This window comes from Mycobacterium sp. ABE4_509 (genome assembly GCF_056160785.1).
Genome location: NZ_JBSWXU010000015.1, coordinates 1 through 57671 on the forward strand (window position 1 = coordinate 1; position 57671 = coordinate 57671).

Sequence of the window (57671 nt, forward strand, 5' to 3'; positions counted from 1 at the left end):
GCCGCCGGCCAGCGGGTCCGGCGGCGGCGAACCGCCCGACGACGGCGACAACGACCATCCCGACCTGACCCCTGCGGAGCGGGTCGAAGCGCGGGGGGCCGCCGAAGCCTTCGCGGCCGCGGCCGCCAACGCTGAGCCGGCGATCTCCAGCGCAGTGCAGGAACTCGTCAGCCAGGGTGGCGGCGAGCTACGCCGCTTCGATAGCCGCCTCAAGGGCGTCGAGTCGCTGTACCGCAAGATCCAGGACGAGATGTACCAGTTCGGTGAGGACGCCGACGACGCTGCCCGCCGCATCCGCGACCGGGTCCGCTACACCGCGGTCCTGCCCGACGAGGGCTACTGGGCGAACGGGACAGCGATCGGAGACGCTCTGGCCGCGGCCGGATACGCCCAGGTCAAGCGGACCGAAGGGTGGAAACGACGCGGATACCGTGGCCGCAACGACACCTTCCGCACCCCCGACGGTGTGGAGTTCGAGGTGCAGTTCCACACCGAAGCGTCCCTAGCGGCCGCGGAGCGCAACCACGTCTTGTATGAAGAGATCCGGTTGCCGACCACCTCTGACCAGCGCAAAGCCGAACTGCAGGACGAGCAGGACGCGGTGTTTTCGGCGGTCCCTGTGCCTGATGACGTTCCTTGGTTAGACTGAGGATGCAGGAAGGAGGCGGAGATGCGGTATTTCACCGATCGCGCAGGTCACGTTGCCCGTGTCCTCACTGATGCCCCCTTCGGGCCGGAGTTTTCTCGAGCCGAAGGTCAAACCTTCAACGCCAAGCGTGACACCTGGATCGACGTGCCCGATCTCAGCAGCCGAGTCCGATTCAGCGGCGACTGGGACGAGTGCAGCGAAGCCGAAGCTGAGGCCCTGATGGCCAAGGCCCGCGCTGCCCGCCGCGTCGCGGTCTAGCACCCAAGTAACACCCCGAACAACCCCGTGAGCTGAGCTCCGGGGTTGTTTTGCATGCCCAGAACTTCCGCCACTACGGCGGTCGGCCCGTCATGGGTTCCCATCCCGACAGGGGAGTATGAGTGTTCGATCTCGAATTGCCATTCCATCCGACCATCCCCGATCTGCAAGCGCTCGGCTACACCAAGCGCGGTCGCGTCATCTGGCCCGTCATGGGCGGCAACGGTGAGGGCGGCAGCGGCGACGGGGATGCCGGCGGTGACGGTTCCGGTGACGGGGCCGGCGCCGGTGGTGACGGTGACGGTGGTGCGGGCTCCGGCCCGAAACCCAACGCAGTCGACCAGTTCGGTAAGGACCTGGGCTACCCGGCTGACACCAGTCCGCGGGACATGTCCGTCGAGCAGCAGGCCAACTTCTACAAGCATCAGCAGCGTCGCAAGGACGACAAGCTGAAGGAATACAACGGGATAACTCCCGAGGAAGCCATCCGCTTGAAGAACGAGGCGGAGGAGCGGCGCCGTAACGGGCTGCAGCCTGATGAGCGGGCCATCGAAGATGCCCGGACCGAAGCCGCGGCCGCCGGAAAGCAGGAAGCCGCCGCAGAGTGGGCCGGGCAACTCACCGATGCCATCGTCGGCCAGTTCGTCACCGACGAGGCGCAGCGCGCGGCTGTCGTCGCCGGGATCAACCCGATGACGTTCGTCAAGGACGGCAAGTTCGACAAGGACGCCCTCGTCGGTCATCTCACCGGACTCGCAGCCGCTTTCGGCGGCCAAAGCCCGGCAGCATCAACACCTCCCAGTCAGTGGGGCCAATCAGGATCGCTACCCCCGGCGCAGTCGGGACGCGAACAAGGACTGGCCGAGGCGAAGCGCCGCGGCTACACCACATAGGAGGAACCAGTGACCAACATCGCCGTTCACTCCAGCTCTTACCAGGTCGAAGACCGGGCGTGGCTCGTCGGTACTCACGGCACGGACATGACTCCTGGTATCACGCTGGACATCTCGAAGTTCACCGTCGTCAACGGCTACATCAAGTCGGGGCAGCACCTCGGCAAGATCACCGCCACCGGCCTTTACGGGCCCTACGACAACGCCTTGTCCAACGGGCAGGAGGTGTGCGCGGGGCTGCTCTACAGCTCGGTGCGCGCGGTCAACGACAACGGTGTCGCGCTGACCACGGTCGGCGGCGCCCGATTCATTCACGGCCTGGTCAACACGGCCAAGCTGCCGGCGGCGGTCGACGCCAACGGCAAGGCCGACCTGCCGCTCATCGTGTGGCTCTGAGAGAGGACTGAACCATGGCAATCGTTTACGACGGTCCCATCTCCCCGGACGCGCTCACCACGTTCATCCGAACGGTTCCGGTGGAGTCGCAGTTGGCGCTGGTCAACATGTTCCCGACCCGCTACTTCCAGACCAACCGGATCGACTGGGCCGAGTTCGTCAAGACCAACCGCACCGCGGCCTACCGGTCGTTCGACGGCACCATCCACGTGTCGTCCCGCGACGCCGGATCGGGGAAGTACGTCGAGCTGCTGCCGTTCTCCGACTCGCTCAGCATGGGTGAGTACGAGACCATCGCGGTCGAGATCGCGCGGCTCGGCGGCACCAACAAGGCCGCCCAGGTGGACGCCGCCTACAACGACGCGGAGCGTCTCGTCGGCACGATGAACAACCGCCGCGAGCTCGCCTGGGGCGACGTCCTCACCGACGGCAAGCTGACCATCAACGAGGGCGGATTCAGCGGCGAGGCGGACTACGGTGTGCCGGCCAACCAGGTCACCGCCCCCGCCGGTGCACTGTGGACCAACCACACCACGTCGGTCCCGCTGACCGACATGGACGCGTGGCAGGAGATCCGCATCGCCAACGGCTACAGCCGTGCCGCCAAGATGCTCCTGGGGCGCGCCCGCCTGGGCGACCTGCGCCGCAACAAGCAGGTCATCGACGCCGTCTACGGGGCCACCGCAGGCAAGACCAGCGTGTCCCTGGCGGAGCTCAACACGCTGCTTGACTCCGAGCAGCTGCCGATGGTGCTGCCGACCTACGACACCTCGCTCAACGTCGAAGGGTCGAACACCCGGGTCATCGCCGCGGACAAGGTGATGCTCCTGCCGGAGGACATCAGTCAGCTCGGGTTCTTCGCCTACGGCCTGTCGGCCACCGCGCTGGAGCTGGCCAAGTCCAACAAGGCCGAGATGACCTTCGGCGAGGCTCCTGGCATCGTCGGTGTCGTCGAGAAGGTCGGCCCGCCCTACCGGGAGTTCACGTTCGTCGACGCGGTCGGCATGCCGATCCTGACGAACGCTGGTGAACTCACCATCGCGGACGTGGCCTGATGGGCACGCTCATCGGCCACGTCTCCGTGCGTGACGCCAACGGCCAGACCCACTCGTTCGGGCCCGGTGACCAGCTGCCCGACTGGGCCGCACGGCAGGTCACCAACCCGCGACTGTGGGAGGACGGCGACGTGCCGTTCCCGGGTGAGCCGGGGGTGCCTGTGCCTGCGGCACCTGCGGCCCCTGCGGCTGGCGCGGCTCCGGTCGCGGGCGGCCAGGACGCGGAGGACCGCATCGTCGGCCGTGTCCTCGCCGGTGTCGCCGAACTGCTCAACGGGCTCGTGGTCGGCGAAGTCGACGAGGCCGAAACCGCCGATGCGGTCGTCGAGCCGCCGCCGCGGGCTGGCAAGGGCTCCGGTGAAAGCGACTGGCGCGCCTACGCCGCAGCGGTGGGTGTGGACGTCACCGACATCGAGAAGCGCGACGACATCATCGCGTTCCTCGACGAGCAGGGCATCCCGGTCGGATGACTCAGCCGGCCCAGGGCAAGTTCGCATCCCGAGGGGATGTGACGAGCCGGTTCGAGGGGACGATCCCCGAGGCCCGGCTGCCCTGGGTCGACGTCCGCATCCTCGACGCGGAAAGCGAACTGATGGGGAAGATCCCGTCGCTTCGCAAGCCGATCGCTGACATCGTCGCGGAGTCCGCCGCGGCCGGCGATGCCGACCGGCCCAACCGTGTCAAAGTGCTGGTCTGCGAGAAGGTCCTCGACCTGTACCGCAACCCGGAGCGGGCCAGTCAGCGCAGCACCACCACCCCGGACATCACCACCAGCCGGGCCTGGTACTCGACTGATCAGACGCGGGGCCGGGTCCAGTTCACCGCCGAGGAGCTCGATTCGGTGCGTCTGCGGACACGCAAGCGGAACCGGTTCGGAACCATCGGTGTCGCCCCGTGGCAGCCGACCCGCCCGGCGGGCCCGGTCCTGTGACTGCGCCCGTCGACGGGATGACGGCGGACGCCCGCGCCGCAATCGCTGAGCTGCTCGAGCTGCGCGGCCAACCCATCGCACTGATCCCCGGCGTGGGCACCGTGGTGGAGAAGCCCGGCGGGGGGAAGGATTACGGGCCCGGAACACCGCGCGAACCGCAGGTGTTCGCGAAGTTCAACAAGCAGAAGCTCGACGGCGTGGAGAAAGCCCAAACCGATCGGGGCACCACCCGCACCTTCCAGTTCGAGATGGTCGGCGCGCACGACGCTGTCGTGCTGGTCGGGGATCACTGGGAGGACTACGCGGCCACGTACACGGTGGAAAGCGTCGACAACACCCAGCCCTACCAGATCAAAGCGGTCGTGGTGGCGTTCCTGAAATCGGAGGGGCACGGCTTTGGCTAAACGCTACGGCCGGCTCTCGGAACTGAACTCGGGCCTGGTCAATCTGCGCGACAACTGCCGTGGCCTCAACGGCGACTACGAGCGGGTCGTCAACTCGCACATGGCGTTGGTCGCGGTTGACGGCGAGGCGCACATGAAAGAGAAGGCGCCGTGGCAGGACAGCGACGGTAACCGCGACGACCGCATTCCCGGCGCCGCGCGGCGCGCACTGAACACCTCGACCGACCTGGCCGGTTCGCACAAGTCGATCCGCTTCGCTCACGGCGTCGATTACGGCATCTGGCTCGAGATCTCCAACCACGGCAAGGACCAGATCATCATGCCGACCGTCGCGATCATGGGCAGGAAACTGATGAAGGGTCTGCGCGGAACGCTGCGGACAGTTCGGAAGCGCTGACGTGGCGCGGGCCGCGGTCCTCGATCTTCTGCGCGGCGACGCCGCATTGGCCACGCTCGGCGGCGAGGGGTTCGTCGTGCAGGCAGGGTTCTCCTACGACCAGCGCCCCAACGACCGCGGCGCCTTCGCCGTCATCATGTGGCGTCACGTCGACTACGACGAGGACATCCAGGCGAACGCCGAGCAGCACTTCGACGTGTACGTGCACATCCCGGTGTCGGTGTCCACCGACTACGTGCGGATCAACCGCATGCTCGACCGCATCGACGAGCTGTTCCGCGCGGTTCGGGACACCGACGATCCTCCCGTCGGCGGCGACGGTCAGCAGCTCGACTACATCGGGTTCGAGGGCCGGTCGATCGACATGACCGACGACAAGTACAAGACGATCTGTCGCTACGCGTCCTATATGGCGTTGAGCTGCAACGTGTCCGAATGATCAGTGACGAGAAAAGGTGAAGGCAATGGCAGCACGTAACACCAACTCCGAGAGCGACATCGCGCCGGCCGCCGACGCGAAGCCGGTCGCATCCGACGGCGAGAAGGAGAAGGAGGCCGCGGCCGCGGCTGCTGTGCAGCAGGCTCACCCGCTCAAGGGGCTGTTCGTCTCCTACACCGGCCCCAAGCGTCTCGCCGCCGCCGCGGAGGACCTGAAGAGACGCGACCCGGTGCTCGGCGAGGGGACGACCGCTGTCATCAACCCGGGGGACTGGCCGCAAGGCATCAAGTGCACTCGGGTCTACGAGTGGAAGCTGTCCAACCAGTGGCGCATCGCGGCCGTCGAGTTCACCGCCGAGCAGCTCGAATACCTGTTCCGGGTGAGCACCCGCTTCGAGCTCGTCAACGAGCAGGGCGAGAAGGTCGACCGGTAGGTGGGCGAACCTGCCCCGCATGAGATCCGCTGCCCGAGCGGGTCTCTGAACTTCAAGGTGATCGACGGGGACAGGCTCGAAATCAAGTGCAGCCATTGGCAATGCACCCAAAACGGGGCAGTTGTCGCCCTGCACAGGTACTCGCTACCGGACTGCGAGTACCTGGAAACGCTGACATTGAGAGACCCAACGAGAGGCCGAGGAGCCCGCAACAAGCGAAAGGACGCTCCGTAAATGGTTGCATCACAGGGAAACCCGGATTCCAAGCCGTTCGGCCTGAACCGTATCTGGATCACCGCCTACATCGACACCGACGGCACCATCCTCGACACCACCAGCTACCGGCTGCCGATCGCGCGGACGATGGCGTTCACCGAGAACGAGGACTCCGAAACCCTCGACGGTGACGACAAGGCCGCCGTCGCGATCCAGGGCAAGGGCGCCACCGTGTCCGGCATGCTGGAGGCCGGCGGCATGGACCTCATGTGCCTGTCGATCATCTCCGGCGCCCAGCTGATCGAGTCCGGCATCGAGCCCAACGTCAAGCGGGTGGTGCGCAAGCGGGGCAGCGACCCGCGGCCCTACTTCCGCGCCGAAGGTCAGGCCATCTCCAACGGCGGCGGCGACAACGTGCTGCGCGTGTTCCGCTGCAAGGCCAACGGCAAGATTTCGTTCGACATGAAGTACGGCACGTTCATGGTGCCGGCCATCGACTTCCTCGGCACCCCGATGCCCGGCGACGACGCCGGCTACGCCTGGGAGCTGGAGTACAACCAGCAGCGCACCATCCTGGGTTCGACCCCGGTGCCCAACCCGCTGCCGGTGCCCTCCAACCTGACCGTCGGTGCGCTGACCGCGGCGACGGCGGCGCTGACGTGGTCGGACCTCGGCACCGCCGACAGCTACAAGGTCCGCAAGTCGGTCAACGCGGGCTCCAGCTACACGGCCGTCACCTCGGGCGAGGGCGGCGAGCCCACCACCCCGTCCACCACGATCACGGGCCTCACCGCGGACACCGCGCACCTGGTGCAGGTGGCGGGTGTGTTCGACGGCGTCACCGGTCCGTGGAGCGCTCCGGCTTCGTTCAGCACGCCGGCCAGCTAGCCCAGTACCGCCGCCGCGGCACAACGAGAGCCCATAGGAGGCCACGAATGACGACACCGATCGAGCAGCAGAACAAGGCGCAGCAGCCCAGCCCCGCCGTGCGGGGCTGGTGCTGCGGCACCCCCGTCACAGCACAACACCTGACGGGTTGCGCGTACGAGCCGCGCCCCGACGACCGGATCGACTACAGCGGCCCGACCGCCGAGTCCTCCGCACCTGAGCCGCCGCCGACACCCACCGAGGTGCCGGCGGCGGCTCAGCCGCGTTCGTACGGGTTCCGCAAATCCGAGGAGTCGGATCTGGAGCTGCCCAGCGGCAGCCTCGTGCGGTACCGCAAGCTGACCAAGAGCCACCTGCTGAAGCTGAACCTGATCGAGGTGATGGACGGGTTCACCCCGGAACTGATCACCGATCTGCGCAGCGGCGACGCCGAAGTGTCGGAGGAGGCCGCGATGAAGGCGCTCACCGACCCGACACGAAACGGCAAGATCTTCGGCCCCGTGGACCGCGTCGTGGTGGCCGCGGTGCTGATCCCGACCGTGGTGCTCAGCGGCGCCACCGGGGACCAAGTGAACGTCGACGACGTCGACCTCGAAGACAAGCTCGCGATCTTCTCAGCTGCCATTGGAGAGCAGCTCGACGCGTTGAAAAGTGTACGCGGAGAAACCAACTCTGGCGTATGAGGTTTTCGAGCGGGCCAAGACGTTCGGGCAGAAGCCCAGCGACACAGCTCTGCTCGACGAGTGCGTAGGTGAGATCGGGCGCTACTACTTCGATCGCGGGATATGGGCGTGGGGCAACTACGTCGACCGCCAGGTGCAGGCCGCCGGGCAGAGCAGCGATCCGTCGATCGCGCGGATGCAACGACAACGGGAATGGGAGAGGCTGATGGGTGCTGACATGAGCACGTCCACCACCGGTTTCGCTGATCCCGGAGGGGCGATGGCGTCGCGCCGCGCAGATGACGAAGACGACATCGACATCGAGCTGACGCTGTGACAGCTCCACTGGCCGAGCGCTTCTGGAAGAAGGTCAACAAGGACGGCCCCATCATGCCGGGTATGTCCACCCCGTGCTGGGTCTGGACCGGCTGCGCACCGGAGGTGAGTGCAGGATTCCGGTACGGCCAGATCAGGGCTGACGGAAAGACGCGCTACGCGCACCGCGTTGGCTATCAGCTCCAGACTGGCGCCGATCCTGCGACGTTGGACGTCGACCACATCTGCCACAACACCCTGTGCGTCCGGGGAAGCCACCTCCGCGTGGCCACACGCTCGCAGAACAATCAGAACCGCCGAGGCGCTCGGCGGGACAGCGCATCCGGTGTGCACGGGGTCTTCTGGCAGCCTCACATCAGAAAGTGGTACGCGCGCGTGGGGCACAACGGAAAAGACCACTATGTGGGCGTATTCAACTCGATTGAGGACGCGGAGGCCGCGGTCGTAGCGAAGCGGTGCGAGCTGTTCTCCCACAACGACTGGGACCGCAAAGCGGCCAGTGTCGACACGCGGAGCGCTCGCTAGCATGCCCGATTACAGCCTGGGGCGCGCTCACGGCCAGATCGAAATCACGTACGACGGGCGCGGCGCGGATAGGGCTGCCCGCGACCTGGACGCGGTCACCGATTCGTCGACCGCGGCGGACAAGTCGCTCGACAAGACGCAGAAGACGCTGCGCGACACCAGCCGGGAGATGGATTCCGCCGGGGACTCCGCGGCCGGCTACCAGGCGCGGCTGCGGGACGTCGAGCGCGAGTCCCGTGCCGTCGAGCAGGCCGAGCGAAGCCACCGCAACGCCCTGCTGGATTCCAAGGCCACCCTCGACGACATCAAGGCCGCCGAAGACGAAGTCACCGAAGCGAAGAAGCGTCACAAGCGGGCGACCGACGCGGTGCGCGACGCTGAGCGCGCCATGTCTGACGGCATGCGGGTCAGCCGCGGCGCCGTCTCCGCGCTAGTCACCCTCATGCCGCGGCTGAGTTCGGTGCTGGGCGTCACCTCCGACAGCATGGGCGGGCTGGCCACTACCACCAGGGGCGCAGCCGGGGCGGCCAGCGGATTGGCAGGCCCGCTCAGCGACGTCACCAAACTGCTGGCGTTGGCCGGGCCGCAGGGCCGCGCCGCCGCAGCCGGTATCGAAACCGCGACGCTGGGTTTGAATCTGCTGGGCAACGCTGTCGACGGCGCTGTTGGCGCGCTGGGAAGCCTCGCCGGATTCGAGGTCCAGTTCGCCAAGATCTCCGGCGCGATCCTCGGATTGACCTCGCTCGGCGGGCTGGCCGGCATCGGCACCGCCTCCGGCGTGCAGGGCATCATCAACCTCGCCGGCGCCGCGCAGCAGCTCTCCGGTGGTCTCGGCCTGCTGCCCGGCGTGGTGTCTGGTGTCGCGTTCTCGATGAAGACTCTCGAGATAGCTTTCCACGGCGTCGGCGATGCGCTGACGTCGATGATGGATGACGACCCGACCGCATTCCTGGAATCCCTGAAGAACATGGGTCCGGTTGCGGCGCAGGCGATGCTGTCGGTGGCGCAGTTCCGAGACCTGTTCAAGGCTGCTGGCGCGTTCGTGCAGGACTCGTTCTTCGCGCAGGTTGCCGACCAGATCGTCCCGCTGATCCAGACGTGGCTGCCCGCCGTCACCGAGGGCATGGGCCAGGTCGCTACGGTCTTCGGGCAGGCGGCCAGAGAGCTTGCTCGTCTGCTGATGCAGCCGCAGGCTATGGCGACATTCCAGCAGTTCATCGCCGATATTTCGGCCGGACTGCAGGCGATGCTGCCAGCGCTCGAACCGCTGCTCTACATCTTCCAGCAGCTCACGGTCGCCGGAACAGGGTTCTTCGCTGAGATCGGCGGGTCGATCACTCAGGCGCTGAACTCACTCGCTGACATCGTGGAAGATGCGGCGTCATCGGGTCGTCTGACGGAGTGGATTCAGACCGGCATCAACGCCTTCGGGCACATGATCAGCATCGTCTACTCGCTGGGTTCGGCGTTCGGCGAGATCATGACGATCGCCGACAAGTTCGGCGGCGGCGGTCTTCTCGGCTGGCTCGATGAGTTGGCGGCGAGCCTCGACGCGTGGACGCAGACCCCTGAGGGGCAGAAGGCCCTCACCGACTTCTTCACGGCGCTGCGTGAGGCGACCGACGCGTTCCTGCCGATGCTGGGCCCGCTGCTCGAAGGGCTCATGTCGATCGGGGTTGCGCTCACCCAGGCGGGTGTCGCGTCGGCGCCGGGCTGGCAGGTGTTCTTCGAGACGTTCGCGCAGACGATGGCGCAGCTGGCCCCGCAGATCGCGGCGACCGCGCCGGCGTTGAACACGTTCCTGGTGGGCCTGGCTGATGCGATGGCGCAGCTGATGGCACAGATCGGGCCGGAGCTGCCGCGCATCTTCCAGATGATGGCCGACGCGTTCGTGGCGTTGCTGCCGCAGATCGGCCCCCTGGTGACGGTGTTCCTGGATCTCACTGAGCGGGTCGGCCCGCAGCTGCCGAAGTTCTTCGGCGCCATCACGGCGCTGATCGAGGCTACGCTGCCGTTCTGGCCGATCCTGATCGACTTCGTGCGCAACTTCGTGTCCGTGCTGACGTGGTTCATCGAGTCCGGCGCAACCGTCATCGGTTGGTTCACGAAATTCCTTGAAGGACTGGGCAGTTTCGTCACGCAGCTCCCTGACGCCTTGGGTGAGATCGGCGGGGCCATCGAACGGTTCTTCGCCGGACTTCCGGACCGGGCGCGCACGGCCGGCCAGAGCCTCATCAGCGGACTCGTCGACGGCATCACCAACGGGCTGGGTTCACTGAGCACCACGGCGAAGACTCTCGTTGAGGCGATAGCCAAGTGGCTGCAGTCGTCACCCGCTGAGGTGGGTCCGTTCTCTGGCGACGGTTACACCTTGGTCCGTGGCCGCAAGATGGTCACCGACATGGCCGCCGGCATGCGCGCAGCGCAGCCCGACATCGCTGCGGCAGCTGCAGCTACCGCCGCCGCGGCCAGCGCCCCACTCTCATCGGGGGCGCCGGCGCCGACTGGGCGGGAAACCTCCGGCGGGGCGCTGCTGCCCGACCACATCGCCGGCGCCGACACCTCCATCCTCACCGAGTACCTGCGCCACCAGTTCTCCGACACCCACGGGTTGAAGGGCCTGGCAGCTGATTTCGGCGACATGCTCGACCTCGTCAAGGGCGGGTTCGACCTGCTGAACACCCACGCTGTTCAGCCGATGCTCGACGCGATGGGCATGATCCCCCGTCGGAGTGAGCAGTCGTGGCGGAAGCGCTCCGCAGAGGAGATCGCCGCCGAGCAGCAGCAGGAGTCAGAGCGCAAGTCGTTGGAAGAACAGCGCAGCCAAGGGCCGACATGGGACGACGTACTGGGCCCCGGCCAGTCGTCGGACACCGGCAACCCGCTTCCGGGCGCGACCGTTCCTCTCGTCCAGAACCCGGACGGCACATGGACGTCCCCGAACGAGGCGTGGGCGCATCTCATCGCCCGCGAATCCGGCGGTATCAACCAGCGTCAGCAGATCATCGACGCCAACTCCGGCGGCAACGAGGCGGAGGGTATCTTCCAGATCACCCCTGCGACGTGGCGGGCGCACGGCGGCGAAGAGTTCGCCCCGAATCCGCTCGTCGCGTCGGTGCAGGAGCAGGCCGCCATCGCGGCACGCATCCTGCAGGCCAACCCCAGCGGTTCAGACTGGGGCGCCGGACTTCCCGGCCGTGAGAACGCGCAGGAGTTGCTGAGCGGCCTCACCAACTCGTCGGACACCAAGCGCACCGTGCTGTGGGGTGAGGTCCTCGGCCAGCCTGAGAGTGCGACCTACGGGTTGCCGGCCGGCACCGACACCGGTGGCTACGGCACCGGGAACGCCGACACCTTCCCGGATTGGGTCATGGCGTTGGCCGACCACTTCGGTGTCCTGCCGAGCACCTATGCCGGACACCAGGAAACCGATCGTCACGAACCCGGCTACGCACCGAACCCGGAGCACGAGAACCGGGGCATCGATTGGTCCGGCCCTGTCGAGTCGATGCAGGCGCTGGCCGACTACCTTGCCACCGTTCCCGGCGCGTTGGAGCAAGTCATCTGGCGTAACCCGGAGACGGGCCAGACGGTCTCGATCGCCGGAGGGCAGCCGGTCTCGGGGTACTACGACGAAGAGACTATGCAGGGGCACGAGAACCACGTGCACACCCGGCAGTCGACACCGATCCCGCTGCCGGGCGGGCCGACCTCGGTCGCTGAACGCCGGGGCGTGGGGGCTGCAGCCGGGGACGACGTGGTGTTGCCGTCCGGGAAGAGGCTCAGCGAGCTGGCCGAAAGCACCGACAAGTCGGCGACCGTGAACGAGCAGCTCTTGCAGGCCTATCTGCAGGGCAACCCGGCACTGGCCCAACAGCTCGAGGCTGCCCGCGCGCCGGGCGTCGACGATGCCACCGTGCTCAACGCGCTCAACAGCGTCTCCACCACGATCAGCGACCTGACAGAGCAAGACCCGCTCGGCAACAAGAACGCCATCGACGCGCTGCGCAGCGAGCAGAACGCGATAGCCAAGCAGCAGGGCTTCACCCAGCAGCAGGCCGTCGACCCGATGCAGATAGCGCAGGGGATTGCGAGCGGCGCGGGTAGCGCCGTCACAGGTGCATTCCAGATCGTGCAGGACGTGCTGGACTCGATGGCAGCCACTCAGGACATCGCCGACCATCTGGTCTACGGGATCCGAAACACCGATGACATCAACAAGATCATCGACAACGTCCAGAAGTACGTCACCCTCGCCGGCGACATCTACAGCCAGGTCGGCAACATCCTCGGGATGGTCGGCGGCATCGTCGGCGCCGCTGCTGGAGCTGATCCATCAGGTGGGGCGTCCGGGGCGGCGGCGGGGCTCTCCGCGGCTGGGTCGATCACCCAACTCATCGGCGGCTGGGTGCATGGCGCCAACGCCATCATCGACTACGGGCAGCAGATCTACGACATCGCCATGACCTACGTCGGCCGGTTCATGACCTCCCTGACCGGGATGGGCGGCGCGGAGATGATGGGCAATGTCGGGTTCCTGCTCAACAAGAACACCGGCCAGTTGCTGTCCTACAGCCAGGACAACCCGCAGCACCAGTCCGCCATGGAAGTGCCCTCCTGGATCAAGGACGCCTACGGGTACGGCCGGGGCAACCCGAATCCGCAGGTCAATCAGCAGCTCCACCTCTATGCGGGACCGGGGCAGTCCATCGGAGATGCGATGAACGATTTCGTGTGGCTGATCAACACCCAAGGCACCTCGGGTGCGTTGGCGCCGGCGGCGTTCTGATGACCGCCGCGTTCGGCTCCGGTGTCGTCGAGGCCAACAACCGCAACCTGCGGCCCTACCAGTGGCAGATCGGCGAACTGATCTTCGGGGAGCACACCAAGTATCCCGTTGTGGGCGTGAGGATTCAGAGCTACAACGTCAACAACCAGGACTATCAGATTCCGTTGGCCAACGAAATTCGGATGGGGCAGGACACCCATCAGGCCGGGCCGATCACGTTCACGATGGGGGTGTTCGACAACGCCCCCACTCAGCGCGCCTACGACAGTCTGCCCGATGACCTCATCCTGAAGTCGTCGAAACTGCTGACCGCGTTGCAGCGGGAATGGAAGGCCGACGAAGTTCGGAAGCGCTGGGGTGCGCTGAAGCCCATCATCTACTGCGACGGGTACGGGTCGGTCCGCCAAATCTACGGTCGACCACGCAAATTCGACTACACACGGAAGCGTCCCGGGAGCCTGTTCCACCGCGTCACCGCCGAGTATGCCCGCATCGACACCCTCACCTACACCGACACCGAATACGCCGTGTCGCTGGTCGAGGGTGCCGCAGCGGCCTACTACACCCGTGAGGGGGGTGACGCGCCAGCCTGGTACCGGGTGCTGTTCGTCGGCCCCCAAACCAACCCGGTGGCACACGTCGGTGACGACGAGATCCAGTTGCAGCTGATCATCCCCGAAGGCGTGACCGTCGAGGTCAACAGCTACCCATGGATGCGCCGAATCGTCGACAGCAACAACGTCAACCGGCGTACCGCGCTGATCGGCAACAGCAAGTACCTCGACCGCATGTCGATCCCGGCCGATACCTCAGTGCCGATGTCCTGGGACGCACTCGGCGCCACCGAAGACAGCGAGTGTCGGGTGCTGTGGCGAGACGCCCACAACACCGTCTGATTCAGGGAGACAAATGCCATTCAGTAACGCGGCGATGACCGTCGGCGCCAACGCGATCAGGGCTGCCCTGGGCGGCATGCAGCTGCACACCGCAGACCCGGGGGAAGGCGGCGCGGCCAACAAGTCCAGCGCGCCGATGAAGGTTCCGGCGTGGACTGTGGTGTCCGGCGACGGGGACTTCGGTCTGGCCGCCGACGTCGTGTTCACCGGATGCACTCCCAACGGGCCGATCACCTACGTGTCCGTGTGGTCGAACACCAGCGGCAGCGGCGTCTGGTACGGCAATTTCGCCCTCTCCGATGACCTCACGGCGGACTCCAGCGGCAACTACATCCTCGACGAGTTCGACGTCGACGGGTTGTCCACCTAGCCGATGGGGGCGTCCAGCGCTGCGTATACCTTTAACGGCGCAGCATCCGGGCGGCGGTCCAGCCGTGGCGTGAGCGGCGGGGCCTTCCAGTGGTCGGCGTCGGCTGCCGGCGCGAACGTGCGCACCGGCAGCGCGCGGGGGAGTTTCGCCTGGCGGGTCCGCCGCGCCGCCGGTGAGAACGGGGAGAGCTGGCCCGACGACGGGTTCCGCGTCATCGTCCAGGAGGTCACGGGACCGATCGTCTGCCGGGACCTCGCGGTCACCAACCTGGTGATGCAGCGGGCGCTCTCCGGGGCGTGCGACGTCCAGTTCGACGTCAACCCGAACGACCCCTCTGTGCAGGGCATCTACTTTAAGCCGTGGCGGCAGTACATCCACGTCGAGAAGACGATGCAGGGCAAACGCAAGATCTGGGCGTCGGCGATCGTGCAGCCCTCCGAGCTCGACGAGAACACCGGTGTCCTGCACCTGAAGGCGAAAGGGTTCGCCGGATACCCGAAAGGTATTCCGTGGCTGCAGGATCTGAACTGGGTCGCCAACGACGCCTACGAGCCGGTGCAGAAAATCTGGAAGCACCTGCAGGAGGACTTCCCGCACGGCGACCTCAACGTGGAGGTGTACCCCAAAACCAGCGGCGTGATCCAGCTGCCGGGCTACTCCTACACAGGTGGGCCGCTGGTCCCGAACTTCTTCGCCACGTTCGTGCGGGCCGCCGACAAACTGGACTGCGGCGACTACATCGACGCGCTGGCCCGGTCCATCCCGTTCGATTACGCCGAACGCAGCCAGTGGAACGCTGACCGCACCGACGTCATCAAGAAGATCGAGCTCGGCTATCCGCGGCTCGGGGTGATTCAGCAGAACCTGGCGTTCGTCCTCAACGAGAACGTGCTGTCGGCCAAGCCGCACATCGAATCTCAGATCGACTGGGTCAGCGACATCGGGGTGACGGGGTTCTTCCCGGGCTTCCAGTACAGCTACACCCTGGCCAACGCCGACCCGAACCGGTTGCGCCGCTACCTCGACGAGACGGACGCCAACCTGGACTCCAATGAGCGGTCCGCGGCGTGGGCCCGCCGGCTGCTGGCGAGGCGTCAAACCCCGGCCTATTGGGAAACCATCACCGTCGACATGAACCACCCGCACGCGCCGTTCGGGACGTTCGACGTGGGCGACACCATCACCGTGTCCGGGGTGATGCCGTGGGTCGGGGAGATCCAGCAGAGCCACAAGATCATCGCGATCTCCGTCGACGACACGAAGAACGTCTGCCAGCTCACGCTGAAGGCGGACGGCATGTTCAACTACGACCCGATCTACTTCCCCGGCGGCACCAGCAACATCGTCACCAACGGCGGGTTTGACTTCAACCTCGACGGGTGGACCGCCAGCGGGGCCGGGTGGAGCCACGACGCCGGCCAGGGGCACACCCGCCTCGGGTCGGTCACCGTCACCGCCGACGGGGCAGATCACGACTTGCTGACACAGCCGTTCGGTGTCAGCGACTTCCAGATCTTCCCGCTGCGGGCGGCGGTGAAGATGACCCAAGAGGCCGTCCCCTACGCCGCCGGAGTGAAGCTGGTCGCCCAGTTCTACGACGACGAACTGGACCCCACTCAGGCCGTGGAGATCGACGTGGCCACCGGCGCGCGCGGCACCGCCTGGCAGGGCCTCGACGGGAACGTACTCACCCCCACCGGATCCACCCGGGTCGCGCTGCGCCTGCACGTCGGTGCGGGTGTCCCGGCGGGGCAGGTGTGGTTCGACGACGCGGAGATGCTTCTATGACCAACGGTTTCGGCGGCCCCGGCTACGTCAGCAGCGAGACGCGGACCCTGTCGAGCATCGAGAAGGGCGCCGGCCCCGATCTCAGTCAGGGTGAAGCGGCCATCATCAAGATGCTGCAGTCTCACGACTACCAGATGAAATTCATTGCCGGGCAGATTAAGCAGCTGCAGGCCGGTGTCAACGAGGCCACCCAGAACCCGATCCAGCAGATCCAGCAGTTCATCGCCGACATCGTCGTCCTGCTCGGCGGCGGGCAGCTCGCCGCCGGCGCCCTGGACTTCGGGGACCTGCAATACATCCTCCCCGCCATGGGGGCGCTGTTCGGGTTCGGCGACGGCCCGTTCCCGCTGAGCCTGTTCGAAGCGGCGATGAAGTTCTTCGTCGGCTACGTGGTCCCGCAGCAGCAGTTCGTCGACGTCATCAACCAGATCATCGAGAACTGGTTGGGACTGCTGGGCATCGACCCCGCATTCATCGCTGACGTCAAGGAACTCGTCGAGGCGATCGGCAACCTGTTCGACGGCATCGGCAACCTGTTCCCGTCACTCAACGAGCTGCTGGGCGCGCTGGGCATCACCACCGCCCAGTTGGGTCCGCTGGGGCAGCTGCTGGCGTCGATCTTGCGCCTGTTCGAGGGTTTCGACCTGAGCTTGTTCGGCAACATCCTCGACTTCGTCACCGACCTGATGCGGCCCTGGATTCAGGCGATCACCGCGGTCATCAACTGGGTGAACGGTCTGCTGGCGGCGATCGGGTTCGGCGGCGGGCATGTGGTGAATTCGCCGCTGCCGGATCTGCTGGAGCCGTTCGAGAATCTGTTCAACGTGTTGGGTGGGGCGATCTTCGGGGCGGGGTTCGACCCGGCCGCGTGGTTCGGCGACATCTTCGGGTTCGTCGAGGACCCCATCTCCGACATGTGGGCGGGCATGCAAAGGCTGTTCGGCATCGGCACCAACGCCCAGAACACTGCGAACAATGTGTGGCGTGAAGTCCTGGACCTGAAAGGCGAATTGGCGTCCACCGGCTCGGGTGCGTGGTTCTCCGACCACATGCCCTACGGCAACGCCGCCTACCTGCCGTCGCCGTACATCGTGCACGAGGACGGCCCCGGCGACGGCACGATGGGGCCGAACGGCAACAGCGAGCTGGCATGGAAGGCCTACGGGGCCAGCACCAAGGTCTGCATCTACGACCGCCCTGACTTCAACCTCACCTCCGGCAGCTACGCCGGAGCGATGGTGGTCACCAGCCGCGGCACCGTTGGGTACGGCGCCGGCGCCGTGCTCGGCCTGGTCAACGCCTTCGGTGAAGGTGTGGCGTTGCAGGTCACATCCAACAACGCGCTGCTGGTGCGCACCGTGGATGCCTACATCCCGGACTCGACCCTCACCGCCGACGACTCCACGGCGTTCACCTTGGCCGCCGGTGACAGGTTCGAGATCTACTACGGAGCAACCATCGGCGGCGTGGCCTACCCCGACGCGATCGTGGCGTTCCGCAACAGTGTCATCGTGTGGCGCAAGAACGTCACCGGAATCACGTTGGGCGCCAGCGTCTACCCGATCATCGGCGGGTTCGCGGTGCCCGGCGCGTTCCTCAGCCAGGCCACCCCACCCAAGATCGGCTCATTCGCCATCTACGACAGCAACCTCACCATCTAGGGAGACCCGTGTCAGAGTCAGTGTTCGAGGAGATCAACGGCTACGGCCACGTGGAGATCGACAGCTACGAAACCATGTGCGCTGTCCAGAAAGAGATCTACGAGGCCAACCCCACGAAGTGGGCTGGCAACGTCCAGTGCGTCCGCACGACCGACAACCCGGGCTACATGCTCGAGATGAACCCCACCGACAAGAGCCACGGCCGGCAGGGGTTCGTCGCGTTCTTCACTGACCACCTGATCAAGATGCAGCCCTACGCGATGGGGGTCATCGTGAAGATGACCGCCGACGAGTACGCCGCATTCCAGGTCCAGGCGGGGGCGTAGCCGTGGCGAACGTGTGGTACATCGGGTCCTCCGACGAGCGCAAGATCACCGCCCAGGAGTGGGCGTTCGCCGGTTTCCCCGGGGCGTCGGACAGCGAGTGGACCATCAAAAACGGGTGGGCCATCTCCGAGGATGTTTTCACCGAAGATCAGCTGGCATTCTTCGACGCGCATCGCGAATTCCTCACCGGGCAAACCGGTCTGCGGGAGAACCCGATTCCAGTGCTGCCCGTGATGCCCGTCGAGATCGTCGGCCCCTTGTCCGGCTACTACATCGAGATCAAGGACCTGCTGCGGCAGCTGCAGCTCGCCCAGTTCATCAACTCCGGTGACGGACCGCCCTCGGCGGGGCCGGCCAACGTGTTCAGCCAGCTGTACCTCAACACCAGCAACGGCAACATCCACCGGTGGAACGTCGCGACCGAGACATGGTCGGACAGCATCGGCAACATCAAGGGCCCGGCCGGAACCACCGGCAACGCGGCACCCGCCAGCCACGGTGACGACCCCGACTTCGACCGGCCGATCACCGACGGCGCCGTGATCTGGGTAGGCAGCGTCGAACCTGTGAATGCGGTCGAAGGTGACGTGTGGTTCGACATCACCGGCGACCCGCCCGATATCACCACCACCACCCTGTCGGCGATGAACGTCGGCGTGCACTTCTCGGCCGACCTGGTGTGCATCGGCACCGTGCCGATCACATTCACGGTGGTATCCGGCGAACTGCCGGACGGTCTGGTGCTGTCATCCGAAGGCCAGCTGTCCGGGGCGCCCACCGCGACAGGAGCGTTCGCTTTCACGGTGCGCGCCACGAACGGATTCGGCACCAACGATCAGCCGTTCTCTGGGACGGTGGGTGCGGCTGTCGCGCCGACGATCACCACGACGTCGCTGCCTGCGATGAACCAGGGCAGCCCGATCGCCCCGATCACACTGCAGGCCAGCGGCTCCGTCCCGATGACGTGGGCGGTGACCACCGGTTCACTGCCGGCCGGGCTGTCGCTCAACGCGTCCACCGGCGTGGTGTCGGGGACACCGTCGGCGGCCAGCGCGTACAGCTTCACCGTGACGGCATCCAACTCGGCCGGGTCTGACCCGCAGCCCTTCTCCGGCACTGTGGGCGCCCCGCTGACACCGGTCATCACTACCACCTCCCTCGGTGAGGTCCTGGTCGGTCAGGCGTTCAACCTCACGCTCGCCGCGACCGGCTCCGTCCCGATCGCCTGGACCGTGTCCGTCGGCACCCTCCCGGCGGGCCTGTCGCTGAACTCGTCGACCGGCGTGCTCTCCGGCACCCCCACCACACCCGGCGCGTACAGCTTCACCGTGCAGGCAGAGAACGCCGCAGGAACCGACACCCAGGCGTTCACCGGCACCGTCGACGCAGCGGCTGTCACGTTCGACAGCACCGCCACCAACTCCGGCACGACCTCGCCGATTGCAGTGGCGACGAACGCATCCGCCGGGTCCACAGGCTTGCTTTTCGTCACTGTCGTCACCAACGGCGGACTGAGCAGTCTGACGGCGAATTACGACGGCGAACCGATGACCCAACACGGGTCGACCATCACCCAGGGCCCGTTCAATGTCGTTTACTACACACATCTGGCGGTGTTCAAGCTGGAGGATCTCGAAGGTGGCTCGAAGGCGATCTCGGTCGCGGCGGCGGCGACCATCGGTGGGTATTTCCACGCGTCGTTCGTTTCGTACGACGGAGTGGAGGCCATCGGTGCCTTGCAGTCGAAAACAGCTGTGGCCGCTGGCATGACGCACGATGTGGCGACCGATGAGGATCACATCGCCGCCCAATGCTTCTTCATGGCCAACGGCACCTCAATGTCGGGATACAACAAGACCCAACGCGGCGCCACGAGTCGCAGTGTCGTCGGCGACGCTGCGGGTGAGGAAGACGGCAGTGTGGCATTCAGCGCGATCGGCGCAGCCTCGGGCGGCAACTACACCTACGCCTCGGCCGCAGTTGACCTGAGCCCGAACTGATGGCCGTCGTCACGCCGCTTCTGCCGCTGCACAATCGGCTTGCAGGGGGTCACAACGCGGTCCTTCAGGTCATCGGTGACTCAACCTCATACGGCAGCTACGACGCTCAATGGTGGGACAAGTTCGGGTGGGTTGGCCGCCTCGGGATCCTGGTCGGCGACGAATACGACTGCAACGTCCAACTGAGCTATTACCTGCGGTGGAATCCGCCGGGCCCAGGCACGTTCGGAAGCAGCGCTTCTGGGCCAGCGGCCTATAGCGAATCTGTACTGATCAGGGAAGCGGCCGATGAGGATGCTCCAACGCTGCTGATCATGCTGGGCTCGATTCCAGGGGCTACGTGGTCGTACTACTCGGTCGGAATGGTTTCCCCCGACTCAGATCTGGTCATCGTGTGGACCGGGTTTAATGAGATCAACGCGACCGCCGCGGCGAACGGGTACGACAGTTTTGTGGCCGCAGTGAAATCCGCCCACCCCGATGTCCCGATCATAGCCACGACGGAAAACGACACCACAAACGCACACCACAACGGCCGCCCATGGATCACCTATACGCAGATCTTCGGTGCGATTGTCAACCGTTTTCTGCCGGGCGACGCCATGCCGCTAGACCCAGTGCTGAAGCATTCGACCAGCATCGACTGCGTCTGGATGCTGGACAGTCGACAATGCGCATTGCAGTCTTCCGGCGACCTATGGGATGGACTCCACCCAGCGGCGGCTGGAAACGACAAGATCGCGGCCTGGCTGTACGAAACCCTCGTCGGCGAAGGTGTCCCCGGAGGCGGTGGCGGCCAGCCCGGCGGTGACTTCCTACCCGACTCTATCTGCGAGCCCAAGATCAAGCTGGCCGGAATGTGGTACCCGACAAGGCCTTACGTGCTGGCCGACGGATCGTTTCAGCCGGCCATGGCCCGGCATTGACCTGTTCGATAGGAGCTTTCTGCTGATGGCACTAACTCGCGCGAATATCGAAGCCACGAAGGCGTACTTTCGTGTCCGCTTCGGTAACCCGTACATCTACGCCGGAGCGTTGTCGCCAACGAACGTCAAGCAGGGAACCGACTGCTCCGAAGCGGCCCAGACCGCGTGCGAGATGGCGCTGGGCCGCTACGTTCCGGGCCGCCAATCCGAGGGCGCAACGACCGAATCGTGGCGTATCTACCCGGACGGGCGGCTGATCCCGGTCGGGGCGAAGGGTCCATTCGGCGCTATCCGCGTCGCGTCACCGCGCGACATTCCCGCCGACGCTGCGGTCAAGATCGCGCTGAGTCACGGTGGCGGCGGCCCGAACAGTCACATGTGGTGCGAGGTCGACGGGATGCGCATCGAGTCCCGTGGGGGCGGTGTCGGTCTGATCACTCAGCCGCGGGCGTTCGCGATCGACGACCCGCGTGCGAACGCGTGGTTCTACCTGCCAGGCCCGATCGTGGAGGACGGTACCCCCGTCGCACCTGAAGTGGTCATCCTGGGCCGGCGGTACGAAAGCTACGGCGAGCGGGTCGGCCAGCTGCAGGCCACCCTCAACGCCGCGGGGGCCGCCCTGGACGTCGACCGCGAGTTCGGCCCCCTCACCGAGGCGGCCGTCATGGCATACCAGCGCGGTAAGGGGTTGGAGGTCGACGGGGTCGCCGGGCCCGCCACACTCGGCGCGCTCGGTTTGACGTTCGGTTCCGCCGCGCCGGATGTGACGCCGTCGTCGACCGTCGCGGTGCTGCGCCGAGCGATGGAACCCACCGAGCAGCCCAACGCCCGCCTGGCTGAGTACCTGCCCCACTTCGCTGAAGCGATGCGCGCCGCCCAGATCACCACGGTGCGCCGCGCTGCGGCGTGGTGCTCGCAGATCGGCCACGAATCAGCCGGCCTGAAGTACATGGCCGAGATCCAGACTAACGGCCCCGGCTGGTCGGAGGACCGCCGCCGCTACCGCGGTCGCGGACCCATCCAGCTGACCTGGTCGGGCAACTACCGCAGTTTCGGGCAGTGGTGCGCCGAGAAGGGCTACGTCACCGACCCGGAGCTGTTCGTCCGCCAGCCCGAGCTGGTCGAGCAGCCGCGCTGGGGATTCCTCGCCGCGTCGTGGTACTGGCTCAACGCCGGTCCTCGACCCGGGCAGATCAACGCCTACGCCGACGCCGGCGACATCCTCGCCGTGTCGCGATGCGTCAACGGCTGGATCGAAGGCAAGGACCCCATCGGTTGGGCCGACCGCCGCACCCGCTACCTGAACTGCATTGCTCTGGGTGACCAGCTGCTCACCCTCTCCGCACCGTCCACCGCCGATCCGATCGAGGAGTTGCTGATGCTCAAGACCAAGTCCCTGTCCATCTACGCCACGCCCGGGGAGGGGCCGATCCCCGTCGTCGACATGATCGCCGCGCTCGACGCCCACGGCCCCCACGAGCCCTACGTCGAGGCCAAGGCGCGCGAGGGTGACCCTGATGCGATCCGGCGGGTCGCTCGCACCGCCGCCGGAATGGGCGAGTACCGGCATGCCGCGGCGATCAAGCAAGCCTCCGCGGTCCTCGCCGAAATCGAGGCCGCCAATCCCGAACTGCTCACGTCCTACCTGAAGGGAATCAGCGCATGACGAAGTACACCCCCGCCACCATTGCGAAGGCCATCGGCGGCGGCGTCGTCGCCGCGATCGGCGCGGCGGCGGCCGCGGCCGGCGGCCCCGACCTATCGGTGCTCAGCGCAGGAGAGTGGGCCATCGCGGCCGGCGCCGGCCTCACTGCGTTCGGCACCGTGTTCGGCACGCCGAACAAGGACACCAACCCGAGGACCCCCGTCGACCAGGTTCTCGACAACCTGCCGGTCGTGTCCGCCGCAGCCGCGTCGGCCGCCGCGGATCTCGAGAAGGTGAAGACTGCCGCCGCGGAGACATTCGGCGGCATGATCGGCGCCGCGATGCCCGGCCCGATCGGTCAAGCAATCCTCGACGCGCTGCGCAAGCAGTGATCCCGCTGCAGAACGTCGACACCGTCTGGGAGTTCCTCGCCGTTGTCGCCAGCCTGATCGGTGCCGTCGCGGTGGCGGCGACTCCGATCGTGTTGGCCCAGCACAAGCACAACCGCGACACCAGCGCGAAACTCGACGCCGTGCAGGGCCAGGTCGTCAACGGGCACGAAGGCAAGCCACCGCTGCGCGCCGACATGGACCGGGCGCTGGTCATGCTCGAAACCTTCGGCGCCCAGCTGGAAGGGTTGGGGGGCCTCGTGCGCAACCAGGGCCGCGACATCAGCGGCATACGCGAGGACGTCGGCCTGATCCGGGGCGATCAACGTGAGGACCGCCGGAACCTCACCGCCTTGGAAACCCGCGTTGCCCAGATGGCGCGGCGCGAGCAGCACGGCGAACCGCCGTGAGATCCGCCGACGCGGCCGGATCAGGTGTTTTGACACCGTCGTGACTACTTCACCATCTACTATTAATTGTTTATAGTAGAACTGTGACTGCAAACAAGATCGACGCGATCCTGAGCGCGGACCCGGCTGATGTGGGACCACGTCTTGTTAAGGCCGCCGAGGATCAGTGGTTTGAGCGGAAGAGCTCCAGGATTGGCGGCCAGGCGCTTGGCCAGGCGATGGTTGCATTCGCGAACGCAGAAGGCGGCACTATCGTCGTCGGAATTCATGATGGCAACGTTGAAGGCATCAACGCGCAAGGCACCAAGCGGATCAACGAGTTGCGCCAAGCCTCCATTGATCACACGTCGCCCCCTGTTCGGTTCAGCTGCAGTGAGCTCGAATGCATCAATTCCAAGGGCATCCCCGACGCCCTGCTCGTCTTTCGGGTCGATCCAGGTGAGCGTGTTCACGAGATGAAGAACGGAGAAACCTATCTCCGGGTCGGGGATGAGTCACGGAAGTTGAGCTACACCCAGCGGCAAGAGTTGGAGTTCGACAAGGGCCAGGCTCAATACGACGGAATGCCGGTCCCCGGTGGCTACACCATCGCCGACCTCAAGCGCTCGTTACTGGAGAACTACCGCGAGCGCACCGGCGCCGATTCTGCAGAGCGGATCTTGGACGCGCGGAGCCTCCTGACACGCGACGGCAAGCTGACCATCGCGGGATTCCTGCTGTTCGGCAAGAACCCGCAACGCGAGTTCCCCCAGGCCTACATCCGGGTACTGCGCTACGTATCCACTGAACGGGGTACTGGCGCCCACCTGAACCTCGACGAGGGGGGAGATGTCAAGATCGAGGGACCGATCCCGACATCCATTCAAAGGGCTGTCGAAGTCATCACCCAACTCGCTCCGCAGCGGCGATCGCTAGATTCGGCCGGCTTCTTCACCGGTAGCGACCTGGTGCCAAGAGATGCCTGGCTGGAGGGTCTAGTGAACGCGGTGATCCACCGTTCTTACAGCCTGGCTGGTGACCACATCCGCGTCGAGATCTTCCCGGATCGGATTGAAATTGAGAGCCCGGGGCGGTTCCCAGGCTTGGCTAACCCGTCAAAGCCTCTGGAAATCAGTCGATTCGCCAGAAACCCACGCATCGCCCGCGTGTGCGCGGATCTGCGGATCGGGCAGGAGATGGGTGAGGGCATCAAACGGATCTTTGACGAGATGCGAAGAGTCGGCCTGACCGACCCTGTCTACCGGCAGAGTCCTGGGAGCGTGCGCCTTCGCCTAGAGGCCGTACCGAGACTTGACCCCGCTGTTGCAAACCGTCTCCCCAAAGGAAGCCAAGCGGTCTTGGACCTGCTGCGATCCTCGGGTGTTCCGATGGGCACCGGCGAAGTTGCGGAAGCTCTCGAACTTAGCCGCCCCGCCGCGATCACACGGCTTCAAGCCTTGCGTAAGGAAGGGCTCATTCAGTGGACCGGCAAGTCGCCGAAGGACCCACGAGCCGCGTGGACTCTATCCACCCTCATGTAGTGCGTATGCGTAGGTGTAGACACCTACATGGTTCAGGCGTCGAGCGGGATGTAGAAGTTTTTAGAGTAGATGAAGCGTGGAAGTAGTTCCGGACTGTTTTCCCAGTTCAGACCACGTTTTTGACCTCAAGGCGCAGTGCAGACTCTTTATAGCGTTTTTATAGTGGGCTAGCCCCCACGTGGGACGGCTTCGACCCGGCTTCCAGAGCCATTTTCACGCTTCTGAACCTGTTGCCCTCGCGCTCGACCCGTACTACCGGATAGCCACACTGGCTCGGCCACTGACGCCCAGCACGGAACGCACCCTGCCCTCGCTGTGAGGGCGGGGCGCTTCTTAGCCGTTGTCTCAGGATACGACGGCGGCACCCAGATCGTGATGACACTAACCAACAGCACTGCAACCGCGACACCTCCACCGCGACACCTCCACCGCGAAGCCGACGCCGTTAGCGCCGAGTCGCTACCTCGGTCAAGAGAGCTCCGAAATGCCCACTCGGTAATTGCCGAGGCCCTGGCATGCCACCAACGCGGAAAGCCGAGACTCGCCGCAAGGTCAAAACCGCGGTGCGTGTGACATGACGCGCAAGAACCTGGGCAGCAACCAACGCGGTGGCACGCCATGCTAGAGCGCCCGCAAAACCGTCTACGACCACATCGACTCGCTCGGCGGCGGCGGCAACCGCACTGCCGAGAACTCCGCGGATCGCCGCGCAGGATTACGGCGTTCTCGATATCGAGGTGCCCGCTCGCACTCAGTCAGTTGATGGGATCGCTGACTGGAGGTCGGGCACCTTGACGTTATCGCCGGGTGTCCCGAAGGGGCTCCGGATCGTATCCGCGTAGACCAGCGGCAGATCATCCGGCACGACTTGAAACGAGCCGTCGGGAGCGTGTCGCGGACCGAAGCGTCAATCTGTCGGGTTGCGTTGAGCGGAATCTGCGCGTGCAGGTTGGCGTAGGCGCCGTTGGCGGCTTGAACGGCAACAACGGCGTACTCATGGAGATCCGCTGCCGACGCAGCTTGATAAGCTTCGTCGAAAGCATAGGAACTCCAGCTTGGATTGTGTTCGCGATCAGCGGCCGGCGTAGCGATACCGTCGCAATTTCTGTGTCCACTCCTCGAACGGTTCGCCAGACGACCCGACCATTTCGCCGGCAGTTAATTTGCGCAACGAGTGTTTAAGGCTCGTTCCGCTTGGTGTTTCCTCGCCCGTGAATCGATACTCGAAGAATTCGCCTTCGGTGCTGAGGAAGATGCAGGCGTTCCCCCAAGACTCGTAGAAGTCGCCTTGGCCTCGCCACGTTGATTCGCGATGGATCGTGTGGTCCAGATTCTCAAACCTCCAACCCTCCTTCTCGAGGCCCGAATCATCCTTCCAAGACTGTGGGGGCAATCCGCTTGCGCGGGTCTGTTCGAGCCTTTCGTCAGCAATCGTCTTGGCGAACTGCTGAAATTCCGCGTACTCGTCCATGGGGTATTCTTGTTGCGTCTATTTGGCTACTTGTTCTTACTGGTTTGCTTATTCTTGATCGCAATGTCAGCAGCGATTGCTTTTTTGCGTTCCTCATCGCGTTTCTTGCGCTGCTTGTCCTGCTCCTTCGCATAGCGAACTTCACTGACCTGCGGGTGCTGCGGCGGCTGGTCGATTGGCATAAAGTACCCCCTCGTTAACATCAGACTTCGACGATAGTAGACGTGATCCAGCGCATCCGTCCTCCTAACGCGCATTGGAATCGCTGTCGCCGTAGCCGACGAGGTGCGCGGTCGGAGAACGCACTTTGAACCGCCAACGACTTTCGCCCCAATTTCGAACAGCCGTCGCTCCGACAAAGGAACTCGCGGTACATGTTGGGGGACTGTGCCCAGGGCCTATCGGTGAACCACTCGATGCCCTTCATGACGCTGTTGTCCGCGATCAGCGTGCTCGGCTAGTGCGACTTCTTCTCTTAGCCCCTGAACTTAGAAAGGCGACGCGAAGTACGACGGCCCGAGGCCACGGATGGTGAGCCTGGCCGTCGCCCACGGCGAACGTCCGGCTCGCACCGCAACGCGAACGCTAGATCGGCGGCCAGATCAAAATTCGTCGGCTGCGCGCCGCCCACCCGGACTGAGGCGCAACCGATTCGCCCATTCTGCCGGGGTCTGGTGAAATTCAACCGCCGCAGCGGCATCGATTCGGCTGTATCTGGTCTGGCGATCAGAGGACTCCTTACTCGCCAGGACGGATCCTGTACTGCATCAGGCGGTCGCATACCTGGGTCGGCAGGCAGCCGTTGTCGGTGAGCAGGTTCTGCACGTGGTCGCTCAGGATGTGTTTTGGTTCCTGGCCGGGCAGCGGCCGCCAGCAGATCTGTCCAGACGGTTGCCACGTCACCGGCAATGTGGCTGACCACCTCGGTGGAGACGAGATAGACATTCGGATTCGCCACAGCGGCCGGATCGGGTGCCACGGTCAGCCGATCCGACACCAGGATAGTCGGGCTACCAGCGGGGGCGTGTTCCATTCCCTGGTCGGCGGCGAGTTGATCGAGCTGGGTGTTGGCCTGCCGCACATCTTTGAGCGGCAGCAGACGATCGGCGCGCTCCTCTGATTTCGCCTCGATCGTCAACCACCTAGCGGTGTCCCATCGCCAGGCCGAATCGCAGCGCCCCTGACCCGGCGGCTTGGCTGCCGACGCCCCCAGGAACGTGCCGAGGGTGGTCAACGCCCGTTCATACGGGCCCGCCTCGTCGTGGCTGAGCGCCGAGCACATCTGCTCCACCGACGTCTTGATGGCGCCTGGTTTGAGTTGCCCTGTCAGCCTCGCGACCAAAGCGTTGATTGCCACCACGTCCGCGCCGGCCAGGGGGATCTTCTCCGCGCCGGGAAGGTCCTTCATCTCGGTGAGCCAGGTGCCGCGGTCTGAGGCATTCGCGGCGTCGCGAAGCAGTTGGCGTGCGTGGGCGCGGTGGGCTTCGCCCTGGGCGCCCAGGTGCATCCAGACCCCAGCAAGGTACAGCAGCAGCCCGCGGTACCCCCGGGTCGCCTCACCGCCGCTGCCGACAACGCGGGCAGCTTCTTCGAGCGTCTGGCTGGCAGCCGGCCAGTCCTCACGGCAGGACAACCGCCAAGCGTCGACTTCTAGCTTTGCCGACTCTCCGAGCGCCAATGCACCCGGAGGGTCGATCTTCGTGGCGTCCTCGCGGAACTCGGCGATCAGCGGCTCACCGCCCTCGCGCCAACCGATGCCGTGTTCGAGGAAGGTGACGACGTTATCGAGGACATCGGCCGCGGTCTGGCCTCGACTGTTCTCCCACCCGAATTCCACCTCGGCCTGCAGTTCGACTTCCAACGCCGTCTTATGGTCGAGCCTGGAGAAATACCTGGTGATATCGGAGCCCAACACCACCACAATCGCGTAATCGTTCGGGCCGCGCGTGCACCGGCCAGCTCCCTGAACGATGCGAGTGCGCAAGCGCTCGGCCAGGGCTGCGGTCGCCGCGGCCCGTTCGCTGAGGAACTTCTCCTGCAGGCTCACCGCGTCCGGGTTGCCGTCGAGAACGACGATCCGGCAATCGTCACCGGGTAGGTCCAGCCCGTCATATCGGTTGGCCAGGCCAAGTACCCCCGTTGGCGCCTGAGCGAACGCCGCAAGTCCGTGTTCGACGTCGTCCTTGCCGTACACCGCCACCTCGGCACCGGCCAGCGCGCGTGCGGCCTCCTCGGTCTTCTCCGAGGAGCTCTGGCTGAGGACCAGCGCCTTGTTGGTGGTGGCGACCACGTCTTTGACCAGACCGACGGGGTCCTCGCCCTTGACAAGGTCGGGGAACACGAACAGGCGCCGGCCCGAGCGCGGCGGCGTCTTGGTCGGCAGCGGCATTCGCACGATGTCGGCGCGGCCGAACGCTCGTTCCAGGTCGCCGCCGGCGCCCAGTGTCGCCGACAGGTAGACGCGCTGACCGGCGTTGGAGAACACACGGTTCTGGAAGGTCGGCGGGATCATCGGGCGAATCTGGATGCCGCCGTAGGACACGTAAACGCAGCACGCTGTCAACCCGGAGCGGATCATCGCGAACCCGAACTTGTAGTCATCCCCAAGGCTGGCCAACGTCGTGTCCAGTGTCGCTACGGCGGCGGGATCCGCCGCCGGCAGGACCAGTCGCACCTGGTGGTGGGAACCGGGGTCGGGAGGACCCTGCAGCCGCTGAATCTGCAGCCCTGGCAGGAACGGGCGCAGTGCATCCAGGACCGACAAATAGGTCGACGAATCCTCGTGGCGGCGAATGGTGACGCTGTAGTGCTCACCGACGAACTGCTCGCCGGCGTGGGCGTCGTCGAACACCACCAGGCGCGGCACTGGTAGCTTCGGGCTGCTGTTGAAGATTGAACTGTAGGTCGTGATGGCGATTGCTCCGCCGCCATCGACATCGCTTTGGTCGGTGACCCTCCAGCGGTGGTGACTGCCGACCAGAAGACGGGCCGAGATGCCTTCATCATTGGCGGTCGCCAGGACCTGGCGGGCGAGTTGCTTAGTTGGGGTGGCATAGAGCACCGGGCCTGCCCTCTTCCGCCGGACCCACTCGGCGATCAGCAGGCCTGGCAGCGTCTTGCCGGTACCGGTCGGCAATTCCAACGCGATATCTGCAGTGTCCTGGTGCTTTTCGGCGTACGCCCGCAGCACGTCACCCTGGTGGATCCACAGCGAGCTCACGGCATTGCCGGTGCGGGGCAGGCCCCCCCGCAGGTACATCTCCTCCGGCGTCTCGAACTGCGGTGCAACCCGCTTGGATTTGCCCACGAATGCCATCGGTCAGGCCACCTCTTCCGTTCTCGTGGGGCACGCGCCACATAATGGCGTGAACTGTCACCAACTTGCATGATGTCAAGGTCAGGTCTACCTAATCCACCCGGACCCGCCACCAATCCCGACACAGCCATGCCGGGCCTGCGATGGCGTCCACGGGCTTCGGGTGGGGCGACCAAGATCCCCGGTAGCGGCGGCTACGGAAACCCCACGTGATTCAGCGGTGCAGGCGTGAGTCGATGGCATGGACCGCCTCGACAGCGGCGCGGCCAAGGTCTGGGTCGTGGACGTAGTGGTGGCGCAGCAGATCCGCAGTGGTGGCCGTACCGACCAGGCCGAGCACCCGCACCGCGTAGGTGCTGGTGTCGCCCATGGGATCCCACTCCTGGCGCGCTCCCGGTAGTTCGTCGCGGTGGGTCAGGGCCCACTCCAGCAGTACTCGAACCTGATCGGGATAGGCGGCGAGCAGGGCACGGTGTGGATGGATCGCGGAGGTCTGGTCGCTGCCGAGAAGTTCGCTGTTCACGCGATATAGTTCGCACAGGACGCTGACCGCCGCGCCCGGCGTTTCGTGTAAGAGGCGTTCCCAGAGTGCTTGCTTCTGTAGGGCTTTCGTGTTGCCACGAAACAGCTGCAGCAACAGTTCATCGACCAGTCGCCACGCGATGGCGGCCTCGTCGGCCGGCTCGTCGGACGGTGGCAACGTAGGCGAGACCCTGGCCCAGCCGGACAAGCCGTTGAGGTGGGCAGCCACGGCCTCCGACGGAATAAATGTGTTGCGCGGTGGTGGTCCGGCGTAGCGTGCCAGAGCACGCACAACCAGATCATCGCCGCTGGTGGCGCCCTCGGCGAGTTGTTTGACCGACCAAGGCGTTCCGAAGCTGTAGTCGCCGGGCATGACCGACATCGCGTAGAGGGTCAGCCGCTGATCGGCCGGCAGCGAGTCGACCGCCTCGCTGTAAGGGCCGATCACGCGTTCGTCTTCGAACATGCTGGCCACGATGCCCTGCGCCCGTGCCTGGTGATCGGGGTCGTCGACGTTGCTCAAGACGGTGGCGATCTCGCGTTGGATGGCCTCCAGTGAGGTTACGGGGGTGATCTGGCCGTAGGCGGCGAGTGCGTCGATCAGCGTCGAGCTGGTACCCAGGTCGCCGGGGTCGTTGTCGTAGCTGCACAGCACGTCGATCATGCGTTCGCGGGTCTGCGCGGTCAGGACACTGCTGCCGTATAGAGCGGCCTCCAGTACCTTCAGGCGAAGATGGTAGCCGCCTACAGTGAGGCCGTTCTTGACGAGATCAGGCAGATTCTGCGCGTCGAGGTCGTGACGCACCGGGTGGCTGAGCAGGGCGGCCAGGTACAGCCTGCCGAAGCAACGCGGATTGGGCCGCCACATCGGCGTCGCGGTCGCCACGTCCATCGCCGAGCGGTTGCCGAAGATCCTGGCGCTCTCGGCGCCGTGAGCCACCACGCCGGCCGCTGGCGTACACCGTCGACCGTGCGGGCCGAATGTGCAGGCGACCACGGTGCTAGTCGCCACGCGGCTGCCCGCACTCTGGAGGTCGCGCATCGCGGCCCGCATCACGGTATCGGTGGCGTCCATCAACGCGCCGATCTCCGGCAGGAACATGCCGTGGTAGGCGGACCGTCCCGCGGCGAGCAGCAAGGCCTCCTCGATCAGTGTCCATTCGCGACGGTGATGCCAGGTGCCTTCCAGCGATGCGGCGTACAGATCCTTGGCCGAGAAGTTGGAATGCGGTGCGTCAGCGGTGGCCTGGATGAGCACCTCGGCAATGTCAGCGCGGGCCTGCTTGGCGGTGGGGATCCCGAACGATCCGTGTGCGGCAGCGGTGATCAGCGTAGGGTCGGCGAGCTCACGGATGGTGTCGTAGCGGCGGACCGGGTCGCTCTCTAACACAATGGCATGCTCACGAAGATCCTGGTGTGCGGGCTGGGTGAGCAGCCGGGCCAACTCCGCACCGTCGCCAGCGGACAACACCAAATGCTGGGCAGCCAGGAAACGGGCGAGCTTTTCATGGCCGAATCGCAGCCGTCCCTGATGGACCCGCACGAGCGGTGAGGCCAGGGTGTCGTCGATGGCCGACGGGTTGGTGGCCAGGGCTTCGCAGCGGCGCAGCGCAGTCATCACCTCCGTGATCGGCAGTGCGGTCCGCACGTCGACGTTCATGGTCTGCGCCAAGCACCGCAGCCCGGACCGGACGGCCTCGTTAGGGGTGCGCCGACGAATGTAGGCATCGAGGACCTCGGTGTTGCCGTCCTGGCCCTCGGGAAGGTCTGCGATGACCTGTGCAGCCAAGGTGATCTCGTAGCGGCTCCGATACTCCTCAGACTCGGTGACGCGATCGGAGGTGCCATAGGTCGTAGCGATGCGCGCACGTTCCGCACCGGTCGGATCCCGCAGTTCCACCATGCATGTGGCGGACAGCAGCGGTGCAGACTCGCTGGTGGTTGTCACTAGAATCGCTGCCGGATACTGGTTTTGCAGCGAGTGAAGCTGTTCGAGCAGTTTGTCACCGTGGGGGCATTTCTCGAGGGCGTCGATGACGACGGTGATCCCGGATCCGCCTTCAGCTGCCTTGGCCAGCAGGGCGTGAGCTTCTTGCGTGCTGAAAGGGCTCACCGCGCGGCGCAACGATTGTATGAGCTGGCCCTTGCGGTAATCGTCGGCATCGATCCACACCACCATTTGGCCGCGATCGGTCAGAGCCAGCGCGGCGTGTCGGGCTAGATGTGTTTTGCCCTGCCCACTTTCGGCCGTCAGTTGGACTCGGTGCTGTCGACCGACAAGTCGATCCGCCATCGCGTCGGCATCAACGGCGGTCGCCACCGAGTCGATGAGCGCGCTGGCCGGGACGAGGGGCGCCAAATTTGCGGCCGTGAAGTCCCGGAACCGGCGCCGATAGTCTTCGACCGCGGCCGCATCGGCCCGGCGACGCAGCGCCGCGGGGGTGTCCTCACCCTCCGGGTAGAGGCCGAGATGACGAATTAGTTCGTCCCAGTGCCGACTGTCCCAATGCGGCAGTCCTGGCCCCGGCTGAGCCAGTCGGTCGACCAAGGTATCGAGTCCGACGACGGTGACATAGGCGCGACGGTTCAGCCTTGAACCCTCCGGAATGTGTGGGTCGCAGCACACCACTGTGTCGATGTGCCTGGCGAAACCTCGACCAGTCGGACCGGGGACCAAACCCTTGCGGTTGAGATCGGCCATGACGTCGGCGACCCCGTAAGTCTCCTGCAGTGCCTGGTCGTAGTAGCCGTGATCGGCGACCATGCGCTCGGTGCCATCTGGCATGCGCTGACGCCACGGACCGTTAGGCGTTGCGACCAGTGGCAGCGTGGGGTCGACATGCTTGAGTTCCACGTTCACGCACCGCCGATCGGTCACGATCAGTAGGTCGATTTGGCGTGCTCCGCGCGCGACCGTGAAGTTGACCAGCAGCGTGGCTGAGATGCTGCGGCGAGCAAGTTCGTTACGCACAACATTGAGAGCCCGCCGCTCGTGGGCGTGCGCGGGCTGGTCTGCATAGAAAACAGTGATGTTGTTGTTCACCTGTCGCCACCTTCGCGGGCGGCACTTCCGACCAGATTACCTGAACGGTGCGACAGAAGACCCGCCGACCGCAGGGAGGACAACCTCCACCACCATGATGGTAAACATCGTCGCCGAAACATGGAGGCATGCAGAAGTAAGTCGCGACCCCCGCTAGGCACACCATTGCAGATGATCGCGCCGCTGCGCCAAGGTGGCGTAAGGCTGAAGCAGTGATAGATTCTCGCCGCCGAGCCATTTTGTCCGCGGATGCAGGGGCTCGGATATTCCTGTCGGCGTTGAGTTTGGAGCATCGCCGTGCCTTGCCACAATGGTGCGGAAAGGGTGAGGAGGAGGTACTTGATGAGGTACTTCACCGACGGTTACGGCCGCGTCGCGCGCATCCACACCGACGCCCCGTTCGGGCCGGACTTCTCCGGGTCCGACGGCCAAACCTACAACGCGAAGCGTGGCACCTGGGTCGACGTGCCCGCTCTCAGTAGCCGAGTCCGATTCAGTGGCGACTGGGACGAGTGCACCGAAGACGAAGCGAATGCGCTGAGATCGGCAGCCCGTCAGCGGGCGACAGCCGTCTGAAGCCCTCCCCGGGGGTGGCGCGCTGGTCCGTCACCACCCGGAGCTGCGGCCAATTCATCCTTGCGCGGCCAACCGTTCGAGCCTTTCAGCCGCAGCTAGAAGCTCGGCCGCTTGGCGCCGCAGATCGTCGATATTCACCTTGGGGGACGGCGGCTGTTCCACAGCCGACTTCTCAGGCCGTCCTGGCGGCTGCTCGGTGGTCAATGCCGCGGCAGTGTTCGCGACGCCGAACGGGTCGAGCAACTGGATTCCATTCATCTGCTGTTTTCGTGAGATCTCGGTGTAGAGCGCGGTCTGGGCCAGGTTCTGGTGGCGCATGAGGGTTTGCACCGTTCGGAGGTCGACGCCGGCGCGCACCAGCGCTGTACCAAACCAATGGCGGAGACCATGCGCTGAGCCTGGGACGTTCGCGCGCAGCATGACCTCTTTGATCGTCCCGCACACCGATTCGCGGCGTTGGTGGCCACGATCGACGCCGGGGAACCAATATCCCTTCCGCGGCATCTGATAAGCGATCTCGACCACCATGTGATGCAGGGGCAGCGTCGCGGTGTATCCCCCTTTGCCGGTGACGATCACCGTCCGCTCGACAAGATCAAGGTGCTCGCCCTTGATCTTGGCGATCTCGTGTGCACGGAAGCCTTGCATCGCTGCAAGCAAAATCATGGCCCGCGATCGGCGTCGCATCGGCGTCCTGAGCAGCCGCCGGATGTTGTCATCAGAAAGCGGCCGTGGCGTGCCTCGCGGTCGCCGCGGCCGGCCGACCTTGTCCATGGGGTTGATCACGCGGTATTCCATCTGCTGCAACCAACGAAACCAGCTCGCCAACGACGTGTGGTAGGTCCACCGAGTGTTGTCGGACCAATCGTCCTCAGCGAGCCACGCCGAGATCTGATCTGGTCGGAGATGCTCGGCGTCGGTGTGCGCCCAGGCCGAGCATCGGAGAACCGTCGCGATCCGCTCGTCGACTGTGCGCGCAGACAACGACTGCGCGTATTGCCAGATCTTCCACTCACCCACGCGTGCGGGCAGCACCTCGGGTGTGGCCGCGCGATCCTGGTACCAGCCAGCCTCCATGCTGTCCGCATCGATAAGATGCGCCACCTGGTTCACAGCGCCACCATCGTGTAGGTGTCGCTCACTGAGGCCCACACTTGACCGCAATAGCGGCAGTACGGCGCCATCGTCGACTGGGCCCTGTGCTCCCAGGCCCGCAAGTGCTGGGTGCACAGCAGCACCTGATGGCAGCCGTGAATGTTCAGCAGCCACGCCGCCGGTTTCGTGCACGTGGCACCATGCAGGGTTGTTGCCTGGCATGCCGGAGGGGGCATTTGCATGAGGGATTCCAGCGCGGCGATTTCAGGTTCGGTAGGCGCCTGGGTCGGCGCATAGGTGTGTTCGTGCATGACGATTGGATTCTCCTATTGGCCGCCTGGCCAAGACGCAGGGAAGAGATGTGGGCCCCGGGGGGCGAGATGGTTCTGAAGGTGGCGCTCTCGCCGGAGAGGTCGACCAACTTCACTGGGTGCGCAGCGGCGCCCCCGGGCTCAAGGTGGGGGAGGCGAAACGCGTACCGGCATCGACAGGGGGCGCACGCACCGAGTGGGGGGACAGGCTGTCCACGTTTCGAAATGTCTCCTCGATCGAGGCGACCATCACCAGCGAGCTCGAAATAGCACGGGGATAGCACGGGACTTAGACCACGGTGAGAAACCGCTGGTCAAAGGGGTGCCCCCGGCAGGATTCGAACCTGCGGCCTTCTGCTCCGGAGGCAGACGCTCTATCCCCTGAGCTACGGGGGCGCGTGCGGTGCGGACTCGCGACCGACGGCGCCGATGGGCGTGGCCCAGCGTAGCGCATCGGCGCAAGAGGAAACGGATTCGGGGGCAGAAGGCCCCAGACCATAGGATGGTGCCCCGTGACCCCCGCCGATCTGGCCGAGCTGCTCAAGTCGACCGCCGCCGCGGTGCTGGCCGAGCACGGCCTCGACTCCTCCGTGCTGCCCGCGACCGTGACCGTCGAGCGTCCGCGCAACCCCGAGCACGGGGACTACGCGACCAACCTGGCACTGCAGCTGGGCAAGAAGGTTGGCGCCAACCCGCGCGAGCTGGCCGGCTGGCTGGCCGAAGCGCTGACCGCCGCGGACGGTGTCGCCGCCGCCGAGGTCGCCGGTCCCGGATTCGTGAATCTGCGCATCGAGGCCTCGGCGCAGAACGTCATCGTCGGCAACGTCATCGCCGCGGCCGGCCGGTACGGCACGTCGGAGGCGATGGGCGGGCGCAAGGTCAACCTCGAGTTCGTCTCGGCCAACCCCACCGGCCCCATTCACATCGGCGGCACCCGCTGGGCCGCGGTCGGCGACGCGCTGGGCCGGCTGCTGAGCACCCAGGGCGCCGACGTGGAGCGCGAGTACTACTTCAACGATCACGGCGCTCAGATCGACCGGTTCACCAATTCGCTGATCGCCGCGGCCAAGGGCGAGCCCGCCCCGGAGGGCGGCTACGCCGGCACCTACATCGCCGACATCGCCGCCCAGGTGCTCGCCAAGGATCCCGACGTGCTGAGCCTGCCCGACGACGAGATGCGCGAGACCTTCCGCGCCATCGGGGTGAACCTGATGTTCGACCACATCAAGGCCTCGCTGCACGACTTCGGCACCGACTTCGACGTCTACACCCACGAAGACTCGATGCACACCTCCGGGCGGGTGGAACAGGCCGTCACCCAGCTGCGCGAGAACGGCAGCATCTACGAATCCGAGGGCGCGGTCTGGCTGCGCACCACCGACTTCGGCGACGACAAGGACCGGGTGGTCATCAAGAGCGACGGGCAGCCCGCCTACATCGCCGGCGATCTGGCCTACTTCCTGGACAAGCGCCAGCGTGGTTTCGATCTGTGCATCTACATGCTCGGTGCCGACCACCACGGCTACATCGCCCGGCTCAAGGCCGCCGCGGCGGCGCTGGGGGACGACCCCGACACCGTCGAGGTGCTGATCGGGCAGATGGTCAACCTGGTGCGCGACGGGCAGCCGGTGCGGATGAGCAAGCGGGCCGGCACCGTCATCACCCTCGACGACCTCGTCGAGGCCATCGGGGTGGACGCCGCGCGCTACGCGCTGATCCGCAGCTCGGTGGACACTCCGATCGACATCGATCTGGAGTTGTGGTCCTCGGCGTCGAACGAAAACCCGGTCTACTACGTGCAGTACGCCCACGCGCGGCTGTCGGCACTGGCCCGCAACGCGGCCGAACTGGGCGTCGCGCCCGACACCGCGCACCTGGACCTGCTGACCCATGACAAGGAGGGCACCCTGATCCGCAACATCGGGGAGTTCCCCCGGGTGCTCGAGACCGCGGCCGGACTGCGTGAACCACACCGGGTTTCGCGCTATCTGGAGGATCTCGCCGGCGACTACCACCGGTTCTACGACTCGTGCCGGGTGCTTCCGCAGGGTGACGAGCAATCCGGTGAGCTGCACTCGGCCCGGCTCGCGCTGTGTCAGGCCACCCGCCAGGTCATCGCCAACGGGCTGGCCATCCTCGGCGTCAGTGCTCCGGAGCGCATGTGATCGCGCATCCCGCCGGCCCCAGACACGCCGAGGAAATCCACCACGGCGGCGCCCCCGACCGTCCGCGGGCCGCCGAGGAGGTCTCGGCGCTGGCGCGTAACGTCTGGCCCCGCAACACCGTTCGCGGTGACGACGGCGCCGTCTCGATCGCCGGGGTGTCGGTGACCGACATCGCCGCCGAGTTCGGCACGCCGGTGTTCGTCATCGACGAGGACGATTTCCGCTCCCGCTGCCGCGAGATCGCGCAGGCCTTCGGCGGCGGCGAACACGTCCACTACGCCGCGAAGTCCTTCCTGTGCACCGAGATCGCCCAGTGGGTCGACGAAGAGGGGCTCGCGCTCGACGTCGCCAGCGGTGGCGAGCTCGCCGTCGCGCTGCACGCCGGCTTTCCGGCTGAGCGAATCGCTTTGCACGGCAACAACAAATCCGTGTCCGAGCTGACCGCCGCGGTGCGCAATCGGGTCGGCCACGTCGTGGTCGACTCGATGATCGAGATCGACCGGCTCGACCAGATCGCCGGTGCCGCCGGCGTCGTGCAGGACGTGCTGGTCCGGGTCACCGTGGGGGTGGAGGCCCACACCCACGAGTTCATCTCCACCGCCCACGAGGACCAGAAGTTCGGGTTGTCGCTGGCCACCGGCGCCGCGATGGAGGCTGTCCGCCGGGTGTTCGCGGCCGACAACCTGCGCCTGGTCGGCCTGCACAGCCACATCGGCTCGCAGATCTTCGACGTGGCCGGGTTCGAACTGGCCGCGCACCGCGTCATCGGTCTGCTGCGCGACGTGGTCGCCGAATTCGGCATCGACAAGACCTCCCAGATGTCCATCGTCGACCTCGGCGGCGGGCTGGGCATTTCGTATCTGCCGTACGACAATCCGCCGCCGATGCGGGAGCTGGCCGACAAACTGCTGGCGATCGTGCGTGACGAATCGGCCGCCGTCGGGCTGCCATCTCCCGACCTGGTCGTCGAACCGGGCCGCGCCATCGCCGGGCCGGGCACCATCACGCTCTACGAGGTGGGCACCACCAAGGACGTCGCGGTCAGCTCGACCGCGCACCGCCGCTACGTCAGCGTCGACGGCGGGATGAGCGACAACATCCGCACCTCCCTGTACGGGGCCGAATACGACGTGCGGCTGCTGTCGCGCGACAGCCAGGCGGCCCCGACACTGTCCCGGGTCGTCGGCAAGCACTGCGAAAGCGGGGACATCGTGGTGCGCGACGCGTGGCTGCCGGACGACGTTGCCCCGGGTGACCTGCTGGGCGTCGCCGCGACCGGCGCATACTGCTATTCGATGTCGAGTCGTTACAACCTGATCGGTCGGCCCGCCGTGGTGGCCGTGCGCGACGGGCGGGCCCGCCTGATCCTGCGCCGGGAGACGGTCGACGATCTCTTGAGTCTGGAAGTGAGGTGAAACGGTGACCGAAGCGGGCGGCAAGCGCACCGGCAGGGAAATAGGTGTGGCCGTACTCGGGCTGGGAAACGTCGGCAGCCAGGTGGTGCGGATCATCGAGGAGAGCGCGGCAGATCTGGCTGCGCGGGTCGGTGCGCCGCTGGTGGTCCGCGGTATCGGCGTGCGCCGGGTCGACGGTGACCGCGGGGTGCCCGCCGAGCTGCTCACCGACAACATCGAGGCGCTGGTCTCCCGCGACGACGTCGACATCGTCGTCGAGGTGATGGGGCCGGTCGAGCCCGCGCGCAAGGCCATCCTGGCCGCGCTGGAGCAGGGCAAATCGGTCGTCACCGCCAACAAGGCGCTGATGGCGGTCTCGGCTGGGGAGATCGCGCAGGCCGCCGAGAGCGCCAACGTCGACCTGTACTTCGAGGCCGCGGTCGCCGGGGCCATCCCGGTCATCCGCCCGCTGACCCAGTCGCTGGCCGGGGACACCGTGCTGCGGGTGGCCGGCATCGTCAACGGCACCACCAACTACATCCTCTCGGAGATGGACAGCACCGGCGCCGACTACGCCGGGGCGCTGGCCGACGCCGGCGCGCTGGGGTACGCCGAGGCCGACCCCACGGCCGATGTGGAGGGCTACGACGCCGCGGCCAAGGCCGCGATCCTGGCTTCCATCGCGTTCCACACCCGCGTCACCGCCGACGACGTGTACCGCGAGGGCATGACGATGGTCTCGGCCGCCGACTTCGCCTCGGCGCGGGCGCTGGGCTGCACGATCAAGCTGCTCGCGATCTGCGAGCGGCTCACCGATGCCAACGGGCAGCAGAGCGTCTCGGCGCGGGTGTATCCGGCGCTGGTGCCGCTGGACCATCCGCTGGCCTCGGTCAACGGCGCGTTCAACGCGGTGGTCGTGGAGGCCGAGGCGGCCGGGCGGCTGATGTTCTACGGCCAGGGCGCCGGCGGCTCCCCGACGGCCTCCGCGGTGCTGGGTGATCTGGTGATGGCGGCCCGCAACCGCGTCTACGGCGGCCGTGGCCCCCGGGACTCCAACTACGCGAAACTGCCGGTCGCGCCCATCGGGGTCATCCCGACGCGCTACTACGTCAACATGAACGTCGCCGACCGCCCCGGTGTGCTGTCGACGGTGGCGGCCGAGTTCAGCCGCCACGAGGTCAGCATCGCCGAGGTGCGCCAGGAAGGCATGGTCGACGAGGGCGGCCAGCGCTGCGGCGCGCGCATCGTCGTCGTGACCCACCAGGCGACCGACGCGGCGCTGTCGGAAACGGTTGCGGCACTGTCTGATCTGGAGGTCGTGCAGAGCATCAACAGCGTCTTGCGGATGGAAGGGACCACCGAGTGAGCACCACCGCGCCCCGCGCCGTGCACCAGCCCTGGCCGGGCCTGATCGCGGCCTACCGTGACCGGTTGCCCGTCGAGGACGACTGGACCCCGATCACCCTGCTCGAAGGCGGCACACCGCTGGTGCCGGCCCCCAGGCTGTCCGACTACACCGGGTGCACGGTGCACCTGAAGGTCGAGGGGCTCAACCCGACGGGGTCGTTCAAGGACCGCGGCATGACGATGGCCGTGACCGAGGCGGTGGCACGCGGCCAGCAGGCGGTGCTGTGCGCCTCGACGGGCAACACCTCGGCGTCGGCGGCGGCGTACGCCGCCCGCGCCGGCATCACCTGCGCGGTCCTGGTGCCCCAGGGCAAGATCGCGATGGGCAAGCTGGCCCAGGCCGTCATGCACGGCGCCAAGATCATCCAGATCGACGGCAACTTCGACGACTGCCTGGAACTGGCCCGTAAACTCACCGCGGACTTCCCGACGGTGTCACTTGTCAACTCGGTCAACCCATTTCGCATCGAGGGGCAGAAGACCGCGGCTTTCGAGATCGTGGACGCGCTCGGCGACGCGCCCGATGTGCACGCACTGCCCGTCGGCAATGCCGGCAACATCACCGCCTACTGGAAGGGTTACACCGAGTACCACCACGACGGCCTGGCGACCCGCCGCCCGCGCATGCTCGGCACCCAGGCCGCCGGCGCGGCGCCGCTGGTCACCGGTGAGCCGGTGAGCGATCCCGAGACCATCGCCACCGCGATCCGCATCGGCTCGCCGGCCTCCTGGAGTTCGGCGGTCGAGGCCCAGCAGGAGTCCGGCGGACGGTTCCTGGCGGCGACCGACGAGGAGATCCTGGCGGCCTACCACCTGGTGGCGCGCACGGAGGGCGTGTTCGTCGAACCCGCTTCGGCGGCGAGCATCGCCGGCCTGCTGAAGTCCATCGAGGACGGCTGGGTGGCGCGCGGCTCCACGGTGGTGTGTACGGTGACCGGAAACGGACTCAAAGACCCCGACACCGCGCTCAAAGGCATGCCGGCCGTCATCCCGGTGCCCGTCGATCCGGTGGCCGTGGTTGCCAAGCTGGGTCTGGTCTAGAGCCGGTTGGGAGTCCAGTGACCCACACACTGCCGCCAGGGCTGACGGCCACCGCCGTGGTCGCCGCCTCCAGCGCCAACCTCGGACCCGGCTTCGACAGCATGGGGATCGCGCTCAGTCTGTATGACGAGGTCATCGTCGAGACAACCGATTCCGGGCTGGTCGTCGAGGTCGAGGGGCAGGGTGCCGGTCAGGTTCCGCTGGACGCCTCCCATCTCGTGGTGCGCGCCGTGCAACGCGGTCTGGCGGAGACCGGGACGGTGGCTCCCGGGTTGATCGTCCGCTGCCGCAACGAGATTCCGCACTCCCGGGGACTGGGTTCGTCGGCCGCGGCTGCTGTCGGAGGGCTCGCTGCCACCAATGGTCTTGCCGCGCAAGCGGGTTGCCCCTTGATGACCGAAGCTCGGATGGTGCAGGTTTCCTCGGAATTCGAGGGCCACCCCGACAATGCGGCCGCCGCCGTGCTCGGCGGAGCGGTGGTCTCCTGGACCGACGCCGGCGCGCAGCTGCCGAGGTTCGCCGCGGCGGCGATCCGGCTTCATCCCGGCATCCACCTGTTCACCGCGGTCCCGCAGGTGCGCTCGTCGACCGCCGAGACCCGTGCGGTGCTGCCCGAGCAGGTCAGCCACACCGACGCGCGCTTCAACCTGAGTCGGTCGGCGCTGCTGGTCGTGGCGCTGACCGAACGGCCCGACCTGTTGATGGCCGCCACCGAGGACGTCCTGCACCAGCCGCAGCGGGCGTCGGCGATGCCGGCTTCGGCGGAATATCTCGCGGTGTTCCGGCGTTGTGGCGTACCAGCAGTGCTGTCAGGCGCTGGACCTGCAGTTCTGGCATTGAGCACTGACGCGGAACTGCCTGCCGAGGCTCTCGAGTTCGGCCGTGCGAGTGGTTTCGCGGTCAACCGGATGTCGGTCGGCGACGGCGTCAAGTGGACGTCGGGCGTGACGGTTCGCCGGTAACGGACCCCGTCGCCGGGAGTAACAGATGCAACATGCGAATCACGTTGTTTCTTGCTTCCGGCCCGGATGCGGGTTATTCTCGCTGCTGTCCAGCAATCGCAGCGTGTTTACCTGCGCCGACACTAGGACGACCACTCTTCTTTCAGGTGTTCAATTTGTGGACTGACGGTTTGCCGTATTCGGCGAACCCCGGAGATCGCCGTTGCATCGGCAATGGTGTGTCCGTGGCGTTGAGCCCATCAGCTGAACGCACCGAACCCCCGCGTGACTAGATCAGCGAGGGAAGAAAGGAAATCCGTGACTGATACGGACCTCATCACGGCTGGTGGCAGCACCGACAGCGGAGAGCTGCCGAACACCGTGACCGCGGACGCCTCGTCGCCCGCGGAATCGAAAGCACCGACCGCAGCGGATGCCGCGCCGTCCAGGCGGGGCTCCCTGAGCACGCTGGTGCTCCCGGAACTGCGCGCACTCGCCAAGGAGATCGGCGTCGAGGGCGCCTCCGGCATGCGCAAGAGCGAGCTGATCGCTGCGATCCGGGAACGCCGCGGCGACTCCAACGGGACCTCGAACAGCAAGAAGGCGGCGGACGCCGGCGACGGAGCCGAGCAGAGCGCACCGGTCGCCGAGGCGGGCAGCGGCGGGGCGCCGACCCAGGCTGCCGATGCGTCGCCCGCGGAGGGCTCGGACACCGGTTCGGCCCAGACCTCCGAATCCCAGCCCGCCCAGCAGCGCCGCGAGCGCCGCTCGGCTTCCCGCGAGCAGGGCGGCGCCGCGGCCGAGCAGGCCGGCGAGCAGCCCTCTGAACAGGGCAAAGGGCAGAAGTCGCAGGACGGCGGACAGCAGGCCAAGGGGTCGGAAAAGGCCGATAAGTCGGACAAGGCCCAGTCCTCCGACAAGGACAAGAACCGGCGCGACAACCAGGACAACCAGGGCGGTAAGTCCGACAAGGGGGACGGCTCCGACCAGCAGGGCGGCGGCCAGAACCGGAACAACAACAACGACGACGACGGCGGAGGCGAGGGACGCCAGGGACGGCGCGGTCGCCGCTTCCGGGATCGCCGGCGCCGGGAGCGTGGCGGCGGTGGCGACGGCGGCAACGACCGGGACGCCGAGCTGCGTGACGACGACGTCGTCCAGCCGGTCGCGGGCATTCTCGATGTGCTCGACAACTACGCGTTCGTGCGGACCTCGGGCTACCTGGCCGGGCCCAACGACGTCTACGTCTCGATGAACATGGTGCGTAAGAACGGTCTGCGCCGCGGTGACGCGATCACCGGTGCGGTGCGGGTGCCCCGGGAAGGCGACGGGGGCGGGGAAAAGAATCCGCGCCAGAAGTTCAACCCGCTGGTGCGCATCGACAGCGTCAACGGCGGATCCGTCGAGGACGCCAAGAAGCGGCCCGACTTCAGCAAGCTGACCCCGCTGTACCCCAACCAGCGGCTGCGTCTGGAGACCAACACCGAACGGCTGACCACCCGGGTGATCGACCTGATCATGCCGATCGGTAAGGGGCAGCGCGCCCTGATCGTCTCGCCGCCCAAGGCCGGTAAGACCACGATCATGCAGGACATCGCCAACGCGATCACCCGCAACAATCCGGAGTGCCACCTGATGGTGGTGCTGGTCGACGAGCGTCCCGAAGAGGTCACCGACATGCAGCGTTCGGTGAAGGGCGAGGTCATCGCCTCGACCTTCGACCGGCCGCCGTCCGACCACACGCAGGCCGCCGAGCTGGCCATCGAGCGCGCCAAGCGCCTCGTCGAGCAGGGCAAGGACGTCGTCGTGCTGCTGGACTCGATCACCCGGCTGGGACGCGCCTACAACAACGCGTCGCCGGCATCGGGTCGCATCCTGTCCGGTGGCGTGGACTCGACGGCGCTGTATCCGCCCAAGCGGTTCCTCGGCGCGGCGCGCAACATCGAGGAGGGCGGTTCGCTGACGATCATCGCCACGGCGATGGTCGAGACCGGATCGACCGGCGACACGGTGATCTTCGAGGAGTTCAAGGGCACCGGCAACGCCGAGCTCAAGCTCGACCGCAAGATCGCCGAGCGCCGGGTGTTCCCGGCCGTGGACGTGAATCCGTCCGGCACCCGTAAGGATGAGCTGCTGCTCTCGCCCGATGAGTTCGCGATCGTGCACAAGCTGCGCCGGGTGCTGTCCGGGCTGGACCCGCACCAGGCCATCGACCTGTTGATGAGCCAGCTGCGCAAGACCAAGAACAACTACGAGTTCCTGGTCCAGGTCTCGAAGAACACCCCCGGCGGCCCCGACACCGAGTGAGCGGGTTCGGCGTGGGGAGTCGCGCTGGGCGCGACCGGCCACGCCGAAATCACTGGTACGGGTCGGTGACGGCCCGCAGCGAGACGAGTGCTGTGCGTAGTGCGGTGTAGTCGTTGTCGCCCAAATGGTTTCGCCATTCCTGTTCGATGGCGGCGATCTCGGCGGCGGCCAGCCGGCATATCCGGATGCCCTGCTCGCTGAGCGTGACCAGCCGTGCCCTGGCGTCCGTCGGATCGGGTAGGCGCACCACATAGCCGGCCCGCTCGAGCTGATCGACGAGCGCTCCGGCGGTCTGCTTGGTCACCCGTGCCTGCTCGGCCAGGTCGGTCAGCCGCATGCCTGCGGGATCGAGGCGTTGCAGCAGTCTGGACTGGGCGATCGTGAGGTCGTCGACGCCGTTGCGCGCCAACGCCGCCATCACTCTGCTCTCCGCGTCGCGGTGCGCGATGAACATCAACACCGCGGTCGCCGGTTGGGTGTCCATGCCTTGACTTTAGTACGAGTGGCTGACTATATTTCGTCAGTAAAGCTGACTATTAAGAGTCTGGAGCGGCCGTGGACCGGGGCACCGTCTGGCAACACATCGACGTTCAACGCGCCGAGTTGGCCGATCTGATCGACGCGATCGACGCGGCCGATCCAGGTTGTTGGGACACGCCGTCGCTGTGTTCGGGGTGGTCGGTGCGCAATGTGGCCGCCCACCTGACCCACTCGACGATTCCGATGCCGCGGATGCTGGCCCAGGCGGCGCGCAACGGCTTCCGGTTCGGCGCCGTCGTGGACCGGATGGCGCGCCAAGACCGCCGAACGCCGGCTGAACTGGCCGGCTACCTGCGTGGAATCGTCGGCTGCCGCCGTCACCCGCCCGGCACCAGCGCGCTGGAACCGCTGATCGACGTGCTGGTCCATGCCCAGGACATCTGCGTCCCGCTGGGAATCGAGCGACCGATGCCGGCCGATGCCGCCGTGGCCGCGGCCGAGCGGGTGTGGACGAACGGCCTCCCGTTCCAGCGCCCGCGGCGGCCCGCCGGGACCCGGCTGGTCGCGATCGACGCGGACTTCGCCGTCGGCGACGGGCCGGAGGTGGTGTCGGCGCCGATCCGGGACCTGCTGATGCTGCTCACCGGTCGGCCCGCCGACGTCAACGCGGCGGGGTAGCCGACCTCAGACGGCCGGATCGCAGCGAAGCCCGGCCACGATGTAGCGCCGCGCGTGGCGCAGCACCGACTCGTGGTCGTCGACGTCGCACAATTCCCCTGGCACGGTGGCCAGGCTCATCGTGATCCGCGCGACCCACTCCGCGGCCTCGGCGCAGTCGGTGTCCGGGTGGATCTCACCGCGGTCGACGGCCGCCTGCAGGTAGGGAACCCAGAACGCGGCGATCTCGGGAATGAGTCCGCGAACACCGATACCCGCGCACGCGGTGAACGCTTCGGGCTCTTCCTGGCGGAGCTTGAGGACCAGGGCGCCCGGGGTCTCGGACTCCTGGCGTGCCAGCGCGACACCGAGGGCGATCTGCTGGTCCAACCCGGTCACCCGGTCCAGGCGGGACCGCGATTCGGTCCAGAACGCGTCGTTGAGCCGCACGATCGCCGCCCCGAGCAGCTCGGCCTTGTCGGGGAAATGGCGGTAGAGCCAACCTCGGCTGACACCGGCGACCTCGGCGACCTCCGACACCGTCGTGGCGCGGATTCCCTTGGCGGTCAAACACTGCTCGGCGGCGTCGATCAAACGGTCCCGGACGGATTTCAGCTCCGGTTTGGCCGGCTTGGTCACGGTCTCGACGCTCACGGACCTATCTTCGCAGATGGCTCGTGCGTATCGGGCCGATGTCGACTGCCCGGCGATCCGGGGAGTAGACACATGTAAGAATCTGTTCACGTGAAGGGCGGACGGATGGCCGAGACGGTTCAGCAGCTGTTGCGCGACCTCCGGGACGACGAGGGCGTCTCGGCGAAGATCGCGGTGAAGTTCGACGGCGAGAGCTGGACCTGGCGCCAGCACCTCGACGCCGCCGCCGAGCAGGCGGCAGCCCTGATCGGCATCGCCGATCCGGACCGGCCGATGCACGTCGGGGTCCTGCTGGGCAACACCCCGGACATGCTCACCGCGATGGCCGCCGCCGGGCTCGGCGGCTACGTCATCTGCGGCATCAACAACACCCGCCGCGGCGAGGCCCTGACCCGCGACATCCGCCGCGCGGACTGCCAGATCCTGATCACCGACACCGACAACGTCGGCCTGCTCGACGGCCTGGACCTCACCGGAGTGCGGCTACTCGTCGTCGGCAGCCCCGAATGGAAGGAGATCACCGCCGCGCCCGGGGAACTGAGGCCGCACCGCGAAACCACGGCGGCCGACACCTTCATGCTGATCTTCACCTCGGGCACCAGCGGTGACCCCAAGGCGGTCAAGGTCATGCACGCCATGGTCCTGCTCGCCGGGGCGGCGCTCGCCGATCGCTACGAGCTCACCTGCGACGACGTGTGCTACCTGTCGATGCCGTTGTTCCACTCCAACGCGGTGCTGGCCGGCTGGTCGGTGGCCCTGAACGCCGGCGCGGCGATGGCACCCGCCCAGTTCAGCGCTTCCCGGTTCATCGACGACGTGCGCCGCTACGGCGTCACCTACATGAACTACGTGGGCAAACCGCTGGCCTACATCCTGGCCGGCCCCGAGCGCCCGGACGACCACGACAACCCGTTGCGGGTGGCGTTCGGCAACGAGGCCAGCGACCGCGACATCGCCGAGTTCGGCAGACGCTTCGGCTGCCAGGTGTGGGACGGTTTCGGCTCCACCGAGAACGCGGTGACGGTGACGCGCGAGGACGGCTGCCCGCCCGGCTCCATCGGCAAGGGATTCCCCGGGGTGGCGATCTACGATCCGGACACCGTCACCGAATGCGCGGTGGCCCGATTCGACCCGCACGGCCAGCTGATCAACCCCGACGAAGCCATCGGGGAGCTGGTCAACACCGACGGTGCGGGCATGTTCGCCGGCTACTACAACGACCCCGATGCCACCGGCGAACGGCTCCGCAACGGCATGTTCTGGTCCGGTGACCTCGCCTACCGCGATGCACAGGGATGGATCTACCTGGCCGGACGCACCGCTGACTGGATGCGGGTCGACGGCGAGAACATGACCTCGGCCCCCATCGAACGCATCCTGGTGCGGTTGCCCGCGATCAGCCAGGTCGCGGTGTACCCGGTCCCCGACGAGTTCGTCGGGGACCAGGTGATGGCCGCGATCGTCCTGCAGGACGGGGCCGCGCTGACCCCGGAGCGGTTCGGCGAGTTCCTCGCCGAACAGCCCGATCTGTCGCCCAAGGCGTGGCCGCGCCACGTCTGGATCGCCGATGAGCTGCCCAGTACCGCCACCAACAAGGTGCTCAAACGCGAACTGGTCGCGATGGGGGCCGAACCCGACGGCCGGCGGATGTGGAAGCGTGACGGCCGCACCTACCGACAGGAATAGTGGCCGCCGCGTGCGCGTTTAGGCTGTTGGCGGTTGACCTGGCATAATGGGCTGGTCATCCGGCCTCCGGTCGGGTGCACCGCCGACACCTCGGTTCCGGTTCACGCCGCAGCCTCCTCCGACGGGGGAGGGCGACCCGGGGCCCCACGATGGAAGAGGAAGCCATGCAATCGGGTATTCACCCTGACTACGTAGACACGACCGTGTTGTGCGGCTGTGGAGCCAGCTTCACCACCCGCAGCACCAAGCAGAGTGGGCAGATCACCGTCGAGGTGTGCTCACAGTGCCACCCGTTCTACACCGGCAAGCAGAAGATCCTCGACAGCGGCGGCCGCGTGGCCCGCTTCGAGAAGCGCTACGGCAAGCGCAGCAAGACTGCCGACAAGTAGCCGTCCGATCGGCGCCCGTTCTGCAGCTCACGCGCAGGCCGGGCGCCGTTTCGTGGTTGGGGGCGGGTAGCAGGACCAGGCCAGAGGAGGAGGCGAGATGACCGACACCGCACCGGCGATCGAGTCCATCCTCGCCGAGCACTCCGACCTGGAACGCCGGCTGGGGGATCCGGAACTGCACGCCGATCCGGGCGCCGCGCGCAAGGCCGGGCGCCGGTTCTCGCAGCTGGCGCCGATCGTGACCACCTACCGCAAGCTCGAGGCGGCGCGCGGTGACCTGGAAGCGGCCCGCGAACTGGCCGCCGACGACGACTCCTTCGCCGCCGAGGTCGACGAGCTGACCGCCGCGGTGGCCGACCTCGACGATCACCTCACCGAACTGCTGGCCCCGCGTGATCCGCACGATGCCGACGACATCGTGCTGGAAGTCAAGTCCGGCGAGGGCGGCGAGGAATCGGCGCTGTTCGCCGCCGACCTGGCCCGCATGTACATCCGCTACGCCGAGCGACACGGCTGGACGGTCACGATGCTCGACGAGACGACCTCCGACCTGGGCGGCTACAAGGACGCCACGCTGTCGATCGCCAGCAAGGGCGACTCCGCCGACGGGGTGTGGGCGCGGCTGAAATTCGAGGGTGGCGTGCACCGCGTCCAGCGCGTGCCGGTCACCGAGTCGCAGGGCCGGGTGCACACCTCGGCGGCCGGCGTGCTCGTCTACCCCGAGCCCGAAGAGGTCGAACAGGTACAGATCGACGAGTCCGACCTGCGCATCGACGTCTACCGCAGCTCGGGCAAGGGCGGCCAGGGGGTCAACACCACCGACTCCGCCGTGCGTATCACCCATCTGCCCACCGGAATCGTCGTCACCTGCCAGAACGAGCGCTCCCAGCTGCAGAACAAGGCGCGCGCGCTGCAGGTGCTGGCCGCGCGTCTGCAGGCGGTGGCCGAGGAGCAGGCGCAGGCCGACGCGTCGGCCGACCGGGCCAGCCAGATCCGCACCGTCGACCGCAGTGAGCGCATCCGGACCTACAACTTCCCGGAGAACCGGATCGCCGACCACCGCATCAACTTCAAGGCGCACAACCTCGACCAGGTGCTCGACGGCGACCTGGATCCACTGTTCGACGCGCTGGCCGCCGCCGACAAGCAAGCGCGGCTGCAGAACACGTGATGACCGTCGACCGGCCGGTGACGATGCGCCGGTTGATCGAGGCCGCGACCGACGCGCTGGCCGCTGCCGGCATCGGTTCACCGCGGGTCGACGCCGAGCTGCTCGCCGCGCACCTCACCGGAACCGATCGGGGCCTGCTGGCCTTCACCGAGCCCGGGCCCGGGTTCGCCGACCGCTACGAAGAACTCGTCGCGGCCCGCGCGGCCCGGGTTCCGCTGCAGCACCTGACCGGGACCGCGCCGTTCGGTCCGGTCGTGCTCGACGTCGGCCCCGGGGTCTTCGTGCCGCGCCCGGAGACCGAGTCCCTGCTCGAATGGGCGCTGGCGCAGCCGTTGCCGGCCGCCCCGCGCATCGTCGACCTGTGCACCGGCTCGGGTGCGTTGGCGATCGCGCTGGCCACCGAGCTGCCGCAAGCCCGGGTGACCGCGGTCGACGACTGCGACACCGCGTTGGGCTATGCCCACCGCAATGCCCACCGCAATGCCCACCGCAATGCCCACCGCAATGCCCGCGGCACCGCGGTGGAACTGGTGCGGGCCGACGTCACGACCCCCGGGGTACTCGGTGACCTCGACGGTTCCGTCGATCTGGTGGTGGCCAATCCGCCCTACATTCCGCTGGGCTCGGCGACCGCGGAGGCGCTGGATCCCGAGGTGATCGACCACGACCCGGCGCATGCCCTGTTCGGCGGCGAGGACGGGATGTCCGTCATCGCCCACCTCGTCGGTCTGGCGGCCCGGTTGCTTCGCCCCGGCGGGCGCTGCGCGGTCGAACACGATGACACCACCTCGGCGCACACCGTCGACCGGTTCCTCGACGCCGGGGGCTTCGTCGAGGTCACAGCCCGACACGACCTGGCCGGGCGCCCCCGATTCGTGACCGCGGTGCGCGGCGGGTGAGAGGCTGGCGGACGTGAACCAGCGAGAAGCGAAGGCGGATCGCCCGTGACCGACATGTACGACTGCGCCGACCCCGCGCAGCGGGACAGCGGCGTCGCCGCGGCGATCAGTGCGCTCAAGAGCGGCCGGCTGGTGGTGATGCCCACCGACACCGTCTACGGCATCGGCGCCGACGCGTTCGACGGCGATGCGGTCGCCGCACTCTTGTCGGCCAAGGGGCGCGGACGGGACATGCCGGTTCCGGTGTTGGTCGGGTCCTGGCACACCATCGAAGGTCTGGTCTACTCCGTGCCCAACAGCGCCAGGGAACTGATCCGGGCCTTCTGGCCGGGTGCGCTGAGCCTGGTGGTCCGGCAGGCCCCCTCGCTGCACTGGGACCTCGGCGATGCCAACGGCACGGTCATGCTGCGGATGCCGCTGCACCCGGTGGCGATCGAGTTGCTGCGGGCGGTGGGCCCGATGGCGGTGTCGAGCGCCAACATCTCGGGCAGGCCGGCCGCGGTCACCGCGGCGCAGGCCCGCGACCAGCTCGCCGACCTGGTGGCGGTGTACCTCGACGGTGGCCCCGCAGAGCAACAGGCGGCCTCGACGATCGTCGACCTCACCGGGGCTCATCCGCGGGTCCTGCGGCAGGGGCCGGTCAGCGTCGAGGCCATCGCCACGGTGCTGGGAGTCGAGCCGGGCAGCCTGGTGGACGAGCCCGCGCAGACGCCGGAATAGAACTGCGGTCCCGGTGGCTTACGGTGCGGCGATGATCACGGCAACCAACGCGGAGGGACTTCTTGCGCTCGCCGAGCGCGGGAGCGTGCTGGCGCTGGCCGATCGCGGGGCCGGGGTACCGCTGCGCGAGCTCGCGCTGGTGGGCCTGACCGCGGCCGTCATCACGTACCTGGCCACCGGATTCGTCCGCGTGCTGGCGACGAAGTGGGGCGCGGTGGCCTACCCGCGCGAACGCGACGTCCACCTGCAACCCACCCCGCGGATGGGTGGCCTGGCCATGTACCTCGGCGTGGTCGCCGCGGTGCTGCTGGCCTCCCAGCTGCCGGCCTTGACCCGGGGTTTCGTCTACTCCTCGGGGATGCCGGCGGTGGTGGTGGCCGGAGGGTTGATCATGCTGGTCGGGCTGATCGACGACCGCTGGGGGCTCGACGCGCTGACGAAGTTCGCGGGCCAGATCACCGCCGCGAGCGTGCTGGTCACGATGGGGGTGGCATGGAGCGTGCTCTACATCCCGATCGGCGGTGTCGGCACCATCGTGCTGGACCAGGTGGCCTCGATCCTGCTCACCCTGGCGCTGACCGTCGCGATCGTCAACGCGATGAACTTCGTCGACGGTCTCGACGGGCTGGCCGCCGGGCTCGGCCTGATCACCGCATCGGCGATCTGTCTGTTCTCGGTGGGCCTGCTGCGTGACCACGGCGGGGACGTGCTGTTCTACCCGCCGGCGGTGATCTCGGTGGTGCTCGCCGGGGTCTGTCTGGGCTTTCTGCCGCACAACTTCCACAAGGCCAGGATCTTCATGGGGGATTCGGGCTCGATGCTGATCGGCCTGATGCTGGCTGCCGCCTCCACGACCGCGGCGGGCCCGATCTCGCAGACCGCCTACGGGGTGCGCGACGTGTTCGCGCTGCTGTCGCCGTTTCTGCTGGTGGTCGCCGTCATGTTCGTCCCCGCACTGGACATGCTGTTGGCGATCATCCGGCGCACCCGCGCCGGGCTGAGTCCGTTCAGCCCGGACAAGATGCACCTGCACCACCGACTGCTCGAGATCGGCCATTCGCACCGGCGGGTGGTGCTGCTGATCTATCTGTGGGTGAGCATCGTCGCGCTCGGCGCCGCCAGCACGATCTTCTTCGATCCGCGAGACACCGCGGCGGTGATGGGGGGTGCGATCGTGGTCGCCGTCGTGGTCACTCTGATACCGCTGTTACGGCGAAAAGATTCGGCTCCAGACGGGGTATACGACAGCTAGTAGTAGGCCCTCTTTTGTGGCCTCCACCATATGTTAGGGTGCTCTCAGAACCCGAAGAACCTCGCGGGTTGCCGGCCCTCCGGCCCGTTCGGCACCACCGATTCTCACGTCGGTTCGGAGCCGACCGGAATGGAACAACGACCGACAGTTTGACCGATTACAGGAGCTGCGCCTTGGGTGATTCCAGCGCGCCTGACGCCCTCCGATACGCTACGGGCGCCACGCACAGGAACCATCCAGGAAGACTCCGGTAGATGACGATTGACCGCGGGATTGAGGTGAGTCAGTGACGACGCCAGCGCAGGATGCGCCGTTGGTGTTGCCATCCATTGCTTTCAGGCCGTTACGACTCCTGATCATCTGTGTGGTCCTGGCTGGGCTGGGCACGCTGGGTGCGGCTCTGCTCGGCCACGTCATGGTCGGCGTGTTCTTCGGCGTGGGCCTGGGACTCGGCCTGATCAACGCGGTGCTGGTGCGCCGCTCGGTCACCAAGATCACCGCCAAGGAACACCCGCTCAAGAGCGCGATGGCGCTCAACTCGGCAGCCCGGCTGATGGTGCTGTCGGTGATCGGGCTCGCCATCGCCTACGTCTTCCGGCCCCAGGGGCTCGGCGTGGTCTTCGGGATGGCGCTGTTCCAGATGTTGTTGGTGTTCTCGACCACCCTGCCCGTCGCGCGGAAACTGCGGGCCGGTGCCGCCCAAAGCTCTGAAGGAGATACGAGCCAGCAATGACGGGAAATCAAGTCGCGACGGATCCGGTGACGATCCTCGCCTCCGAGTCCGGGATCCACGTCGGCGTCCACACCGAGGCCAACTGGTTCGGCCTGACGGTCAACACCGACACCCTGCTCTCGACGTCGATCGCCGCGATCATCGTTCTGGCCCTCGCCTTCTACCTGAAGTCCAAGGTCACCTCGAAGGGGGTGCCCAGCGGGGTGCAGCTGTTCTGGGAAGCCATCACCACGCAGTCGCGCAACCAGATCGAAAGCGCGATCGGGATGAAGATCGCGCCGTTCGTGCTTCCGCTGGCGGTCGCGCTGTTCGTCTTCATCCTGGTGGCCAACTGGTTGTCGGTGTTCCCGTGGCAGTACTCCGACGAGACCGGCATCCACGAGTTCCTCAAGCCGGCGGCCGCCGACATCAACTTCGTGCTGGCGCTGGGCCTGTTCGTCTTCATCTGTTACCACGCCGCCGGCTTCTGGCGCCGCGGTGTGCTCGGCCACCCGGTCAAGCTGGTCAAGGGGCACGTCGCGTTCCTCGCGCCGATCAACATCGTCGAAGAGCTCGCCAAGCCGATCTCGCTGTCTCTCCGACTTTTCGGCAACGTCTTCGCCGGCGGCATCATGGTCACGATCATCGCGCTGTTCCCCGCCTACATCATGTGGGCGCCCAACGCGCTGTGGAAGTCATTCGAGTTGTTCATCGGCGCGATCCAGGCCTTCATCTTCGCGCTGCTGACGATCCTGTACTTCGGCCAGTCGATGGAGCTCGAAGACGAACACCACTGACCCACCGACCGAAAACGCTTCAAACAACCTGATCGACTAAACCCAGACCTGGTAGGACGCCCTGCCAGTTAGCAAGGAGGAAAGAAATGGATCCCACGATCGCTGCCGGCGCGCTCATCGGCGGTGGACTTCTGTTGGGCGGCGGCGCCATCGGCGCGGCCATCGGCGACGGTGTCGTCGGTAGCGCGCTGGTCGAAGGTGTCGCCCGGCAGCCCGAGGCCCAGGGCCGGCTGTTCGTGCCGTTCTTCATCACCGTCGGCCTGGTGGAGGCCATGTACTTCATCAACCTGGCGTTCATGGCGCTGTTCGTCTTCGCCACGCCGGTCGCATAGTCGGACTGGAGAGTCATGGGTGACCTGAGCATCACTGTCCTCGCGGCGGAGGAAGGCGGGCAGAGCAACTTCCTGCTGCCCAACGGCACGTTCATCTTCGTGCTGTTGATCTTCCTGATCGTGCTGGGTGTCATCGCCAAGTTCGTGGTGCCTCCGATCAGCGCGGTTCTGCACGAGCGGGAAGCGATGGTCGCCAAGACCGACCAGGACAACCGGAAGTCCGCTGAGCTGCTCGCCGCAGCACAAGGCGACTCCGCGAAGGTGATGGCCGAGGCGCGACGGGAAGCCTCGGCCATCCGGGACCAGGCGCGTGGCGAAGGCCGGCAGATCCTCGAGGACATGCGCTCGCGCGCGAACGACGAGGTCACGGCCACGGTGACGCGGACCAACGAGGAACTGGCGCAGCAGGGCAGCGCGACTGCCGAGGAGCTGCGGTCGTCGATCGAGACGCTTTCGGAGACGTTGGCCGGCCGGGTGCTCGGGGTCGATGTCGCGAACGCGCCAACGAGCCAGGGACGGTAGGCATGTCGACATTCATCGGTCAGTTCATCGGGTTCTTGGTCATCGTGTTCCTGGTGGTTCGCTACGTGGTTCCGCCGGTGCGGAACATGATGCGGACCCAGCAGGAGACGGTGCGCCAGCAGCTCGATGACAGTGCCACGGCGGCCGAAAAGGTCGCCAAGGCCGACGAGCAGCACGCCGCGGCGCTCGCCGAGGCCGAGGCCGAAGCGGCCCGGGTGGTCGAAGAGGCCCGGGCCGACGCCGAGAAGATCTCCGTGCAGCTGCGGGAGCAGGCCGACGCAGATGTGGAGCGCATCAAGGTGCAGGGCGCCGCGCAGGCCGAACTGCTCCGTCAGCAGCTCATCCGCGAACTGCGCCAGCAGCTGGGCACCGAGTCCGTGCTGCGGGCCCGGCAGCTGGTGAGCGAGCACGTCTCCGACGACGCCAACCGCGCGGCGACCGTCGACCGGTTCCTCGACGAACTCGACGCGATGGCGCCCTCGCTGGCCAACGTCGGCGACACGGCCGGCTCCAAGATGAGGGCCACCAGCCGCGTTGCGCTGCAGGTGGTGATCTCCCGGTTCAACGAACTGACCACCGACGTCCCCGCCGACGGGTTGTCGACCCTGGGCGCGGATCTGGTCGCGGTGGCCAAGCTGCTGACCTCCGAGCCGGTGTTGAGCAAGCACCTCGGCGAGCCGACCGACAACGCCGACGCCAAGGCCAATCTGGTCGAGGCGCTGCTGTCCGGGAAGGTGTCCGACATCACCCTGGAGTTGGTGAAAACCGCGGTGGCGCAACGCTGGTCGAGCGAGGAAGACCTGGCTTACGCGATCCGCTACGCAGCCCGGCTGGCGCTGCTGCTGCGCGCGGAGCGAAACAACGAGGCCGCCGAGGTCGAAGACCAGCTCTTCCGGTTCAGCCGCATCCTCGACGGCGAGTCCGAGCTCAGCGCACTGCTGAGTGACTACACCACCCCCGTCGAGGGCCGGATCGCACTGCTCGACCGGCTGCTGGCGAACCAGGCCAACGAATCCACCAAAGCGCTGCTCGCGCAGACCGTCGAGCTGCTACACGGGGAGCGGGCCGACGAGGCGGTGCGCGACCTCGCCGAGCTGGCGGTCTCGCGCCGCGGCGAGGTGGTCGCCAACGTCAGCGCCGCCGCCGCGCTCAGTGACGGCCAGCGGGCCCGCCTGACCGAGCTGCTGACCCGCATCTACAGCCATCCGGTGTCGGTGCAGTTGCACGTCGACCCCTCCTTGCTGGGCGGCCTCACGGTCACCGTCGGCGACGAGGTCATCGACGGCTCGCTGTCGTCGCGGCTCGCGTCAGCCGAGACCCGGCTACCCGACTGACCCGCAGCCCCCAATCCACCCAGACCATTGAGAACACAACAGGCAGGAAGCGAAAAGCCATGGCAGAGTTGACTATCTCGGCTGCTGACATCCAGGGAGCGATCGAGGACTACGTCTCCTCTTTCGCCGCCGGGTCCGAGCGTGAAGAGGTCGGGACCGTTATCGACGCCGGCGACGGTATCGCCCACGTCGAGGGTCTGCCCTCGGTCATGACTCAGGAGCTGCTCGAGTTCCCCGGCGGCGTCCTCGGCGTCGCGCTGAACCTCGACGAGCACAGCGTCGGCGCCGTGATCCTCGGTGACTTCGAGAACATCGAAGAAGGCCAGCAGGTCAAGCGCACCGGCGAGGTGCTCTCGGTGCCGGTCGGTGACGGATTCCTCGGCCGGGTGATCAACCCGCTGGGTCAGCCGATCGACGGCCAGGGCGACATCGCTTCCACCGAGCGCCGCGCGCTCGAGCTGCAGGCGCCGTCGGTGGTGCAGCGCCAGAGCGTCAGCGAGCCGCTGCAGACCGGCATCAAGGCGATCGACTCGATGACTCCGATCGGGCGCGGCCAGCGCCAGCTGATCATCGGCGACCGCAAGACCGGCAAGACCGCGGTGTGCGTGGACACGATCCTCAACCAGCGCAAGGCCTGGGAGACCGGTGACCCCAAGCAGCAGGTGCGCTGCGTCTACGTCGCCATCGGCCAGAAGGGCACCACGATCGCCTCGGTCAAGCGGGCGCTCGAAGAGGGCGGCGCGATGGAGTACACCACCATCGTCGCCGCACCCGCCTCGGACTCGGCCGGCTTCAAGTGGCTCGCGCCCTACACCGGTTCGACCATCGGCCAGCACTGGATGTACGACGGCAAGCACGTGCTGATCGTGTTCGACGACCTCACCAAGCAGGCCGACGCCTACCGCGCGATCTCGCTGCTGCTGCGCCGCCCGCCGGGCCGCGAGGCGTTCCCCGGCGACGTGTTCTACCTGCACTCCCGCCTGCTGGAGCGTTGCGCGAAGCTCTCCGACGAACTCGGTGGTGGCTCGCTGACCGGCCTGCCGATCATCGAGACCAAGGCCAACGACATCTCGGCGTTCATTCCGACCAACGTCATCTCCATCACCGACGGGCAGTGCTTCCTGGAGAGCGACCTGTTCAACCAGGGTGTGCGGCCGGCCATCAACGTCGGTGTCTCGGTGTCGCGCGTCGGTGGCGCCGCACAGATCAAGGCCATGAAGGAGGTGGCCGGCTCGCTGCGTCTGGAGCTCTCGCAGTTCCGCGAGCTGGAGTCGT

At 66.6% G+C, this 57671-nt stretch carries 54 protein-coding genes, 1 tRNA gene and 1 pseudogene (1 of these 56 running past the window's edge); 47 read left to right on the forward strand and 9 right to left on the reverse strand.

The features are described 5' to 3' along the window. The 27 genes and pseudogenes from ACXAID_RS05455 to ACXAID_RS05585 all read left to right on the forward strand — a co-directional run. Positions 1 to 649, forward strand: a pseudogene (locus ACXAID_RS05455) (hypothetical protein); the annotation flags it as partial. A gap of 21 nt (positions 650 to 670) precedes the next feature. Beyond that, positions 671 to 907, forward strand: coding sequence for a hypothetical protein (locus ACXAID_RS05460; protein ID WP_475021172.1), 237 nt, complete (start codon positions 671 to 673; stop codon positions 905 to 907). A gap of 122 nt (positions 908 to 1029) precedes the next feature. Further along, entirely contained in the window at positions 1030 to 1800 is a 771-nt protein-coding gene (locus ACXAID_RS05465) for a hypothetical protein (protein ID WP_475021173.1), read from the forward strand. A gap of 9 nt (positions 1801 to 1809) precedes the next feature. Beyond that, complete coding sequence (locus ACXAID_RS05470; protein ID WP_475021174.1) at positions 1810 to 2196, forward strand: head decoration protein; 387 nt, start codon at positions 1810 to 1812, stop codon at positions 2194 to 2196. 14 nt (positions 2197 to 2210) lie between these two features. Continuing rightward, positions 2211 to 3251, forward strand: a complete 1041-nt coding sequence (locus ACXAID_RS05475) for a major capsid protein (protein ID WP_475021175.1) — start codon at positions 2211 to 2213, stop codon at positions 3249 to 3251. Further along, the gene (locus ACXAID_RS05480; RefSeq protein WP_475021176.1) at positions 3251 to 3721 is read left to right on the forward strand and encodes a hypothetical protein; all 471 of its coding nucleotides are present in this window, start codon (positions 3251 to 3253) and stop codon (positions 3719 to 3721) included. Before ACXAID_RS05475 ends, ACXAID_RS05480 begins: the two co-directional genes overlap by 1 nt. Further along, positions 3718 to 4182: a hypothetical protein gene (locus ACXAID_RS05485; protein ID WP_475021177.1), complete on the forward strand. Its 465-nt coding sequence runs from the start codon at positions 3718 to 3720 to the stop codon at positions 4180 to 4182. Before ACXAID_RS05480 ends, ACXAID_RS05485 begins: the two co-directional genes overlap by 4 nt. Positions 4183 to 4199: 17 nt before the next feature. Further along, positions 4200 to 4586 carry a hypothetical protein gene (locus ACXAID_RS05490; protein ID WP_475021178.1) on the forward strand — a complete coding sequence of 129 codons (387 nt, stop codon included), beginning with the start codon at positions 4200 to 4202 and terminating at the stop codon, positions 4584 to 4586. After that, positions 4579 to 4983, forward strand: coding sequence for a hypothetical protein (locus ACXAID_RS05495; protein ID WP_475021179.1), 405 nt, complete (start codon positions 4579 to 4581; stop codon positions 4981 to 4983). The genes ACXAID_RS05490 and ACXAID_RS05495 overlap by 8 nt, the downstream gene beginning before the upstream one ends. A 1-nt stretch (position 4984) precedes the next feature. After that, positions 4985 to 5422, forward strand: coding sequence for a hypothetical protein (locus tag ACXAID_RS05500; protein ID WP_475021180.1), 438 nt, complete (start codon positions 4985 to 4987; stop codon positions 5420 to 5422). Positions 5423 to 5447: 25 nt separating this feature from the next. Continuing rightward, positions 5448 to 5855 carry a hypothetical protein gene (locus ACXAID_RS05505; protein ID WP_475021181.1) on the forward strand — a complete coding sequence of 136 codons (408 nt, stop codon included), beginning with the start codon at positions 5448 to 5450 and terminating at the stop codon, positions 5853 to 5855. 234 nt (positions 5856 to 6089) lie between these two features. Then, positions 6090 to 6959 (forward strand): fibronectin type III domain-containing protein, encoded by an 870-nt coding sequence (locus ACXAID_RS05510; RefSeq protein WP_475021182.1) that lies wholly within the window; start codon positions 6090 to 6092, stop codon positions 6957 to 6959. Positions 6960 to 7006: 47 nt separating this feature from the next. Then, on the forward strand, positions 7007 to 7642 hold the full coding sequence (locus tag ACXAID_RS05515) for a DUF7391 family protein (RefSeq protein WP_475021183.1): 636 nt from the start codon (positions 7007 to 7009) through the stop codon (positions 7640 to 7642). Next, complete coding sequence (locus tag ACXAID_RS05520) at positions 7611 to 7958, forward strand: hypothetical protein (protein WP_475021184.1); 348 nt, start codon at positions 7611 to 7613, stop codon at positions 7956 to 7958. Before ACXAID_RS05515 ends, ACXAID_RS05520 begins: the two co-directional genes overlap by 32 nt. Then, the gene (locus ACXAID_RS05525; protein WP_475021185.1) at positions 7955 to 8482 is read left to right on the forward strand and encodes an HNH endonuclease signature motif containing protein; all 528 of its coding nucleotides are present in this window, start codon (positions 7955 to 7957) and stop codon (positions 8480 to 8482) included. Before ACXAID_RS05520 ends, ACXAID_RS05525 begins: the two co-directional genes overlap by 4 nt. A gap of 1 nt (position 8483) precedes the next feature. After that, the gene (locus ACXAID_RS05530; RefSeq protein ID WP_475021186.1) at positions 8484 to 13271 is read left to right on the forward strand and encodes a transglycosylase family protein; all 4788 of its coding nucleotides are present in this window, start codon (positions 8484 to 8486) and stop codon (positions 13269 to 13271) included. Then, complete coding sequence (locus ACXAID_RS05535) at positions 13271 to 14167, forward strand: hypothetical protein (protein ID WP_475021187.1); 897 nt, start codon at positions 13271 to 13273, stop codon at positions 14165 to 14167. Before ACXAID_RS05530 ends, ACXAID_RS05535 begins: the two co-directional genes overlap by 1 nt. Before the next feature lie 13 nt (positions 14168 to 14180). Beyond that, entirely contained in the window at positions 14181 to 14537 is a 357-nt protein-coding gene (locus tag ACXAID_RS05540) for a hypothetical protein (RefSeq protein WP_475021188.1), read from the forward strand. A 69-nt stretch (positions 14538 to 14606) separates the two neighbouring features. Next, positions 14607 to 16325: a hypothetical protein gene (locus ACXAID_RS05545; protein ID WP_475021189.1), complete on the forward strand. Its 1719-nt coding sequence runs from the start codon at positions 14607 to 14609 to the stop codon at positions 16323 to 16325. After that, on the forward strand, positions 16322 to 17986 hold the full coding sequence (locus ACXAID_RS05550) for a hypothetical protein (RefSeq protein WP_475021190.1): 1665 nt from the start codon (positions 16322 to 16324) through the stop codon (positions 17984 to 17986). The genes ACXAID_RS05545 and ACXAID_RS05550 overlap by 4 nt, the downstream gene beginning before the upstream one ends. An 8-nt stretch (positions 17987 to 17994) precedes the next feature. After that, complete coding sequence (locus ACXAID_RS05555; protein ID WP_475021191.1) at positions 17995 to 18312, forward strand: hypothetical protein; 318 nt, start codon at positions 17995 to 17997, stop codon at positions 18310 to 18312. A 2-nt stretch (positions 18313 to 18314) separates the two neighbouring features. Continuing rightward, positions 18315 to 20312: an Ig domain-containing protein gene (locus tag ACXAID_RS05560; protein ID WP_475021192.1), complete on the forward strand. Its 1998-nt coding sequence runs from the start codon at positions 18315 to 18317 to the stop codon at positions 20310 to 20312. Continuing rightward, complete coding sequence (locus ACXAID_RS05565; RefSeq protein WP_475021193.1) at positions 20312 to 21238, forward strand: SGNH/GDSL hydrolase family protein; 927 nt, start codon at positions 20312 to 20314, stop codon at positions 21236 to 21238. The genes ACXAID_RS05560 and ACXAID_RS05565 overlap by 1 nt, the downstream gene beginning before the upstream one ends. A 25-nt stretch (positions 21239 to 21263) precedes the next feature. Next, on the forward strand, positions 21264 to 22904 hold the full coding sequence (locus tag ACXAID_RS05570; protein WP_475021194.1) for a peptidoglycan-binding protein: 1641 nt from the start codon (positions 21264 to 21266) through the stop codon (positions 22902 to 22904). Further along, a complete protein-coding gene (locus ACXAID_RS05575) occupies positions 22901 to 23275 on the forward strand; it encodes a hypothetical protein (protein ID WP_475021195.1) in 375 nt (124 codons plus the stop codon). Before ACXAID_RS05570 ends, ACXAID_RS05575 begins: the two co-directional genes overlap by 4 nt. Further along, positions 23272 to 23682 (forward strand): hypothetical protein, encoded by a 411-nt coding sequence (locus ACXAID_RS05580; RefSeq protein ID WP_475021196.1) that lies wholly within the window; start codon positions 23272 to 23274, stop codon positions 23680 to 23682. Before ACXAID_RS05575 ends, ACXAID_RS05580 begins: the two co-directional genes overlap by 4 nt. 83 nt (positions 23683 to 23765) lie before the next feature. Further along, positions 23766 to 25202 carry an ATP-binding protein gene (locus ACXAID_RS05585; protein WP_475021197.1) on the forward strand — a complete coding sequence of 479 codons (1437 nt, stop codon included), beginning with the start codon at positions 23766 to 23768 and terminating at the stop codon, positions 25200 to 25202. 1072 nt (positions 25203 to 26274) lie between these two features. Here the strand turns inward: ACXAID_RS05585 and ACXAID_RS05590 are convergent. The 4 genes from ACXAID_RS05590 to ACXAID_RS05605 form a co-directional block, all read right to left on the reverse strand. Further along, complete coding sequence (locus ACXAID_RS05590) at positions 26275 to 26673, reverse strand: hypothetical protein (RefSeq protein ID WP_475021198.1); 399 nt, start codon at positions 26671 to 26673, stop codon at positions 26275 to 26277. A 26-nt stretch (positions 26674 to 26699) separates the two neighbouring features. Further along, entirely contained in the window at positions 26700 to 26855 is a 156-nt protein-coding gene (locus tag ACXAID_RS05595) for a hypothetical protein (protein WP_475021199.1), read from the reverse strand. 293 nt (positions 26856 to 27148) lie between these two features. Beyond that, positions 27149 to 29989 carry a DEAD/DEAH box helicase gene (locus ACXAID_RS05600; protein ID WP_475021200.1) on the reverse strand — a complete coding sequence of 947 codons (2841 nt, stop codon included), beginning with the start codon at positions 29987 to 29989 and terminating at the stop codon, positions 27149 to 27151. A 214-nt stretch (positions 29990 to 30203) separates the two neighbouring features. Then, entirely contained in the window at positions 30204 to 33554 is a 3351-nt protein-coding gene (locus ACXAID_RS05605; protein WP_475021201.1) for an NACHT domain-containing protein, read from the reverse strand. A gap of 342 nt (positions 33555 to 33896) precedes the next feature. On the opposite strand from ACXAID_RS05605, the gene ACXAID_RS05610 reads away from it, so the two are divergent. Next, entirely contained in the window at positions 33897 to 34130 is a 234-nt protein-coding gene (locus ACXAID_RS05610; RefSeq protein ID WP_475021202.1) for a hypothetical protein, read from the forward strand. A 54-nt stretch (positions 34131 to 34184) separates the two neighbouring features. Here the strand turns inward: ACXAID_RS05610 and ACXAID_RS05615 are convergent, their stop codons facing one another. The 3 genes from ACXAID_RS05615 to ACXAID_RS05625 form a co-directional block, all read right to left on the reverse strand. Beyond that, a complete protein-coding gene (locus ACXAID_RS05615; RefSeq protein ID WP_475021203.1) occupies positions 34185 to 35243 on the reverse strand; it encodes a tyrosine-type recombinase/integrase in 1059 nt (352 codons plus the stop codon). Next, entirely contained in the window at positions 35240 to 35536 is a 297-nt protein-coding gene (locus ACXAID_RS05620; protein WP_475021204.1) for a hypothetical protein, read from the reverse strand. Before ACXAID_RS05620 ends, ACXAID_RS05615 begins: the two co-directional genes overlap by 4 nt. 323 nt (positions 35537 to 35859) lie before the next feature. Next, a tRNA-Arg gene (locus ACXAID_RS05625) sits at positions 35860 to 35932 on the reverse strand. A gap of 116 nt (positions 35933 to 36048) precedes the next feature. Here ACXAID_RS05625 and argS point away from each other — a divergent pair. The 6 genes from argS to rho all read left to right on the forward strand — a co-directional run bounded on the left by argS (position 36049) and on the right by rho (position 44791). Further along, positions 36049 to 37701 (forward strand): arginine--tRNA ligase, encoded by a 1653-nt coding sequence (gene argS / locus ACXAID_RS05630; protein WP_475021205.1) that lies wholly within the window; start codon positions 36049 to 36051, stop codon positions 37699 to 37701. A gap of 35 nt (positions 37702 to 37736) precedes the next feature. Continuing rightward, positions 37737 to 39116: a diaminopimelate decarboxylase gene (lysA, locus tag ACXAID_RS05635; RefSeq protein WP_475021229.1), complete on the forward strand. Its 1380-nt coding sequence runs from the start codon at positions 37737 to 37739 to the stop codon at positions 39114 to 39116. Between the two features lie 4 nt (positions 39117 to 39120). Continuing rightward, positions 39121 to 40461, forward strand: coding sequence for a homoserine dehydrogenase (locus ACXAID_RS05640; protein ID WP_475021206.1), 1341 nt, complete (start codon positions 39121 to 39123; stop codon positions 40459 to 40461). Further along, positions 40458 to 41543 carry a threonine synthase gene (thrC, locus tag ACXAID_RS05645; protein ID WP_475021207.1) on the forward strand — a complete coding sequence of 362 codons (1086 nt, stop codon included), beginning with the start codon at positions 40458 to 40460 and terminating at the stop codon, positions 41541 to 41543. Before ACXAID_RS05640 ends, thrC begins: the two co-directional genes overlap by 4 nt. A 17-nt stretch (positions 41544 to 41560) precedes the next feature. Continuing rightward, the gene (gene thrB / locus ACXAID_RS05650) at positions 41561 to 42505 is read left to right on the forward strand and encodes a homoserine kinase (RefSeq protein WP_475021208.1); all 945 of its coding nucleotides are present in this window, start codon (positions 41561 to 41563) and stop codon (positions 42503 to 42505) included. Between the two features lie 297 nt (positions 42506 to 42802). Beyond that, positions 42803 to 44791, forward strand: coding sequence for a transcription termination factor Rho (gene rho / locus ACXAID_RS05655; RefSeq protein WP_475021209.1), 1989 nt, complete (start codon positions 42803 to 42805; stop codon positions 44789 to 44791). Positions 44792 to 44840: 49 nt separating this feature from the next. Here rho and ACXAID_RS05660 read toward each other — a convergent pair whose 3' ends face one another. After that, positions 44841 to 45275, reverse strand: a complete 435-nt coding sequence (locus ACXAID_RS05660; protein ID WP_475021210.1) for a MarR family winged helix-turn-helix transcriptional regulator — start codon at positions 45273 to 45275, stop codon at positions 44841 to 44843. 71 nt (positions 45276 to 45346) lie between these two features. Between ACXAID_RS05660 and ACXAID_RS05665 the strand changes: the two genes are divergently transcribed. After that, positions 45347 to 45949, forward strand: a complete 603-nt coding sequence (locus ACXAID_RS05665; RefSeq protein WP_475021211.1) for a maleylpyruvate isomerase family mycothiol-dependent enzyme — start codon at positions 45347 to 45349, stop codon at positions 45947 to 45949. Positions 45950 to 45955: 6 nt separating this feature from the next. Here the strand turns inward: ACXAID_RS05665 and ACXAID_RS05670 are convergent, their stop codons facing one another. Next, the gene (locus ACXAID_RS05670) at positions 45956 to 46582 is read right to left on the reverse strand and encodes a TetR/AcrR family transcriptional regulator (protein WP_475021212.1); all 627 of its coding nucleotides are present in this window, start codon (positions 46580 to 46582) and stop codon (positions 45956 to 45958) included. Between the two features lie 105 nt (positions 46583 to 46687). Between ACXAID_RS05670 and fadD1 the strand changes: the two genes are divergently transcribed. From fadD1 to atpA, 12 genes are all read left to right on the forward strand, one after another. Continuing rightward, positions 46688 to 48268, forward strand: coding sequence for a fatty-acid--CoA ligase FadD1 (gene fadD1, locus ACXAID_RS05675; protein ID WP_475021213.1), 1581 nt, complete (start codon positions 46688 to 46690; stop codon positions 48266 to 48268). A 164-nt stretch (positions 48269 to 48432) separates the two neighbouring features. Further along, positions 48433 to 48657, forward strand: coding sequence for a 50S ribosomal protein L31 (gene rpmE / locus ACXAID_RS05680; RefSeq protein ID WP_475021230.1), 225 nt, complete (start codon positions 48433 to 48435; stop codon positions 48655 to 48657). 97 nt (positions 48658 to 48754) lie between these two features. Beyond that, complete coding sequence (gene prfA / locus ACXAID_RS05685; protein ID WP_475021214.1) at positions 48755 to 49828, forward strand: peptide chain release factor 1; 1074 nt, start codon at positions 48755 to 48757, stop codon at positions 49826 to 49828. Continuing rightward, positions 49828 to 50727, forward strand: a complete 900-nt coding sequence (gene prmC, locus ACXAID_RS05690) for a peptide chain release factor N(5)-glutamine methyltransferase (RefSeq protein ID WP_475021215.1) — start codon at positions 49828 to 49830, stop codon at positions 50725 to 50727. The genes prfA and prmC overlap by 1 nt, the downstream gene beginning before the upstream one ends. A gap of 45 nt (positions 50728 to 50772) precedes the next feature. Next, positions 50773 to 51447, forward strand: a complete 675-nt coding sequence (locus ACXAID_RS05695; RefSeq protein WP_475021216.1) for an L-threonylcarbamoyladenylate synthase — start codon at positions 50773 to 50775, stop codon at positions 51445 to 51447. Positions 51448 to 51478: 31 nt separating this feature from the next. Then, positions 51479 to 52699: a glycosyltransferase family 4 protein gene (locus tag ACXAID_RS05700; protein WP_475021217.1), complete on the forward strand. Its 1221-nt coding sequence runs from the start codon at positions 51479 to 51481 to the stop codon at positions 52697 to 52699. Positions 52700 to 52985: 286 nt separating this feature from the next. Beyond that, on the forward strand, positions 52986 to 53432 hold the full coding sequence (locus tag ACXAID_RS05705) for an ATP synthase subunit I (protein ID WP_475021218.1): 447 nt from the start codon (positions 52986 to 52988) through the stop codon (positions 53430 to 53432). After that, positions 53429 to 54208 (forward strand): F0F1 ATP synthase subunit A, encoded by a 780-nt coding sequence (gene atpB / locus ACXAID_RS05710; protein WP_475021219.1) that lies wholly within the window; start codon positions 53429 to 53431, stop codon positions 54206 to 54208. The genes ACXAID_RS05705 and atpB overlap by 4 nt, the downstream gene beginning before the upstream one ends. Positions 54209 to 54294: 86 nt before the next feature. Then, a complete protein-coding gene (locus ACXAID_RS05715; RefSeq protein ID WP_098006198.1) occupies positions 54295 to 54540 on the forward strand; it encodes a F0F1 ATP synthase subunit C in 246 nt (81 codons plus the stop codon). Between the two features lie 15 nt (positions 54541 to 54555). Next, positions 54556 to 55062, forward strand: a complete 507-nt coding sequence (locus tag ACXAID_RS05720; protein ID WP_475021220.1) for a F0F1 ATP synthase subunit B — start codon at positions 54556 to 54558, stop codon at positions 55060 to 55062. Positions 55063 to 55064: 2 nt separating this feature from the next. Further along, a complete protein-coding gene (locus ACXAID_RS05725; RefSeq protein ID WP_475021221.1) occupies positions 55065 to 56396 on the forward strand; it encodes a F0F1 ATP synthase subunit B/delta in 1332 nt (443 codons plus the stop codon). 59 nt (positions 56397 to 56455) lie between these two features. After that, positions 56456 to 57671, forward strand: the 5' portion of a protein-coding gene (gene atpA / locus ACXAID_RS05730; RefSeq protein WP_475021222.1) for a F0F1 ATP synthase subunit alpha. 425 nt of this gene lie beyond the right edge of the window; only the first 1216 of its 1641 coding nucleotides appear in the window; its start codon is at positions 56456 to 56458; the stop codon falls past the right edge of the window.

What these genes read in the sequence shown, in the direction of transcription:
- ACXAID_RS05490 (WP_475021178.1), top strand. Translation starts at nt 4,200, where the DNA reads ATGACGGCGGACGCCCGCGCCGCAATCGCTGAGCTGCTCGAGCTGCGC.
- ACXAID_RS05480 (WP_475021176.1), top strand. Translation starts at nt 3,251, where the DNA reads ATGGGCACGCTCATCGGCCACGTCTCCGTGCGTGACGCCAACGGCCAG.
- ACXAID_RS05610 (WP_475021202.1), top strand. Translation starts at nt 33,897, where the DNA reads ATGAGGTACTTCACCGACGGTTACGGCCGCGTCGCGCGCATCCACACC.
- ACXAID_RS05515 (WP_475021183.1), top strand. Translation starts at nt 7,007, where the DNA reads ATGACGACACCGATCGAGCAGCAGAACAAGGCGCAGCAGCCCAGCCCC.
- ACXAID_RS05725 (WP_475021221.1), top strand. Translation starts at nt 55,065, where the DNA reads ATGTCGACATTCATCGGTCAGTTCATCGGGTTCTTGGTCATCGTGTTC.
- ACXAID_RS05530 (WP_475021186.1), top strand. Translation starts at nt 8,484, where the DNA reads ATGCCCGATTACAGCCTGGGGCGCGCTCACGGCCAGATCGAAATCACG.
- ACXAID_RS05715 (WP_098006198.1), top strand. Translation starts at nt 54,295, where the DNA reads ATGGATCCCACGATCGCTGCCGGCGCGCTCATCGGCGGTGGACTTCTG.
- ACXAID_RS05700 (WP_475021217.1), top strand. Translation starts at nt 51,479, where the DNA reads ATGATCACGGCAACCAACGCGGAGGGACTTCTTGCGCTCGCCGAGCGC.
- ACXAID_RS05540 (WP_475021188.1), top strand. Translation starts at nt 14,181, where the DNA reads ATGCCATTCAGTAACGCGGCGATGACCGTCGGCGCCAACGCGATCAGG.
- prmC (WP_475021215.1), top strand. Translation starts at nt 49,828, where the DNA reads ATGACCGTCGACCGGCCGGTGACGATGCGCCGGTTGATCGAGGCCGCG.
- atpB (WP_475021219.1), top strand. Translation starts at nt 53,429, where the DNA reads ATGACGGGAAATCAAGTCGCGACGGATCCGGTGACGATCCTCGCCTCC.
- ACXAID_RS05510 (WP_475021182.1), top strand. Translation starts at nt 6,090, where the DNA reads ATGGTTGCATCACAGGGAAACCCGGATTCCAAGCCGTTCGGCCTGAAC.
- ACXAID_RS05660 (WP_475021210.1), bottom strand. Translation starts at nt 45,275, where the DNA reads ATGGACACCCAACCGGCGACCGCGGTGTTGATGTTCATCGCGCACCGC.
- ACXAID_RS05575 (WP_475021195.1), top strand. Translation starts at nt 22,901, where the DNA reads ATGACGAAGTACACCCCCGCCACCATTGCGAAGGCCATCGGCGGCGGC.
- ACXAID_RS05475 (WP_475021175.1), top strand. Translation starts at nt 2,211, where the DNA reads ATGGCAATCGTTTACGACGGTCCCATCTCCCCGGACGCGCTCACCACG.
- ACXAID_RS05505 (WP_475021181.1), top strand. Translation starts at nt 5,448, where the DNA reads ATGGCAGCACGTAACACCAACTCCGAGAGCGACATCGCGCCGGCCGCC.
- rpmE (WP_475021230.1), top strand. Translation starts at nt 48,433, where the DNA reads ATGCAATCGGGTATTCACCCTGACTACGTAGACACGACCGTGTTGTGC.
- ACXAID_RS05590 (WP_475021198.1), bottom strand. Translation starts at nt 26,673, where the DNA reads ATGGACGAGTACGCGGAATTTCAGCAGTTCGCCAAGACGATTGCTGAC.
- ACXAID_RS05460 (WP_475021172.1), top strand. Translation starts at nt 671, where the DNA reads ATGCGGTATTTCACCGATCGCGCAGGTCACGTTGCCCGTGTCCTCACT.
- ACXAID_RS05570 (WP_475021194.1), top strand. Translation starts at nt 21,264, where the DNA reads ATGGCACTAACTCGCGCGAATATCGAAGCCACGAAGGCGTACTTTCGT.
- fadD1 (WP_475021213.1), top strand. Translation starts at nt 46,688, where the DNA reads ATGGCCGAGACGGTTCAGCAGCTGTTGCGCGACCTCCGGGACGACGAG.
- ACXAID_RS05550 (WP_475021190.1), top strand. Translation starts at nt 16,322, where the DNA reads ATGACCAACGGTTTCGGCGGCCCCGGCTACGTCAGCAGCGAGACGCGG.
- prfA (WP_475021214.1), top strand. Translation starts at nt 48,755, where the DNA reads ATGACCGACACCGCACCGGCGATCGAGTCCATCCTCGCCGAGCACTCC.
- ACXAID_RS05600 (WP_475021200.1), bottom strand. Translation starts at nt 29,989, where the DNA reads ATGGCATTCGTGGGCAAATCCAAGCGGGTTGCACCGCAGTTCGAGACG.
- ACXAID_RS05565 (WP_475021193.1), top strand. Translation starts at nt 20,312, where the DNA reads ATGGCCGTCGTCACGCCGCTTCTGCCGCTGCACAATCGGCTTGCAGGG.
- ACXAID_RS05595 (WP_475021199.1), bottom strand. Translation starts at nt 26,855, where the DNA reads ATGCCAATCGACCAGCCGCCGCAGCACCCGCAGGTCAGTGAAGTTCGC.
- ACXAID_RS05620 (WP_475021204.1), bottom strand. Translation starts at nt 35,536, where the DNA reads ATGCACGAACACACCTATGCGCCGACCCAGGCGCCTACCGAACCTGAA.
- ACXAID_RS05535 (WP_475021187.1), top strand. Translation starts at nt 13,271, where the DNA reads ATGACCGCCGCGTTCGGCTCCGGTGTCGTCGAGGCCAACAACCGCAAC.
- ACXAID_RS05485 (WP_475021177.1), top strand. Translation starts at nt 3,718, where the DNA reads ATGACTCAGCCGGCCCAGGGCAAGTTCGCATCCCGAGGGGATGTGACG.
- ACXAID_RS05720 (WP_475021220.1), top strand. Translation starts at nt 54,556, where the DNA reads ATGGGTGACCTGAGCATCACTGTCCTCGCGGCGGAGGAAGGCGGGCAG.